The 56832-nt window shown below is 71.3% G+C and carries 52 protein-coding genes and 4 pseudogenes (1 of these 56 only partly in view); 36 read left to right on the top strand and 20 right to left on the bottom strand.

Features of this window, described 5'->3' with window-relative positions:
- The 9 genes from POF73_RS00280 to POF73_RS00240 form a co-directional block, all read left to right on the top strand.
- Window positions 1–245, top strand: the 3' end of a protein-coding gene (locus POF73_RS00280; protein WP_272112285.1) for a 4Fe-4S dicluster domain-containing protein. The gene continues 955 nt to the left of window position 1, outside the view; the window shows 245 of its 1200 coding nt (coding positions 956–1200); its start codon lies off the left edge, out of view; it ends in the stop codon at window positions 243–245.
- Entirely contained in the window at window positions 245–709 is a 465-nt protein-coding gene (locus POF73_RS00275) for a Crp/Fnr family transcriptional regulator (RefSeq protein WP_272112284.1), read from the top strand. The genes POF73_RS00280 and POF73_RS00275 overlap by 1 nt, the downstream gene beginning before the upstream one ends.
- A complete protein-coding gene (locus tag POF73_RS00270; RefSeq protein ID WP_272112283.1) occupies window positions 706–1512 on the top strand; it encodes an FAD/NAD(P)-binding protein in 807 nt (268 codons plus the stop codon). Before POF73_RS00275 ends, POF73_RS00270 begins: the two co-directional genes overlap by 4 nt.
- A 1-nt stretch (window position 1513) precedes the next feature.
- Window positions 1514–2293: an oxidoreductase gene (locus POF73_RS00265; protein WP_272112282.1), complete on the top strand. Its 780-nt coding sequence runs from the start codon at window positions 1514–1516 to the stop codon at window positions 2291–2293.
- A complete protein-coding gene (locus POF73_RS00260; protein ID WP_272112281.1) occupies window positions 2290–3621 on the top strand; it encodes a Ni/Fe hydrogenase subunit alpha in 1332 nt (443 codons plus the stop codon). Before POF73_RS00265 ends, POF73_RS00260 begins: the two co-directional genes overlap by 4 nt.
- Before the next feature lie 21 nt (window positions 3622–3642).
- Window positions 3643–4269, top strand: a complete 627-nt coding sequence (locus POF73_RS00255; protein ID WP_272112280.1) for a CBS domain-containing protein — start codon at window positions 3643–3645, stop codon at window positions 4267–4269.
- Window positions 4270–4285: 16 nt separating this feature from the next.
- Window positions 4286–5389: a hydrogenase formation protein HypD gene (gene hypD / locus POF73_RS00250; protein ID WP_272112279.1), complete on the top strand. Its 1104-nt coding sequence runs from the start codon at window positions 4286–4288 to the stop codon at window positions 5387–5389.
- On the top strand, window positions 5386–6423 hold the full coding sequence (hypE, locus tag POF73_RS00245; protein WP_272112278.1) for a hydrogenase expression/formation protein HypE: 1038 nt from the start codon (window positions 5386–5388) through the stop codon (window positions 6421–6423). Before hypD ends, hypE begins: the two co-directional genes overlap by 4 nt.
- Before the next feature lie 69 nt (window positions 6424–6492).
- A complete protein-coding gene (locus POF73_RS00240; protein ID WP_272112277.1) occupies window positions 6493–6999 on the top strand; it encodes a hypothetical protein in 507 nt (168 codons plus the stop codon).
- 15 nt (window positions 7000–7014) lie between these two features.
- Here the strand turns inward: POF73_RS00240 and POF73_RS00235 are convergent, their stop codons facing one another.
- The 4 genes from POF73_RS00235 to POF73_RS00220 form a co-directional block, all read right to left on the bottom strand.
- Window positions 7015–7515, bottom strand: coding sequence for a flavodoxin domain-containing protein (locus tag POF73_RS00235; RefSeq protein ID WP_272112276.1), 501 nt, complete (start codon window positions 7513–7515; stop codon window positions 7015–7017).
- 51 nt (window positions 7516–7566) lie between these two features.
- Window positions 7567–8298 carry a CBS domain-containing protein gene (locus POF73_RS00230; protein ID WP_272112275.1) on the bottom strand — a complete coding sequence of 244 codons (732 nt, stop codon included), beginning with the start codon at window positions 8296–8298 and terminating at the stop codon, window positions 7567–7569.
- A gap of 12 nt (window positions 8299–8310) precedes the next feature.
- Complete coding sequence (locus tag POF73_RS00225) at window positions 8311–11004, bottom strand: bifunctional acetate--CoA ligase family protein/GNAT family N-acetyltransferase (protein WP_272112273.1); 2694 nt, start codon at window positions 11002–11004, stop codon at window positions 8311–8313.
- A 220-nt stretch (window positions 11005–11224) separates the two neighbouring features.
- Complete coding sequence (locus POF73_RS00220) at window positions 11225–12130, bottom strand: universal stress protein (protein ID WP_272112272.1); 906 nt, start codon at window positions 12128–12130, stop codon at window positions 11225–11227.
- A 338-nt stretch (window positions 12131–12468) separates the two neighbouring features.
- On the opposite strand from POF73_RS00220, the gene POF73_RS00215 reads away from it, so the two are divergent.
- The 4 genes from POF73_RS00215 to POF73_RS00200 all read left to right on the top strand — a co-directional run bounded on the left by POF73_RS00215 (window position 12469) and on the right by POF73_RS00200 (window position 14947).
- Window positions 12469–12933 (top strand): cyclic nucleotide-binding domain-containing protein, encoded by a 465-nt coding sequence (locus POF73_RS00215; RefSeq protein ID WP_272112271.1) that lies wholly within the window; start codon window positions 12469–12471, stop codon window positions 12931–12933.
- A gap of 48 nt (window positions 12934–12981) precedes the next feature.
- On the top strand, window positions 12982–13641 hold the full coding sequence (locus POF73_RS00210; protein WP_272112270.1) for a CBS domain-containing protein: 660 nt from the start codon (window positions 12982–12984) through the stop codon (window positions 13639–13641).
- Window positions 13642–14053: 412 nt separating this feature from the next.
- Window positions 14054–14548, top strand: a complete 495-nt coding sequence (locus POF73_RS00205; protein WP_272112268.1) for a hypothetical protein — start codon at window positions 14054–14056, stop codon at window positions 14546–14548.
- Between the two features lie 147 nt (window positions 14549–14695).
- Window positions 14696–14947, top strand: a complete 252-nt coding sequence (locus tag POF73_RS00200; RefSeq protein ID WP_272112266.1) for a universal stress protein — start codon at window positions 14696–14698, stop codon at window positions 14945–14947.
- 456 nt (window positions 14948–15403) lie between these two features.
- On the opposite strand, the gene POF73_RS00195 is transcribed toward POF73_RS00200, so the two are convergent.
- Entirely contained in the window at window positions 15404–15628 is a 225-nt protein-coding gene (locus POF73_RS00195) for a hypothetical protein (RefSeq protein ID WP_272112265.1), read from the bottom strand.
- Between the two features lie 662 nt (window positions 15629–16290).
- On the opposite strand from POF73_RS00195, the gene POF73_RS00190 reads away from it, so the two are divergent.
- Entirely contained in the window at window positions 16291–17178 is an 888-nt protein-coding gene (locus POF73_RS00190; RefSeq protein WP_272112264.1) for a universal stress protein, read from the top strand.
- A gap of 12 nt (window positions 17179–17190) precedes the next feature.
- Here the strand turns inward: POF73_RS00190 and POF73_RS00185 are convergent, their stop codons facing one another.
- The 3 genes from POF73_RS00185 to POF73_RS00175 form a co-directional block, all read right to left on the bottom strand.
- Complete coding sequence (locus POF73_RS00185) at window positions 17191–18216, bottom strand: 6-phosphofructokinase (RefSeq protein WP_272112263.1); 1026 nt, start codon at window positions 18214–18216, stop codon at window positions 17191–17193.
- A gap of 112 nt (window positions 18217–18328) precedes the next feature.
- Window positions 18329–19207, bottom strand: coding sequence for a potassium channel family protein (locus tag POF73_RS00180; protein ID WP_272112262.1), 879 nt, complete (start codon window positions 19205–19207; stop codon window positions 18329–18331).
- A gap of 199 nt (window positions 19208–19406) precedes the next feature.
- Complete coding sequence (locus POF73_RS00175; RefSeq protein ID WP_272112261.1) at window positions 19407–20282, bottom strand: universal stress protein; 876 nt, start codon at window positions 20280–20282, stop codon at window positions 19407–19409.
- A gap of 196 nt (window positions 20283–20478) precedes the next feature.
- On the opposite strand from POF73_RS00175, the gene POF73_RS00170 reads away from it, so the two are divergent.
- Window positions 20479–21156: a CBS domain-containing protein gene (locus tag POF73_RS00170; RefSeq protein WP_272112260.1), complete on the top strand. Its 678-nt coding sequence runs from the start codon at window positions 20479–20481 to the stop codon at window positions 21154–21156.
- A gap of 62 nt (window positions 21157–21218) precedes the next feature.
- Here POF73_RS00170 and POF73_RS00165 read toward each other — a convergent pair whose 3' ends face one another.
- Window positions 21219–22061, bottom strand: a complete 843-nt coding sequence (locus POF73_RS00165) for a DUF1918 domain-containing protein (protein WP_272112259.1) — start codon at window positions 22059–22061, stop codon at window positions 21219–21221.
- A gap of 372 nt (window positions 22062–22433) precedes the next feature.
- Here POF73_RS00165 and POF73_RS00160 point away from each other — a divergent pair, with 372 nt between their 5' ends.
- From POF73_RS00160 to POF73_RS00125, 8 genes are all read left to right on the top strand, one after another.
- Entirely contained in the window at window positions 22434–23303 is an 870-nt protein-coding gene (locus POF73_RS00160; protein ID WP_272112258.1) for a universal stress protein, read from the top strand.
- Window positions 23304–23398: 95 nt separating this feature from the next.
- Entirely contained in the window at window positions 23399–24427 is a 1029-nt protein-coding gene (locus tag POF73_RS00155; protein WP_272112565.1) for an alcohol dehydrogenase catalytic domain-containing protein, read from the top strand.
- Window positions 24428–24693: 266 nt separating this feature from the next.
- Complete coding sequence (locus POF73_RS00150) at window positions 24694–25587, top strand: universal stress protein (RefSeq protein WP_272112256.1); 894 nt, start codon at window positions 24694–24696, stop codon at window positions 25585–25587.
- 294 nt (window positions 25588–25881) lie between these two features.
- A complete protein-coding gene (locus POF73_RS00145) occupies window positions 25882–26304 on the top strand; it encodes a CBS domain-containing protein (RefSeq protein ID WP_272112254.1) in 423 nt (140 codons plus the stop codon).
- 262 nt (window positions 26305–26566) lie between these two features.
- Window positions 26567–26758, top strand: a complete 192-nt coding sequence (locus tag POF73_RS00140; RefSeq protein ID WP_272112253.1) for a hypothetical protein — start codon at window positions 26567–26569, stop codon at window positions 26756–26758.
- Between the two features lie 155 nt (window positions 26759–26913).
- Entirely contained in the window at window positions 26914–27678 is a 765-nt protein-coding gene (locus POF73_RS00135) for a GAF and ANTAR domain-containing protein (protein ID WP_272112252.1), read from the top strand.
- 39 nt (window positions 27679–27717) lie between these two features.
- A complete protein-coding gene (locus POF73_RS00130) occupies window positions 27718–28455 on the top strand; it encodes a GAF and ANTAR domain-containing protein (RefSeq protein WP_272112251.1) in 738 nt (245 codons plus the stop codon).
- 360 nt (window positions 28456–28815) lie between these two features.
- Entirely contained in the window at window positions 28816–29280 is a 465-nt protein-coding gene (locus POF73_RS00125; RefSeq protein WP_272112250.1) for a pyridoxamine 5'-phosphate oxidase family protein, read from the top strand.
- Window positions 29281–29328: 48 nt separating this feature from the next.
- On the opposite strand, the gene POF73_RS00120 is transcribed toward POF73_RS00125, so the two are convergent.
- From POF73_RS00120 to POF73_RS00105, 4 genes are all read right to left on the bottom strand, one after another.
- On the bottom strand, window positions 29329–30402 hold the full coding sequence (locus POF73_RS00120) for a zinc-dependent alcohol dehydrogenase family protein (protein WP_272112249.1): 1074 nt from the start codon (window positions 30400–30402) through the stop codon (window positions 29329–29331).
- A 213-nt stretch (window positions 30403–30615) separates the two neighbouring features.
- Complete coding sequence (locus POF73_RS00115; protein ID WP_272112248.1) at window positions 30616–33000, bottom strand: phosphoketolase family protein; 2385 nt, start codon at window positions 32998–33000, stop codon at window positions 30616–30618.
- A gap of 69 nt (window positions 33001–33069) precedes the next feature.
- Window positions 33070–33990, bottom strand: coding sequence for a universal stress protein (locus POF73_RS00110; RefSeq protein WP_272112246.1), 921 nt, complete (start codon window positions 33988–33990; stop codon window positions 33070–33072).
- A 150-nt stretch (window positions 33991–34140) separates the two neighbouring features.
- Complete coding sequence (locus tag POF73_RS00105; RefSeq protein ID WP_272112244.1) at window positions 34141–35046, bottom strand: universal stress protein; 906 nt, start codon at window positions 35044–35046, stop codon at window positions 34141–34143.
- A gap of 405 nt (window positions 35047–35451) precedes the next feature.
- Between POF73_RS00105 and POF73_RS00100 the strand changes: the two genes are divergently transcribed.
- The 5 genes from POF73_RS00100 to POF73_RS00080 all read left to right on the top strand — a co-directional run bounded on the left by POF73_RS00100 (window position 35452) and on the right by POF73_RS00080 (window position 40435).
- Window positions 35452–37182, top strand: a complete 1731-nt coding sequence (locus tag POF73_RS00100; RefSeq protein WP_272112242.1) for a SulP family inorganic anion transporter — start codon at window positions 35452–35454, stop codon at window positions 37180–37182.
- Between the two features lie 148 nt (window positions 37183–37330).
- Window positions 37331–37795 carry a cyclic nucleotide-binding domain-containing protein gene (locus POF73_RS00095; RefSeq protein ID WP_272112241.1) on the top strand — a complete coding sequence of 155 codons (465 nt, stop codon included), beginning with the start codon at window positions 37331–37333 and terminating at the stop codon, window positions 37793–37795.
- A gap of 51 nt (window positions 37796–37846) precedes the next feature.
- Entirely contained in the window at window positions 37847–38500 is a 654-nt protein-coding gene (locus POF73_RS00090) for a CBS domain-containing protein (protein WP_272112240.1), read from the top strand.
- Window positions 38501–38651: 151 nt separating this feature from the next.
- Complete coding sequence (locus tag POF73_RS00085; RefSeq protein ID WP_272112239.1) at window positions 38652–39353, top strand: response regulator; 702 nt, start codon at window positions 38652–38654, stop codon at window positions 39351–39353.
- Window positions 39354–39760: 407 nt separating this feature from the next.
- Window positions 39761–40435 carry a carbonic anhydrase gene (locus POF73_RS00080; protein WP_272112238.1) on the top strand — a complete coding sequence of 225 codons (675 nt, stop codon included), beginning with the start codon at window positions 39761–39763 and terminating at the stop codon, window positions 40433–40435.
- Window positions 40436–40573: 138 nt separating this feature from the next.
- Here POF73_RS00080 and POF73_RS00075 read toward each other — a convergent pair.
- A pseudogene (locus POF73_RS00075) lies at window positions 40574–40929 on the bottom strand (MFS transporter); the annotation flags it as partial.
- Window positions 40930–40962: 33 nt separating this feature from the next.
- Between POF73_RS00075 and POF73_RS00070 the strand changes: the two are divergent.
- The 3 genes and pseudogenes from POF73_RS00070 (at window position 40963) to POF73_RS00060 (ending at window position 44115) form a co-directional block, all read left to right on the top strand.
- A complete protein-coding gene (locus POF73_RS00070; protein ID WP_272112237.1) occupies window positions 40963–41250 on the top strand; it encodes a hypothetical protein in 288 nt (95 codons plus the stop codon).
- Between the two features lie 797 nt (window positions 41251–42047).
- Window positions 42048–42284, top strand: a pseudogene (locus tag POF73_RS00065) (alpha/beta hydrolase family protein); the annotation flags it as partial.
- 187 nt (window positions 42285–42471) lie between these two features.
- Window positions 42472–44115, top strand: a complete 1644-nt coding sequence (locus tag POF73_RS00060; protein ID WP_443049374.1) for a serine hydrolase — start codon at window positions 42472–42474, stop codon at window positions 44113–44115.
- 15 nt (window positions 44116–44130) lie between these two features.
- On the opposite strand, the pseudogene POF73_RS00055 reads toward POF73_RS00060, so the two are convergent.
- Window positions 44131–44283: pseudogene (locus tag POF73_RS00055) on the bottom strand (IS5/IS1182 family transposase); the annotation flags it as partial.
- Window positions 44284–45021: 738 nt separating this feature from the next.
- Here POF73_RS00055 and POF73_RS00050 point away from each other — a divergent pair.
- Together POF73_RS00050 and POF73_RS00045 are read left to right on the top strand one after the other, a co-directional pair.
- Window positions 45022–46377: a cytochrome P450 gene (locus POF73_RS00050; protein ID WP_272112235.1), complete on the top strand. Its 1356-nt coding sequence runs from the start codon at window positions 45022–45024 to the stop codon at window positions 46375–46377.
- Window positions 46378–46452: 75 nt separating this feature from the next.
- Window positions 46453–46557: pseudogene (locus POF73_RS00045) on the top strand (IS5/IS1182 family transposase); the annotation flags it as partial.
- A 99-nt stretch (window positions 46558–46656) separates the two neighbouring features.
- On the opposite strand, the gene POF73_RS00040 reads toward POF73_RS00045, so the two are convergent.
- Entirely contained in the window at window positions 46657–46809 is a 153-nt protein-coding gene (locus tag POF73_RS00040) for a hypothetical protein (RefSeq protein ID WP_272112234.1), read from the bottom strand.
- Window positions 46806–48311, bottom strand: coding sequence for a GMC family oxidoreductase N-terminal domain-containing protein (locus POF73_RS00035; protein WP_272112232.1), 1506 nt, complete (start codon window positions 48309–48311; stop codon window positions 46806–46808). Before POF73_RS00035 ends, POF73_RS00040 begins: the two co-directional genes overlap by 4 nt.
- Before the next feature lie 103 nt (window positions 48312–48414).
- On the opposite strand from POF73_RS00035, the gene POF73_RS00030 reads away from it, so the two are divergent.
- Both POF73_RS00030 and uppS read left to right on the top strand, forming a co-directional pair.
- Window positions 48415–49818 carry a cytochrome P450 gene (locus POF73_RS00030; RefSeq protein WP_272112231.1) on the top strand — a complete coding sequence of 468 codons (1404 nt, stop codon included), beginning with the start codon at window positions 48415–48417 and terminating at the stop codon, window positions 49816–49818.
- A 321-nt stretch (window positions 49819–50139) separates the two neighbouring features.
- Window positions 50140–52035, top strand: coding sequence for a polyprenyl diphosphate synthase (gene uppS, locus POF73_RS00025; RefSeq protein ID WP_272112230.1), 1896 nt, complete (start codon window positions 50140–50142; stop codon window positions 52033–52035).
- Between the two features lie 163 nt (window positions 52036–52198).
- Here uppS and POF73_RS46135 read toward each other — a convergent pair whose 3' ends face one another.
- Complete coding sequence (locus POF73_RS46135; RefSeq protein WP_443049373.1) at window positions 52199–52498, bottom strand: hypothetical protein; 300 nt, start codon at window positions 52496–52498, stop codon at window positions 52199–52201.
- A gap of 303 nt (window positions 52499–52801) precedes the next feature.
- Entirely contained in the window at window positions 52802–53986 is a 1185-nt protein-coding gene (locus POF73_RS00015) for a PucR family transcriptional regulator (protein WP_272112228.1), read from the bottom strand.
- Between the two features lie 149 nt (window positions 53987–54135).
- Between POF73_RS00015 and POF73_RS00010 the strand changes: the two genes are divergently transcribed.
- Window positions 54136–55623: a long-chain-fatty-acid--CoA ligase gene (locus tag POF73_RS00010; RefSeq protein WP_272112227.1), complete on the top strand. Its 1488-nt coding sequence runs from the start codon at window positions 54136–54138 to the stop codon at window positions 55621–55623.
- Between the two features lie 420 nt (window positions 55624–56043).
- On the opposite strand, the gene POF73_RS00005 is transcribed toward POF73_RS00010, so the two are convergent.
- Complete coding sequence (locus tag POF73_RS00005) at window positions 56044–56655, bottom strand: TetR/AcrR family transcriptional regulator (protein WP_272112226.1); 612 nt, start codon at window positions 56653–56655, stop codon at window positions 56044–56046.
- Window positions 56656–56832 lie beyond the last annotated feature (177 nt).

Genomic DNA, 56832 nt, shown 5'->3' with positions numbered 1-56832 from the left:
GCGCCTCGGCCCGCAGCCGCTACCGGCAGTGGCTCACCCACAAGCTCTCCACCTGGTACGACCAGTTCGGCACGTCCGGATGTGTCGGCTGCGGGCGCTGCATCGTCTGGTGCCCGGTCGGCATCGACATCACCGAGGAGGTCGCCGCTCTGAACGCCGAACACGGTGAACACGGTGAACACGGTGAACACGGCGACCCGTCCGAACACGCACAAGCCACGGCTCCCGGAACGGAGACGGACTGATGCCGCCCTCGATCGACCTGCGCATGAACCACGCTCTGCCCGTCGAGCACCGCGAGCGGCTGCTGCGCGTCGGCCGGGAGGTCGACTTCCCGCCGGGCACCCGCCTGTTCGAGGAGGGCGGACACGCCAACCGTTTCTGGATCATCCGGGACGGCACGACCGCCCTCGACATGCATGTGCCCGGCCGCCGGCCGCCGGTCGTCGAGACGCTCGGCGTCGGCGACCTCGTCGGCTGGTCCTGGCTGTACGAGCCGTACGTCTGGCAGCTGGGCGCCCAGACCCTGACCCCGCTGCGCGCCCACGAGTTCGACGCCGTCGCCGTACGCCTGATGTGCCTGGACGACCCCGAGTTCGGGCGTGCCGTCGAGCACTGGGTCGGCCGGGTGCTGGCGCACCGGCTGAACGCTGCGCGTGCCCGGCTGGTCGACCTGTACGGGATCCCTGGGACGAAGGGCGTGCGATGACCGCCGTACCGGTCCCCCATCGCGTGGTGGCCCGTCGACCGGAGACCGCGGACACGGTCACGCTGTGCCTCGAACCGGTCGGCGCGGGGCTGCCCGACTTCGCACCGGGACAGTTCGCCATGGTGCACTCCTTCGGCCGCGGCGAGATCCCCGTCTCGGTGAGTTCGGTCCAGGCCACAGGTGGTCTCGCGCACACGGTCCGCTCGGTGGGCGCGGTCTCCGACGGGCTGTGCTCGGTGCGGGTCGGCGATGTCGTCGGGCTGCGTGGTCCGTACGGCAACAGCTGGGGACTGGAGCGGGCGCAAGGCAGTGACGTGCTGGTCGTGGCTGGCGGCATCGGTCTCGCCCCGCTGCGGCCGCTGATTCTGCGCGCGCTGGCCGAACCGGAGGCGTACCGGCGCGTCAATGTCCTGGTCGGCGCGCGCACCCCGGGTGACCTGATCGCCAGGCAAGAGGTGACGGGCTGGGCCACGGCGTACACCGGGGTGACGGTCGACCAGCCGGACCCGGACTGGCGCGGGGACGTCGGCATGGTCACCCAGCTGCTGGGGCGGGCGTGCTTCGAGCCGGACGGCACCTGGGCGTTCGTGTGCGGGCCCGAGCCGATGATCCGCGCCACCGCCCGGGAACTCGCCGAGCGCGGTGTCCCCCCCGACCGGATCCGCGTCTCGCTGGAGCGGAACATGCGCTGTGCGACGGGGCACTGCGGGCACTGCCAGCTCGGCCCCCTGCTGCTGTGCCGGGCGGGCCCCGTCGTGGACTGGGAGCAGGCCGAACCCCTCCTGTCGGTAAGGGAGTTGTGAGATGCCTCCCAAACTCGCCGTGTTCAAACTGGCCTCCTGCGACGGCTGCCAGCTCACCCTGCTCGACTGCGAGGACGAACTCCTGGCGCTGGCGGGCGAGGTGGAGATCGCCCACTTCCTTGAGGCGTCCAGCGCGGTGCAGCCGGGACCGTACGACCTGTCCCTCGTCGAGGGCTCCGTCACCACGGCCGAGGACGCCGAACGGGTCCGCGCGATCCGGGCCGCCTCACGCCACCTGGTGACCATCGGGGCGTGCGCGACCGCCGGGGGCATCCAGGCGCTGAGGAACTTCGCGGACGTCGACGAGTACCGGCGCGTGGTGTACGCGCACCCCGAGTACGTCGACACCCTGGCCACCTCCACGCCCGTGTCCGCGCATGTGGACGTCGACTTCGAGCTGCGCGGCTGCCCGATCGACAGGCGTCAGCTCATCGAGGTGATCACCGCGTTCCTCGCCGGCCGCAAGCCGGACATCCCTGACCACAGTGTGTGCTTCGAGTGCAAGCGGCGCGGCACCGTCTGCGTCACCGTCGCCCATGGCACCCCCTGCCTCGGCCCGGTCACACACGCCGGCTGCGGAGCGTTGTGCCCGGCGTATCACCGGGGCTGCTTCGGCTGCTTCGGGCCGTCCGGGTCGGTGAATCTGCCCGCGCTGATCCCGCTGCTGCGCCGCGACGGCCTCGACGAGGACGCCGTGGAGCGGTTCCTGCACACCTTCAACGCCGCCGCGTTCGAGCAGTTCAGGCCATTCGAGCCGTTCGAGAAGGAGCTGGACACGTGACGCACCGCGGTTCCCGTCTGCTGCACGTCGGCTCGCTGTCCCGGGTCGAGGGCGAGGGCGCGCTGCGCCTGCACGTCCACGACGGCACGGTCGTCGAGGCGCGGCTGGAGATCTACGAGCCGCCGCGCTTCTTCGAGGCGTTCCTGCGGGGCCGTTCGTACACCGAGCCGCCGGACATCACGGCCCGGGTGTGCGGGATCTGTCCGGTGGCGTACCAGATGAGCGCCTGCGCGGCGATCGAGGACGCGTGCGCCGTGACGGTCGACCCGGTGATCCGTGACCTGCGCCGGCTGCTGTACTGCGGCGAGTGGATCGAGAGCCAGGCCCTGCACATCTATCTGCTGCACGCCCCGGACTTCCTGGGCCGGGCGAGCGCGATCGAACTGGCCCGCACCCACCGGGCCGAGGTCGAGCGGGGGCTCAGGCTGAAGAAGGCCGGGAACTCGTTGATGGAGTTGCTCGGCGGGCGTGCCGTGCATCCCGTGAACGTCCGCCTCGGCGGCTTCCACCGTGTGCCGTCGCGCGACGAACTCCGGCCGGTCGCCGAGGATTTGAAGCAGGCGCTCGACGACGCGTGGGACACCGTGCGCTGGACCGCCGGCTTCGAGTTCCCGGATGCCCGGGTCGAGGCCGACCTGCTGGCCCTGACCGAGCCGGGCACCTACGCCATCGAGAGCGGGACGCCGACGGTCCTGCGTGCCGACGGGACCACCGGCTCCTTCCCCGTGCGGGACTTCACCGAGCACGTCGCCGAGACACACGTACCGCACTCCACGGCGCTGCACTCCCGGCTCGACGGGCGGCTCCATCTCACCGGCTCCCTCGCCCGGTTCGCGATCAGTGGCCGACGGCTGTCGCCGGTGGCACTTCAGGCGGCCGTGGAGGCCGGGCTCGGCGATCCGCGCGAAGGGGCTGTGTGCCGCAATCCGTTCCGGTCGATCCTGGTGCGCGCGGTGGAGACGGTGTACGCCGTCGACGAGGCGCTGCGGATCATCGGGGCGTACGAGCCGCCCGCGTGCTCGTACACGGAGGTGCCCGCGGTCGCGGGCGTCGGGCACGGCGCCACCGAGGCGCCGCGCGGGGTGCTCTACCACCGCTACGAACTCGACGCCCACGGAATCGTGACCGGCGCGCTGCTGGTGCCGCCCACCGCGCAGAACCAGGGCGCGATCGAGGACGACCTGCGGCGACTGGCCCAGCGGGCGATCGGCGCCGGCGACCCGGACGACGACGAACTGACCGCCCTGTGCGAGCGGGCGATCCGCAATCACGACCCGTGCATCTCCTGTTCCACCCATTTCCTCGACCTGACGGTCGTCCGTACCTGAGGAGAACTGCCGGAGGTTGCGATGTCCGAATCCCAGTACACCGTGAGCGATGTGATGACCCATACGGTCGTCGCCGTAGGCAGCGCGGCGCCCTTCAAGGAGATCGTCGAGCTGCTCGACCAGTGGAAGGTCAGTGCCCTGCCGGTGCTGGCCGGTGAAGGGCGGGTCGTCGGAGTGGTCTCCGAGGCCGATCTGCTGCCCAAGGAGGAGTTCCGCGACGGCGACGAGGCCACCGGCGAGGCCGGGGAGCGGCTCAAGGCGGGCGCCCTCACCGCGGGAGAGCTGATGAGCACCCCCGCGGTCACCGTGCACGCCGATGCCTCGCTGGCCGAGGCGGCGCGCATCATGGCCCGCCGGCACGTCAAGCGGCTCCCGGTGGTGGACGGCGTCGGCATGCTGCAGGGCGTCGTGAGCCGCAGTGATCTGCTGAAGGTGTTCCTGCGGCCCGACTCGGAGATCGCCGACGAGATCCGCGGCAGCGTGCTCACCCATCTCCCCATCACCACCGGGCTGGAGGTCTCGGTCACCGAGGGCGTGGTCACGCTGAGCGGTGCGCTGCCCGAGCGCGGGCTCGTGCCCGTGGTGGCCCGGGCCGTGCGGGCGGTCGAGGGCGTCGTCGACGTCCAGTTGGATCTGACCCACCGATGAAGGGCCCGCGCGACCGATGAAGTACCTCGACGAGTACCGCGATCCCGTCCTCGCCCGGCGGCTGCTGGACGAGCTGCGGCAGACCGCCACGCGTCCCTGGCGGATCATGGAGGTGTGCGGCGGTCAGACCCACACCCTGGTCCGCCAGGGCATCGACGAACTGCTGCCCGCCGGGATGCGGATGATCCACGGACCCGGCTGCCCGGTCTGCGTCACCCCACTGGAGAGCCTGGACCGTGCCATGGCCGTCGCCGCCCGGCCCGGCGTGATCCTCACCAGCTTCGGCGACATGCTGCGCGTGCCCGGCACGGACACCGACCTGCTGTCGCTGCGGGCGCGGGGAGCGGACGTTCGGGTGGTCTACGCCCCGATGGACGCCGTACGTCTGGCGGCCGAACACCCCGACAGTGAGGTCGTCTTCCTCGCGGTCGGCTTCGAGACCACCGCCCCCGCCAACGCGACGGCTGTGCTGCACGCGGCCCGCCTCGGGCTGGCGAACTTCTCGATGCTGGTCAGCCATGTCCTCGTCCCGCCCGCGATGACCGCGCTGCTGGACGACCCGGAGTGCGAGGTGCAGGCCTTCCTCGCGGCCGGGCATGTGTGCGCGGTGATGGGCTGGCGGGAGTACGAGCCGATCGCCGCCGAGTACCGGGTGCCGATCGTGGTCACCGGGTTCGAGCCGCTGGACCTGCTGGAGGGCATCCTCATGGCCGTACGGCAGTTGGAGGCGGGGCGGTTCGACGTGGAGAACCAGTACGTGCGGGCCGTGCGGCGCTCGGGCAACACCGAGGCGCAGGACGCGGTCCGTGAGGTGTTCCAGGTCGCCGACCGGGCCTGGCGGGGCATCGGGGAGCTGCCCGACAGCGGGCTGGAACTCGCCGAGAAGTACCGGCGGTTCGACGCCGTCCGCCGCTTCGACGTTGGCGGGCTGTGTCCCGTCGAGGATCCCGAGTGCATCGCCGGCGCCATTCTCACCGGGGCGAGACTGCCCACCGACTGCGCCGCCTACGGCACCCGCTGCACGCCCCGCCACCCCCTCGGCGCGCCGATGGTGTCCTCCGAGGGCACGTGTGCCGCCTTCCACGCGGCCGGACGCACTCCAGCAAGGAGGACGGCATGACCATCCAATGCCCCACCCCCCACCACGACGACGAGGTCGTGCTGCTCGGCCACGGAGCCGGCGGCCGCCTCACCGCGGAGCTCCTCGACCACCTGATCCTGCCCGCCCTCGACGGCGACGCGGGCCCCATGGAGGACGCGGCACTGCTGCCCGGCTACCGCGAGCTGGTCATCAGCACCGACAGTTTCGTCGTCAGCCCGCTGTTCTTCCCCGGCGGGGACATCGGGTCCCTCGCCGTCCACGGCACGGTCAACGACCTCGCGATGCGGGGTGCTTGGCCTGTCGCGCTGTCTGTCTCCCTCATCGTCGAGGAGGGGCTGCCGCTGGCCGAACTGCGGGCTGTCCTGGCGTCGTTGGGGAAGGCCGCTCAGGACGCGGGAGTGCCCGTGGTCACCGGGGACACCAAGGTCGTGGGGCGCGGTGCCGCCGACAGACTCTTCATCAACACCACCGGCATCGGGCAGCGGCACGGCTCCTTGCATCCGTCCGCCGCGCTGGCCCGCCCCGGGGACGCGGTCCTGCTGTCCGGGCCGATCGGGCTGCACGGGACGACCGTGCTCAGCACCCGGGAGGGCCTCGGCTTCGAGGGGGACATCGCCTCCGACTCCCGGCCGCTGCACCGCCTGGTCAGCACCCTGGTGCCGCTCGGCGCCGACGTCCATGTGCTGCGCGACCCGACGCGTGGCGGGCTTGCGGCGGCTCTCAACGAGATCGCCCGTGACTCGTCCGTCGCCGTCGAGATCGAGGAGAGCGCCGTGCCGGTGCCCGGGGCGGTCGCCTCGGCCTGCGATCTGCTCGGGCTGGACCCGCTCGTCGTCGCCAACGAGGGTTGCCTGGTGGCATTCGTCGCAGCCGACGCGGCCGAGAGCGCGCTGGCCGCGATGCGGTCGGTGAGCGAGGGAGCGGGGGCGGTGCGGATCGGCGAGGTGTCGCCGGACGGGCGGCCGGCGGGGCGGGTGACGCTGCGCACGCTGGTGGGCGCCCGGCGGATCGTGGAGATGCCGCTCGGGGAGCAGTTGCCGCGGATCTGCTGATGTCAGACCAAGTGCGCGGCACCGCCGGGCTCGTCGACCGTGAGTTCAGGCTGCTGGAGAGGATCGACCGTGACCTCGGACCACGACATGTTGTGGCGTCGCTGCGCGCTCCTGGGCCGTGTCCTGCTGCCGCTGGTGGACCAGGAGCCATGGCGGCAGGTTCGTCGCCACGAGGCCCTGAGGGGCCGGGGCATCGACACGGCGGCAGGCGAGCGAATGATCGAGATCTTCGCGGCCCTGGCCGCCCACGCCGTCGCGCTCGACGCTTCGTTGTCCGCCGCGGAAATCGACGCTCTGCCCCTCAAGGTCGTGGCCGAGGTGGTGACCAACAAGGTCGACTACGAGCTGCTCGCCGGGCTCCCGGCTCCTTTCGCCGACGACCGTGACGGACAGGCCGTCAACGTCTTCCGCCTGTATGTCTACAAGGGCGGGCAGTACAGCCATCGGCTACTGCTGCTGGGCACGGAAGTGCGCCACGCGCTGAACGTCCTCGCCGAACGCCGGCCGACACCATCCCTCACATGCGGAGACGTCTTCCACCGGGCGGACGGGGCCGGCCTGTCGCAGCGTTCCTGACCCGCGCAGCCTTGCTCAGCCCCGGGTGACCAGGTCGTCGGCGATGGTCCGCGCCCAGTCCTCGATCTGGGCGAAGTCCCGGAAGTCACCGCCCTTTCCGTTCTTGATGATCATCCGGGCGACCCATCCCTTGGCGCCCTCCTCCAGGCAGCCGCCGAAGGTGACGTGCCCGTTGGCATCCAGTCGCGTCATGGCCCGCTTCAGGCCGGGCACGGGCGGGATGTCCCGCTCGGAGGCCGAGGCGTCCAACGGACCGCTGCTGAACAGCCACAGCGGGCGTCCCGCCAGTTCGCGGCGGTGCCGGCGCAGGAACCGGCGTGAGTCCTTGTGCCAGCGTCCGGCGTACAGTCCGCCGCCGACGACGACGGCGTCGTACGGCGTCACTCGTGCGACCGATCCGGCCGGCAGTGCCTCGGCGGTGAGGCCCTCCTTGCGCAGAACCTCGGCCACGGCCTCGGCGATCTGCGCGGTCGATCCGTTCGTCGTCCCGTAGGCGACCAGTACCTTGGTGGTCATGGTGCTCCGCCTCCTTTCACATGGTCACGGCTTGCGCAGCCAGTCGGCTGATCACAGCTTGCGCAGCCAGTCGTCGGCGATGCCGTGCAGGGCCTGCTCGTCGGGCCGGACATGCGAGTCGTCCAGCCGGTAGGTGAGCTTGTCGACGACCGCGACCACGCCGTCGATCTGCCGGGTCATGGAGACGGCGATCTCCGTCTCGCTCTTGCGCTCCATCTGCCCCAGCAGCGTGACCACGCCCTCGGTCACGGAGACGGCGATGCTGCGCGGCGGCAGCCACAGCGCCCGGACCAACACCTCGTCGACGACCTCGGTACGGATGTCCGCGTCGGGCCGCAGGAAGACCTGGAGCAGGTCGCGGCGGGTGACGATGCCGACCAGCCGGTTCTCCTCGTCCAGGACGGGCAGTCGTTCGATGTGGTGCTGCGCCATCGTCCGGGCGGCCTCGACGATGGTGTCGTCGGCGTGGACCGTGACCGGTGGCTCCGTCATCAGCTGACCGGCGGTGCGGGCGCGCGCCTTGGCGGCCCGCTCCCGGCCGGCGCGGGTCATCCGGTCGAAGCGGAAGCGCTTCTTCGGCTCGTACGGGTCGGGTGTCTCGGCCTGCCTGACCATCAGGTCCGTCTCGGAGATGACGCCGATGACCTTCTCGTCCTCATCGACGACCGGCAGTCCGCTGATGCGGTGCTCGCCGAGCAGCCGGACCACTTCCTTGAAGGGGGTGCCGTACTCGGCGCGGACGACCTCCGTGGCCATCACGGAGCCGACCTTGTCGTGCTTCATGGTTGTTCCTCCTCAGCGGAGTCGGCGCAGATACGGGTCCTGGGGCCTGCGCGGCAGCAGGCGTACGCGCGCATCGAGCACGGTGACCCCGCCCGGTGTGGCGAGAACGGGGTTGAAGTCGGCCTCGGCCAGCTGCGGCAGGTCGCTCGCCATGCGGGACAGCCGCAGCAGCAGTTGTTCGAGGCCCTGGAGGTCGACCGGGCGTGCGCCGTTCGTGCCGAGCAGGAGCGGGGCGCAGCGCGGGGCCGTGATCAGGTCGTGGACGTCGTGGTCCGTGAGCGGGGCGAGCCGTGCGGCGTGGTCGGCGAGGACCTCCGTCGCGGTGCCGCCGAGCCCGAACAGGACGAGGGGCCCGAAGACCTGGTCCTGGACGACGCCGGCGAACAGCTCGGTGCCGCGGTTGGCGAGCGGCTGGATCAACACGCCCTCCAGCAGGCCGGCGAACCGGGTCTCAAGGTCCCGGAACGCCGCGCGGACCTGGGAGTCACCGCGCAGGTCGAGGTGGACGGCGTGCTCGGCGGTCTTGTGGACCAGCCCCGGCCAGTGGCCCTTCATCACGACGCGGCCGTCCGCGCCGCGCAGCCGCTCGGCGGCGAGGACGGCATCGTCCTCGGTGTCGGCCCAGGCCCAGCGCAGCTGGGGAATGCCGTAGCAGCCGAGGAGTTCGGCGCATTCGCGCGGGTCGAGCCAGCCGCCGTCCGGATGCCTGTCGAGGTACGCCTCGACGACGGTGTGGCCGCGGTTCGTCTCGACGTTGTCGAGGTCGGGGACCGTACCGGCGGGGCGGGCGAGCCAGGCGGTGCGGCGGGCCGCGTGGGCCAGCGCTTTGGCCGCCGCCTGGGGTTCGGCGTACGACGGGACGGTGGTGCCCTGGGCGGCGGGCAACAACTCCACGGGCAGGCCCTGTTCGAGCCGTACCGCGACGATCGGCTTGTGGCGTCGACCGGGTGCGTGGGTGACGGCCCGGACGAGGTCGTCGCCGGTCGCCGCGGCGACCGCCGTGGGAACGAGGGCCACGAGGACGGCATCGACGGTGCCGTTGCGCATGATCCGGTCCACACAGCTCGCGAGCTGATCCTCCGTGACGGCGGCGGTGGCGTCGACGGGGTTGCCGACGGCGGCGCCGACGGGCAGCGCGTCGAGCAGATCGTCGATCAGCTCGGGGCCGGGCGCCGGGAGTTCCAGACCGGCCTCGGCGCAGGCGTCGGCCGCGAGGACGCCGGCTCCGCCCGCGTTGGTGACGATCGCGACGCGGGGTCCGGCGGGCAACGGCTGGGAGTGCATCAGGGCGGCCGCTTCGAGGAGTTCGCCGCAGGAGCGGGTGGCGGTGATGCCGGCCTGGGTGAACAGGGCGCCGCGCGTCATGGTGCGGGTCGCGGCGGCCGCGGTGTGCGAGGCGGCGGCCCGGCGGCCGGCCTCGGTGCGGCCGGCGTCGACGGTCAGGACCGGCATCCGGCGGGTGACACGGCGGGCGGTGCGGGAGAAGGCGCGGGGGCTGCCGAAGGACTCCAGGTGCAGCAGGGCGAGGTCGGTGCGGCCGTCGCTCTCCCACCACTGGAGCATGTCGTTGCCGCTGACGTCGTACTTGTCGCCGAGGGAGGCGAAGGAGGAGACGCCGATGCCCAGCCGGGACAGCCCGTCGAGCAGCGCGATGCCGACGCCGCCGGACTGCACGGCGACGCCCGCGGTGCCGGGGCGCGGGTGGCCGGCGGCGAAGGTGGCGTCCAGGCGCAGCTCCGGGTCGGTGTTGGAGATGCCGAGGCAGTTGGGGCCGACCAGGCGCATGCCGTACGCGCGGCAGGCCGCCAGCAGGGCCCCCGCCTGGTCGGCGTCCAGGCCCGCGGTGACGACGAGCAGCGCGCGTACGCCCGCCTTCCCGCACTCCTCGGCGGTGTCGGCAAGCACGGCGGCCGGGACGGCGAGAACCGCGAGGTCGGGCGTCTTGGGCAGGGCGCCGACCGACGGGTGGCACGGCACGCCGAGGATCGAGCTCGCGGCGGGGTTCACCGCGAACAGGCGCCCGGCGTAGCCGCCCGAGTGCAGCTGGTGCAGGATCGTCCGGCCGACCGAGCCCGGTTTGCGTCCGGCGCCGACGACGGCGACCGTGCGTGGCCGCAGCAGCGGTTCGAGGCTGACGACGTCGGCGGCGCGGCCGCGTTCCTCCACGGCCGTCAGATAGGTGTCGCTCTGGTCCAGGGCGATGGTGCAGCGCACCTCGGGGCCCTCGAAGCGGCGGGTGGTGTGCAGGCCGAGGTCGGCGAAGAGGCGGAGCACCTCGTGGTTCTCGCTGAGCGCGTCGGCGGTGAAGGTGGTGATGCCCTCGGCGCGGGCGGCGGAGACGAGGTGCTCGACCAGGAGGGTGCCGACGCCCCGGTGGTGCAGCCCGTCGGCGACCGCGATGGAGATCTCCGCCGTGCCATCGGTCCCGTCGCCGTCGTACTCGGCAAGTCCGATCAGCCGACCCGCCGTCTCGGCCAGCAAGGCCCGATACCCCGGGTGTGGCCGGGCACAGGCGCGTTCGGCGGCCGCCGCGGCGGAACGCCGGCTCGCGGCGAAGAACCTGCGGCGCAGGTTCTCCGTGGACATCTCCTCGTACAGCCCCTGCACCTGGTCGTGATCGTCTGCTCGCACGGGACGGATGCACACGGTGGTGCCGTCCGCGAGCAGAGCGTGCACCGTGGGCCTGCTGAACGCGTCGTCCGTCATCGCGGATCTCCTCCAGATTCCTGTCGGCACTTAGAGCGTGCAGCGCGACGGGCGGCGGTCCCAGGGGCTGTCCGGGCTGACCGGGTGGGCCGGTCGGCCCTCATCAGAAGGCCGGTCGCGGGCCGTGAGGACGGGCTTCAGGGCTGCGGGGCCCATCCGGGCCCCGCCGAAGGCCCTCGGGACCCCCGCCTTGATGGGGTCGACTTCCCGGGGCCTGAGGTCAGTTGTGGGCGACGACCGCGACGGGGGCCGCGGCGTGGTGCAGGACGGCGTGGGCGACGGGGCCGATGTGGGCGCCGAACGGGCTGCGGCGGACGCGGCGCCCGACGACGACCAGCGAGGCCTCGTGGGAGGCCTCCACCAGCCGCATGCCGGGGCTGCCGGACGGGGTCTCCTCGGCCACCTCGACATTCGGGTACTTCTGCCGCCAGGGCCGCAGGACTCCCGCCAGGACCGAGGCCTGCTGCCGGGCGATCTCGTCGTGCAGCTCGGCGTCGGCGGAAAGGCCGTAGACGTAGTACGGCGGCAGGTTCCAGGCGTGCAGCACCCGCAGCCCGGTCTCGCGGCAGGCGGCCTCGCCGAAGGCGAACTCGATCACGGAGTCGTCGGGACTCGTCGCGTCGAGGCCTAGGACTACGGGCCGGTAGGGCGTGGCGGCCGACGGAATACCCGCCGGGTCGGGCCGGTGCTCGTCGGCGGCCTGCTCCCCGGCGCGGACGAGGACGACCGGGCGATCGGCGTGCGCCACGACCGAGAGTCCGACGGAGCCGACCATGAAGCCGCCCAGCCCGCTCAGCCCGCGCGAGCCGAGGACCAGCAGTTCCGCGTCCGCGGCCGCCTTGACCAGGGTGTCGGCCGGGCGTCCGCTGAGCTGCTCGGTGGTCACCTCGACGCCGGGGTGGCGCAGCCGGATCCCGTCGGCGGCCTCGCGAGGCACCCGCTCGCTCCAGTGCTGCTGTGTCTCGGCGCCGAGCAGCGGAGCCTGGGCCATGGGTTCCGGGACGGGCTCCCAGACATGGACGATCTTCAACGGCAAGCCGCGCAGCCTCGCCTCGCGGGCCGCCCACTCGGCAGCGGCCCGGCTCTCGGGCGAGCCGTCGAGACCTGCGACAACAGTGCGGACCATGGTTCTGCCTCCTGATCGGGGAACTGTGTCCAGCCTCGTGGCCGGGGCTTCGCTTCCGCAGGGGCCACAGGTCCCCCGGTTCGGGCCCGAGCGGCCCAACGGCCCCTGGACTCACCGCACCCATCGGTCGCGGGCGACAAGCGGCAGCCGGGCCCACTCCGAGTCCTTGGGGACGCATGGTCTCCGCTCTCCCCTCGCCTCGCTCCGTCGAATCCGTACCGATGGGCGCCCGCGGGCCGCCGGTCGGCCCGGTCCTGGGGCCGGGTGGCCCATGGCTCCGGCCGCCGTGCGTGCTCACGCTGGAGGTGGTAGCTCCTACGCCCGACCTGGAGGCACCCATGAACGCACCCGCAACGACGAGCATGCCCAGGGCGCTGCCTGCCGAGCACCGGCAACGGCTGATGCGGATCGCCCGCGAGGTGTCGTTCCCGATGGGCGCCCGGCTCTTCGAGGAAGGCGGACACGCCGACCGGTTCTGGATCATCCGGACCGGCACGGTCGACCTCGACATGCGCGTACCCGGCCGACAACCGGCGGTCATCGAATCACTCAGGCACAACGACCTCGTCGGCTGGTCGTGGCTCTACCCGCCACACAGCTGGCATCTGGGCGCCCAGGCGGCCTCGCCGCTGCGTGCCTACGAGTTCGACTCGACGGCCGTGCGCGCACTGTGCCAGCAGGACCCGGAGTTCGGCCGGAACATCGCCCAGTGGGTGGGCGAGGTGGTGGCCCACCGGCTGCAGGCGGCCCGTGTCCGGTTGCTGGACCTGTACGCCCCCTACGGCAGCGGGCCCCGGCGCTGATCGCGCCCCGAACCGCGCCGCCACGAACCGGACGTTCGAGGAGTCACCGTGCCCGGAGCCCCGCACAACGTGCGTGACGTGATGACCCGCGACGTCGCCGCCGTCGGCCGCGACGCCGTCTTCAAGGACATCGTGCGGACCATGCAGGACCGCAAGGTCAGCGCCCTGCCCGTGGTGGACGGCGGGGGGCGGGTTCTCGGGGTCGTCTCCGAGGCCGATCTGCTGCCCAAGGAGGAGTTCCGCGACAGCGACCCGGACCGGTACACCCAGCTGCGCCGGCTGTCCGACCTGGCGAAGGCCGGTTCGGTGACCGCGGACGAACTGATGACCTCCCCCGCGCTCACGGTCACCGCCGACGCGACGCTCGCGCAGGCCGCCCGGACCCTGGCGCGGGCCAGGGTGAAGCGGCTGCCCGTCGTGAACGAGGCAGGGCGGCTTGAGGGCATCGTCAGCCGGACCGACCTGCTCAAGGTGTTCCTGCGGGACGACGAGGAGATCGCTGAAGAAGTACGCCGGGAGGTCGTGGCCCACCTCTTCCAGGCACCGCGATCTGTGGTGTGGGTGGAGGTCCGCGACGGCGTCGTACGGCTGCGCGGCCGGCTCCGTGACCCGTCGCTGGTGCCGGTCGCCGCGCGGCTGGTGCGTGCGGTGGAGGGGGTCGTGGACGTGGGGTTCGAGCTGGACGAGCCGGGGAGTCCGGCGGGGTGACACACGGCCGTGCCGCGCGGAGTGTGCGCGCGGGCGCCGCCGGCCACGATGCCCGAGGCGAGACCGTCATGAACCGCTCACTTCTGCACCAGGCGCTGCACCAGAGGCTGTCGGCCCTCTCTACGGGATCCCGGCCCCGGAACAGCTCGACGACCTGCGCGCCTGTCTGTACGGACTGCACAGCGTGCTCCGTCTGCACTTCACTCAGGAGGAGGAGAACTACTTCTCGCTCGCGCCCTGAACGCGCCCCCTTGAGTGCCGCGCCCGTCAGGGTGGTGCCATGAGGGTTCCACGGTCGCATCGCCGATCGGCCCCGACATCGGGCCGGTCGGCCCACGCTTCCGGCAACTTCGGTGCGGTGTAGTGGAGTTGAGGGACACCTCGGTTCCTCCGACATGAGAGGAGGCAGGGCATGGCAGCATCACGCGGGTTCCGCGGAACAGCGGTCGTCGGCGCGGTGGTCGCTCTGGGCTCATCGGTGCCGGCGGTCGCGAGCGACGTCCGGGCGGACCGCCCGGCCACCGTCACGACGGTCACCGCTCCGGCCCGTGGTGGGAGCCCGGCGAGCACGGTCGACCGGGTCGCCGACTTCTACGGCGCGTACATCGACGTCCTGTACGACTCCGGCCGCAACCGGCTGGCCGACTCGCTGCGTGGCCACTATCTGACCCCGAAGCTGCGCAGCGCCCTGGCCCGCTGGGAGACCGCCCACCACAAGGACGGCGTGCTGCGAGCCAAGGGCGTGCCGGTCTCCTGGCAGGTGGTCTACAACGACAGCGGGATGGGGCACTGCTGGACTCGTGTCACGCTCACCTGGCAGGACTCCGGGAGCCGCGTCCACCGGACACATCTGATGGTCCAGTCCGACCTCGCGACACAGCTGATCTCGGGTATCCGGCCCGGCTGACGGTCCCTCGGCGGAGTCCGGGCGGGCAAGGGACCGTTCGGCACGGCACCGGAGTCTCTCGGCCCGCGAGCCGTGTGCCGGTACGGGGCACGGTGGAAACAGAAGCCGTCCGGGGAGGCGACCAAGACCGAGCACACGGATGGAATCGTGGTGGGCGTCGACGACTCCGAGGCCTCCGTGGCCGCGCTGCGGTGGGCCGTGGAACAGGCCCGGGCCCTCGGCACGTCGGTCCTCGCCGTGCATGCCTGGGAACCGGCCACGGCGGCCGGATTCGCGCCCTATGCGCCGTCAGCCACCCGCCCGACGGCCGCGGATCAGCGCGGCGGGCTGCCGGGGTGCTGGCCTCGGCGGTTCGAGCGGCCCTCGGTCCACGCGTCGGCACCGACCTGCGAGCCGTAGTCGACGAGGGGGGCACCCGCACAGGTACTCCTGCTGTATGCCCGTGGAGCACTGCTGCTGGCCCTGGGACGCAAGGCCCACGGTCGGTGGGAGCTGCCGGCCATCGGCACCGTGGGTCGCGAGTGTCTGCGCCACGCCACTGTGCCCGTGGTGACGGTGCCCGCTCCCGACCGGCAGCCGGCACCGCTGCGTGCCGTCGGAGGTTCCGCGGCCGCACACAGCGGAGCCGCCTAGCCGGGTGGCGCGCGGTCAGGACGGACCGTCCGCCGGGCCCCGAGCAGTCGACGCAGGGCTGAAGGCCGACCCGGGGCCGTCGACGGCCGTCGGCGCCCCCGTCGCGTACGGCGCGTTCGTCCTGGGCAGCGCCGTTGGGCGGCCGGTGCGGCGGCTTTCGCAACTGGGAGACCATCGGCGGCCGGGCGGTGCGAGGTGTCCCGGCCGAACCATGTGATGCCCTCAGGTGTGGACGGACGTGCGGTGGTCTGCGGTGTCGGGCCGGTGCGGGACCCCGGTCGGCAGGGCAGGCTGGGTCGGCTCGGTCGGCAGCCGGTGCGCACGGCGGCTCTGCCTGCGCAGGGCGAGCCAGTCGAAGAGCGCGGCGAGCCCGAAGGTCACCCCCATGGCCGCGAACAGCAGAAGCGTGAACCGCTCCCAGAACTCCGGTGTGAGACTCGTGCCCACGGTCCTCTCCCCCTCGGGTCGGTACCGTTTTCCTTGCTTCCAGCCAACTCCGACACGGTCGGCTGCGCATGAGCCGTGCGGCCCGAACGGAGGGCTGCAGCGGCCCTTGCACCTGCTGTGCGCGGCCTCGTGGTGAAACGGGTCCAACGGTCCAGGCGTGTCGGCCTCATCGGCCCATGACGTGCCGGTGAGCCGGGGCGACGGTGCAGGTGAGGCGGTGGGAAGCCGCTGGTACCGGGCCACGGGTCCCGCAGCCCGCGAGGGAGTGAGCGATGTTCTGGCACGCCCACGGTCTCAGTGGATGGGGCTGGTTCGCCATGTCGGTCAGCATGGTCCTGTTCTGGGCACTGCTCATCACGCTCGGTGTCCTGCTCTTCGGGTCTCTGGCCCGGCCGGACACGACTCAGGCGCCGCAGACCGGAGCCCCGGCACCCGGACCCACCCCCGAGCGCTGCTGGCCGATCGCTTCGCCGGGAACTGACCACGCTCCGCCGGGTCAGGGTTCCTCTCTTTTTCGTTCTTCACCTCTTTTCGTTCTTCACCATGTCCGCCCCCCGGTTCTTCGCCGGGACCTTCGGGGCCCGCCATGGAAGAGTGGAAGAGGGGTCGAAGGAGTCGCGGGACGCGCCTGCGGACGGGCACGGCGGGCGAAGGAGGACTCGATGGGGCACCCCGTGCTGGCCGGTGTCGACGGATCCGCGCGCAGCCTGGCCGCGGCCGACTGGGCCGCGCGGGAAGCCGTGCTGCGTGGTGTTCCGCTTCGCCTGGTGCATGCCTTTCCACCGCTTCCGGGCGATGCCGTCCCGGTCCAGGCCGCCGAAACGCTGCACCTGCTGGGTGAGCGCATACTCCAGCGGGCGATCGCCGGCCTCGGCGCGCGCTGTCCGGACCTCCGGGCGCGGGGCGAGCAGGCCGCCGACGCCCCGGCCGTGGCACTCCTCGCGGCGAGCGACGCCGGGCTCCTCGTGGTCGGTGCCCGGGGCTCGGGCGGTTTCGACGGACTCGCGGTCGGTTCGGTGGCCCTTCGTGTCGCGGCGGCAGCGGCCTGCCCCGTGGTACTCGTGCCCGAACGGCCGGTCGGGGGCCTCGCGGACGGGACGCGGGTGGCAGGCGGTGCGACGGGGGTGGTGGTGGGTTTCGACGCGTACCGTCCGGTCGGTGAGGTGGCCGACTTCGCGTTCACGGCGGCCCGGGCACGCGGGGCGCAGCTGCGGGTGATCGAGGCATGGGCTCTTCCCGCCGAGGCCGTGTCCCCCCAGAAGCTGTTCGTGACCGAGGAGGACCGCGCCACCTGGGAGGACCAGGAGGTCCTGCAGCTGTCCGACGCCCTGCGCCCGTGGCAGGACAGGTATCCGGAGGTGACGACCCGTACCGATGTCGTCCTGCTCCACCCCGCGGAGGCGCTGCTGAATGCGTCCCGGGGGGCGGACCTGCTGGTCGTGGGCCGCCGCACCGACCCGCAGGCGCCCGAGGGTCGACTGGGGCCGGTGGCTCACGCCGTACTTCACCACGCCCGCTGCCCGGTGGCGGTCGTGCCGCACGCCGGCTGACGGGCGAGCGGATCAGCCGAAGAACACCTCGAACTCGTCGTACAGCGACGGATCCACCCGCTTGGTCTTCGCCCTGGTGTCATCGAGAGGGATGCGGGTGATCTGGGTGCCGCGCAGGGCCACCATCTTGCCGTAGTCGCCGTCCTTGACCGCGTCGACGGCGTGCAGCCCGAAGCGTGTGGCCAGCCAACGGTCGAAGGCGCTGGGCGTTCCGCCGCGCTGGACGTGGCCGAGGACGGTGGTTCGGGCATCCATACCCGTGCGTTCCTCGATCTCCTGGGCGAGCCACTCGCCGATGCCCGACAGTCGCACGTGCCCGAACTCGTCCAGTGTCCGGTCCTTGAGGACCATCTGCCCCTCGATGGGTACGGCGCCCTCGGCGGCGACGACGATCGGCGCATAGTGGATCTTGAACCGATTCTTCACCCACCCACAGACCTGGTCGATGTCGAACGGCCGCTCCGGGATGAGGATCACGTTGGCGCCACCCGCGATACCGGCATGCAGGGCGATCCACCCGGAGTGCCGCCCCATCACCTCCACCACCAGGGTGCGCATGTGCGACTCGGCAGTGGTGTGGAGGCGGTCGATGGCCTCCGTCGCGATGCCTACGGCCGTGTCGAAGCCGAAGGTGTAGTCGGTGCCGGCCACGTCGTTGTCGATGGTTTTCGGCACGCCCACCAGATTGATTCCCTGCCGGCTCAGCTCGGTGGCCACACCGAGCGTGTCCTCGCCGCCGATCACGACGAGCGCGTCCACCTGGTGCGTGGCGAGGGTGTCCTGGATGCGCCGCACCGCGTCCTCGTGCTTGAACGGGTTGGTGCGGGAGGAACCGAGGATGGTTCCGCCGCGCGGGAGGATTCCCCGCACGCTGGAGATGTCCAGTGGCACCACGTTGCCCTGCAGCGCGCCGCGCCAACCGTCCCGCAGGCCGACGAACTCGAAGGCGTACTCCTGGATGCCCTTTCGGACGACGCTGCGGATCACGGCGTTCAGGCCGGGGCAGTCGCCGCCGCCGGTCAGTACTCCGACCTTCATGGCTCCACCCTTCTCTCACCTCCACGGACGTGGACGCGAAGAGCCTGTGACTCTCCTTCCAGCATGGGCGACAGCTACCCCGTCGGCGACCCGCCTTGCGGTCTGCCGTTGCTCACGGCTGGGCGCGGTCGCGGCCATGGTCGGCGGCGTACGCGGCGAACACCTCCGCCGGTGGTCCTCCGGTGTGCAGGAAACGCTGGTCAAGGATGGTGGCGAGGTCCTCCAGCGCACCGGCGAGCAGGTCACCGGCCAGTCGTACCTCCGGCAGCCGTGCCGCTTGTCCGCGCTCGGCGAGGGCGGAGGCGTAGCTGACCATGGCCGCCAGGGATGCGTGATCGTCCCCGTCATGGAAGTAGTAGGCCTCGGCGTACTGGGTGAAGTCGATGCGGACGCGTGCGACTTCGGTGGCCAGGCTGTCCAGCAGCACGGCTCCCGCGGTGGAGTCGAGCTGTCCCGTCGTCGGGTCCGAGTCGCGCAGCAGCGCCAGTCGGATGGCCAGGACTCGCCTGCGGCTCAGCGCCGGGTAGACCTCCAGCACCCAGGAGACGGTGGCCGTCAGGAGCGCGAAGCCGATGAGGGCTTCCAGCGGTGCGATCAGGCGAAGCCAGCCCTCACCGGGTGCGATGTCCCCCAGACCCAGGGTGGTCACCGTGACGAGCGACAGGTACACGGAGTCGAGCAGTGCCGGCTCCCGTGCCGCTTCGGACCCGGCCGAGACGGTGAACGCCCCGGGCATGTGGGGCCAGTAGACGATGGCCCAGCCGATGACGACGGTTGCGGCCCACATGCCGACGACCGTCACCATGGCGAGCGGGCCGACGAGCCCGACCACGCGCCTGCGCGCTCGAAGGCGCCGGGCCAGTCGCCACAGCGCCGTCATCACGAGGCGGCTCAGGCCGCCGTGGCGGGTGGGGTGCCAGAGCGTGTGGAAGAGGTCCCGCAGAGTGATCATGACGAGTCCGGCACCGACCAGCGAGACCAACCACTTCATGCACGTCTCCCACAACCCTGTCGCCCGGCCCGAAGCCCCGCTTCCCACCCAAGCCCAAACTGACGGATCATGCGGCGGACACGGGCTCGGCACGCCCGTCCACACGGATCAACTTCGAAGCTGTCTCCGTCTTCGGGGTCTTCGGCGCCCGCTCACCCGGCCGTGCGAAGCCCCGGGCAGTGCACTGTGCGGCGAGGCCTCAGACCCGCTGGGGAACAACGGCGACCGGGCAGTGGGAGTGGTGCAACAGGGCGTGGGCGGTCCTGCCCAGCTGCAGGCCGAAATGACCGTGCCGGCGCGCAGCGCCGACGACGATCAGGTCGGCATCGGCGGATGCCTCCAGCAGGACGCGGTGCGCCGGTCCTTCGGCCGGCCGGCGGTCCGCCTTGATCCCGGGGTGCTCTCGTACAACCGTACGGAGCGCGTCGGTGAGGCGGTTGGATGCCTGCTCCTCATACACCTCCGAGGCGTCATCCGCGGTCAGCGGGGGTTCTGCGTGCCGGTGGGCCGGGTTGCGCCAGGCTCGTACGGCCGTGAGGGCGCAGCCGCGCGCCTGGGCCTCGCGCGCCGCGAACCGTACGGCGCCCTCGCCTCCGGTCGAGTTCCCCACTCCCACCACGACCCGGTCGAGGGCCCCCTGGAGGTTCCGCTCCGAACCACGGATGACGATGACCGGGCACACGGCCCGAGCCGCCACCGCGAGGCTGACCGACCCCAGCAGCAGACCGGCGATCTCACTGCGTCCGCGGGAGCCCGTGACCAGGGCGAACGCTTCGTGCCCCGCCCCCAGCAGCGCGGACACTGCATCGTCGGGCAGTACTTCGCCGGACGACTTCACCTCGGGACTGCGAAGCCGGGCGCGTTCCGTGCAGGAGGCGATGATGTGCTGCGCCATCACCTCCTCGGCCGGACGATCCGTGCTCAAGGACGGCCGGCCTGCCTCGTAGCGCTCCCACAGAGAGGCGTGGACGAGGCGCAGCGGCAGCCCATGACGTGCCGCCTCGTCCACTGCCCAGTCGACCGCCAGCAGGCTGGAGTCCGAACCGTCGACGCCCACGACCAGCGGGAGTTCCATCGCCGTCACCGCCTTGTCCGACCGGCTGCTCAGATCCCCCTGTGACCACCGTCGCACCACCCGCGAACCGCCGCGACATTCGACCGGCTCCGGGCCCGGACGACCCTCTCCCTCGATTGCGGTACGCCTGGTTGGGGTGATGCTGGAGGCATACGGCCCAGCCGACTCCTCCTGCGCGCCCTCAAGGACTCAGGACATGCCCGACACCCCGCACCTCGTGAGCGATGTGATGACCCTGCCCGTCGTGGCCGTGGGGCGCGGTGCGCGGTTCAAGGAGATCGTGCGGACCATGCGGCAGTGGGACGTCAGCGCTGTGCCGGTGCTGGAGGGTGACGGCCGGGTCGTCGGTGTCGTCTCCGAAGCCGACCTGCTGCCCAAGGAGGAGTTCCGGGACCGCGTCCTCGGCCGAAGCGAGCAGATCCGGCGTCTGCCCGACCTCGGCAAGGCGGAAGGGGTGACCGCCGACGAGCTCATGAGCACTCCCGCGGTCACGGTCCATGCTGACGTCACCCTGGCCCGGGCCGCCCGGATCATGGCCGTGAAGCACCTCAAACGGCTGCCCGTGGTCGATGACGAGGACCGGCTGCAGGGCATCGTCAGCCGCGCCGACCTGTTGAAGGTCTTCCTGCGGTCGGACGAGGACATCGCGGAGGAGGTCCGCCGCACGGTGGTCTCCTACCTGTTCCCCGCGCTGACTCACACCATCCACGTGTCCGTGCACGACGGGATCGTCGCGCTCCGCGGACAGGTCCACGACACCTCGCTTGCCTGGGTCGCGGAGCGACTCGTCCGCTCCGTGGAGGGTGTGGTGGGCGTCGAGACCCGGCTCGGTGGCGAGGACATCGACCCGGACCCGGCCGAGACCACCGGGTGACCCGCCCGCGCGGTTCGGTCGGGTAGGGGCTGGATGGCAGGTCCCCCGTGGCTCGTGACCGCCTACTGTTCGGCCGGAGTGATGCGGCGGCCCGTGAGGCGTTCGGGCCGGATGGACACCCACAGATCGCGTTCACCGCCCGCCCACGGCATCGTGTGGGCGCGTTGCGCGAGCCTGCTCACGACGTCGGGCTCCGTGACGACACCGGCGGGGCCGACGGCGAGCACGCTCCAGCCCTGGCCCAACGCCTCGTCCACGTGGTCGACTTCGAAGGCGATCTCCGTTCCCACCGCCGCCGCCGGCAGGGAGTCCGGCGCGGTCCGGAAGACGATCGCGTCGTCGACGACCTCGTAGTTGACCGGGACGACCGCCGGGCTGCCGTCGGACGTCGACACCGCGATGCGCCCCACACCGTGCGTGGAGAGCCGGGCGCGGCATTCGTGAGGGCTGAGGTCTCGCAGCTGCGGGTGCAGCAGCGCGTGGCCTTGACCGGGCGGGAGATCGATGCCTCCGCCGCGCAGGGCGGTGATGGTGGTGCCCAGCGCGTCGGCCAGCCTGATGAGAGTCGCCGCATTGGGGTCGGCGGGGCGTTCCTCCAGGTACGCGAGATATTCGGGCGACATTCGGGCGCGACGGGCGGTTTCCCCCCGGCTGAGCCTCTGCCTCCGACGTTCGTCGGCCACCCGCCGGCCGATGTCGCCGGGGTTGGGTTGTCCGTGCTCGACATGGTGGATGTGTGCGTCGGGCCCGGGGAACACGAGCGTCACTTCGTCCGTGTCCGCCCAGCGCACGTCGTAGGGAGGTGTGCCGTCCTCGTGGTGCAGTCCGACGATCTCACCGTCGCGCCTCGCGGCGCCGGTCGTCGGGCTTTCGATGACGAGTTGGTCGCCCAGATGAGCTCGCATGATCGCCGTCCTCTCTGCGGAACGGGTGCTGCATCCAACGTGCCACGCTCGCCGCGCCGCCGCGAGAGCCGTGTCCGCGAGGCGGGCGGCCGGTTTCCGGGGCCATGGGGCTCGGTGCCTCGCGGGTGACGGTCGAGGTGCACCACGGACGGGACGACCGGAGCGAAGGCGTGACGCCCTTCTCATCAGGGGATTGGTCCCCACTCCCCTCCCCGCACAGGTCCACATGCGCCGCGACGGAGATTGGGGTCTCCTCGAAGGAGGGAACCTGCAACGCTCGGCGCGCCGGCGACGTCCCGACCCTCCACGCCATCGGTCGCGCACCGGCATTCACCAGCGTCGCCAGCTTCGTACGAGACGGAGGCCGCCGCCATGCAACCAGTCGTCACCGTTGGCCTCGACGGTTCGCCCGAGAGCCTTGCCGCAGCCCACTGGGCCGCCGACGAGGCTCAGAAGCGCAAGCTCAGCCTGCGCCTGCTGCACGCATGGCCGCTCCTGGCGCCGGAGCCGACCCGAGTCCCCTCGGAAGTCGATCAGAACTACTGGGCCAAGCGTCTCGTCCACACGGCGCAGGGCGAGCTCCAGGCACGTCACCCGGGCCTGGTCGTCGTCGGAAGCCTGGTGGCCGAAGACGCCCAGAACGCCCTGCTTCAGGCGGCGTCGGAGTCCGAGATGCTCGTCCTCGGTTCTCGCGGGCTGGAACCCGTCGAAAGCTATTTCCTGGGCGACGTCAGCATGCCCGTCGTGGCCCGGTCCGACCGGCCGGTCGTCCTGGTCCGCGCGGAACCCCGGGAGGACGCACCGGCGTCGGCAGCCGCGAACCGCGTGGTCGTGGCTCTGAAGCTGCACGGATCCTCCGACGATCTGCTCGACTTCGCCTTCCACACCGCCGCGGCCAGGGGCGCTTCTCTCCTGGCCGTCCACGGCCGAAGCGTGCCGCTGCACGCACGAGTTCCCTGGGGTGTGGACCACGATGTCACCGAAGAGATCAAGAGGGACGCGCAGAAGGAACTGAACAAGGCGCTCCGCCCCTGGCGCGAGAAGTACCCGCAGGTGGAGGTGGCCGACAGTATCCGGCTCGCGAACCCGGCCAAAGCCGTCGTGCAGGCCGCCGAAGACGCTGCCGTTCTGGTCGTCGGCCGACGCGCACACCGGCACGGCCTGCCATCGCACCTGGGCCCCGTGACCCAGGCCGCCATTCATCACGGGCGCTGCCCCGTCGCCGTCGTTCCGCACGACTGAGCCGGACCAGCTCGTGGCCGGGCCGGACCTCCGTCGTGTTGCCCGGACGCCCTGTGGGGGTGACCGTGGAGACGGGGGGCGAGGGAGTGAGTACCGTGCGAGCGCTCGTCTACCACGGCCCGGCACAGAGCTCCTGGGACTCCGTGCCGGATCCTGCGATCGAGGAGGCGACCGACGCGATCGTGCGCGTCGACGCCACCACCATCTGCGGCAGTGATCTGCACATCCTGCACGGAGACCTGCCCGAGGTGAAACCGGGGACGGTCCTCGGCCACGAGGCCGTCGGCGAGGTCGTGGAGGTCGGCGGTGACGTCCACGACCTGCACCCCGGGAACCAGGTGATCGTGTCGTCCGTTTCGGCCTGCGGCCACTGCCGGGCGTGCCGCGACAACATGGGCGGACAGTGCCGCGGGGGCGGTGGATGGATCCTGGGGAGTCTGATCAACGGGACCCAGGCCGAGTTCGTGCGGGTGCCCTTCGCCGACCACTCCACCCATCGACGGCCCTCCGCCCTGGCGCTGGGTGACGCTGTCCTGCTCGCCGAGGTGCTCCCCACCGCCTACGAGGTCGGAGTGCGGAACGGACATGTGAGCCCGGGGGACATCGTCGTGGTGGTGGGAGCGGGTCCCGTCGGTCTCGCCGCGGTCGTCATCGCGCGTCTGTACTCGCCCCGCCGGATCATCGTCGTGGACCTGTCCGCCGCCCGGCTTCGAGCCGCAGCCGGCCTGGGGGCCGATGCCGCCGAACTGCCCGGGCAGATGATCGCCGATCTGTCCGAAGAACCGGGAGCCGACGTGGTCATCGAGGCATCAGGCGAGCCGGAAGGCTTCGTCCTGTGCACCCGCGCCGTCCGCACGGGAGGCCACATCGCCAACATCGGCACGCACGGCAAACCGGTCACGCTCCATCTCGAATCCCTGTGGCGCAAGAACGTGACGATCAGCACCGGCCAGGTGGACACGTCCTCCACACCCTGGCTGCTGGAGCTCGTGAGGTTCGGACGCCTGCCCGTCTCCCAGCTGGTCACCCACACCTTCGGCCTCGATAGGATCGAGGACGCCTACGAGTTGTTCGCACACAGCGCCACCACGGGTGCTCTCAAAGTCGTACTGCACCGCGAGTGAAACGCCCGACCGTATACCCATAGGGGTATGCCCATGGGTCGGTACCTGGGCATGGAGCGTCCCCCGGCCGCTTGCGCGTGGGCTGGTCGACCACTTCAGCCCGTGACGACGGGCTCATCCGCACCGGGAACGGTGCTCGCCCAAGGGCCGTTCGGCCCCGGACGAGGCCGTACCGGCCCCTGCCCAGGCCGTCCGCCGTCCGGCGATCCTGGTGGTGGAGGGGCCCGCACACCGCGTGCGGGCACCGACCCGGGGAGGTGTTGGCCGTGCTTCGCCCCGTTGTGGTGGGACTGGACGGTTCCCGTGAGAGCCTCGCAGCCGCCGACTGGGCGGCCGGGGAGGCCCTCAGGCGTGGCCTGCCGCTTCGTCTGGTGCACGCCTGGGAGGGCGGGGCATCGCCCGACGAGCCGGACCTGCCTGAGCTGGAGGCTCCGCGCCACTGGGCGCGGCGGATCCTGCGCGGCGCCATGGACCGTCTCGATGAACGTTGGCCGCAGCTCGCTCTGAGCGCCGAGGAGATCTCCCGGCCCGCGGCCGAGGCCCTGGTCGGGGCGGGCGACGAGGCCGAGCTGCTGGTCCTGGGCAGCCGGGCGTTCAGCGGCTTCGGCGGGTTCATGGCCGGTTCGGTGGCGCTGGCGACGGTGGCCCGTGTCGCACGGCCCGTCGTACTCGTGCGGGCCGACCAGACCCTCGAAGCCGAGCACGAGCCGGACGCGGAGGGCCGGCCGTCGGCGCACAGCCCGTACCGCCCTGTCGTCGTCGGCGTGGACCCGGCGCACTCGTGCGAGGAACTGCTCGCGTTCGCCTTCGAGAGCGCGACGCTGCGTGCCGCGCCGCTACGGCTGGTACACACGTGGCAGCTGCCGTACGGCTCCCATGCGCTGGACGCGAAGACCCGCACGGACTTGAGGACGGGCGCCGAGCGGGCACTGGATGCCGTCCTCGGACCGTGGCTGGAGAAGTACCCCGGCGTGGAGGTCACCAAGCTGGTCGAGGAAGGCCGGCCGGCACCACACCTGCTGCAAGCCGCGCGGGACGCCGGTCTGCTGGTCGTGGGCCGCAGGATCCGCCCGGCCAGGATCGGCACGCACACCGGTCCTGTCGCGCACGCGGTGATGCACCACGTCCGCTGCCCCGTCGCGATCGTGCCGCACGACTGAGTCGTCCCTCCCGGTTCGGTCGGCAGGGGCCGAATCGAGACGGGCCGGACCGGGAAGGGCCAGACCCGGGACGGGCCAGACCCGGGAAGGGCCGGATTTCCGGCGCGGAGGCAGCGCGGGCCGCTGCGGAGGCGCCGACCTCGGCACGGCCGGAGGCCGGTCCCCTCAGTCGGTCGGCACGGTCGGATCATGGCGAGAGTCCCGGCCGGGATGTGGGAGTCGGCCGCCCTCGGGTACCCGGGGGCTGACCGGCGGTGACTGCACCGCCCCTGCCTCACGGAGGGATGTTCTTCCATGACTCAGCAAGTCCGCGACGTCATGACGGCCGACCCGGTGACCGTCGAGCCGCTGACGTCGGTGCGGGCCGTGGCCCGGCTGATGCGCGACAAGGACATCGGTGCCGTACTGGTCGTCGAGGCCGAGCGGCTGCGCGGGCTGGTCAGCGACCGTGACCTGGTGGTTCGCGCGATTGCCGAGGACGCTGACCCAGCCCGCACGACCGTGGCCGCAGCGTGCAGCGCGCTTTTGGTCACGGTCGGGCCCGACGACGACCTGGACCACGCGGTGAAGTTGATGCGCGAACATTCCGTCCGGCGCCTGCCGGTCGTCGACCGGGAACATCACCCGGTGGGGATCGTCTCCATCGGCGACCTGTCCATCGAACGCGACCCCCGCTCGGCCCTCGCCGACGTCAGCGCCGCACGCCCCAACCGGTGAACGGCAAGGTCGCCGCGCGGCAGAGCAACCGAGCGCGCGCCGTGACCAGTACGGCATCCGGCTGGTGGCGATCGGGCTGATCGCCATGGTCGTAGCTCTGATCGCCTGACGACAGCCGGATCCGCCGCATTGGCGCGGTCATCCCCTTCCCAGGCACCGTGCGTTTCCCCGGCCGCCCCGCGGAAACCCGGTGACCAGGCATCCCGGACCGATCCTCACCGATCCTCAGGGGCCGTGGTGGTCGAGAAGAGGGTGAATCGCCGTGACTGCCGAGACCGGAAAGACGACCAGCGTCCATCGGCCCGATACGGGGTCCGAGACGGGCCGGGCGCCAGCACTCCGTATGCATGGGCAGCGCATACGCACCTGTATGCGCGCGACCGCGACGTTCGGTGACGGCATGGGGCAGAAGAGCCTGCGCGACGAATGGAACGTCGTGCGGGGCGAGGACTGACCCCATGTCGCGGCAGCACCGTTTCCTTCACCCCGAGCGAGCCACGGGCCCGCCCGGCCACAGGCGTGGCCGCGATGGCGGAGCGTCCGCGCGCCACCGGTGTGCCAAGATCGGGCAGAGCCTTGGCCCAGGGTGACCGCGGGGAGGTGATGGCCATGCCGGGTGACGAGTTGCTGGGCGGCGGAGACGCCGAGCAGGAGGCGGAGATCGAGCGTGCCCACATCGCGCATGAGCTCATCGCCGCGGTACGCGACACACCCCCGGCCCGGGTGCCCCACGCACTGGGCCAGGCCTGTGCCTCGCTGCTCCCGGTGGTCTCGGGGCTGTCCGTGTCCGTCGTGGGCGACGGCACGGGCCTGGGAGTCGTGCTGTGTGCGAGCAACGACATCGCCGCGCGGCTCGCGGAGATCCAGTACACCCTCGGCGAGGGTCCCTGTGTGGAAGCGGTCCGCCTGCGCGCGCCCGTGTTCGCCACGGACCTGACAGGTCCCCCCGCCACCCGGCGCTGGCCGCTGTTCTCCGTGCAGGCCACCAGGGCCGGGGCAGAGGCGGCTTTCTCCGTGCCGTTGTCCGGCGCCGGAACGGCGCTGGGCACCCTCGATCTGTATCGCGACAGGGCAGGATCGCTGAGCGGCGACCAGATCCGCACGGCCATGCTGGTCGCCGATGCGGTAACTCTGGCGGTCATCGCCCTTGATCACGCTTCTCCGAACCCCGAAGGAGTCGTAACGTGGCTGGCAGGAGCGGAAACGGACCGCGAGGAGGTGCACCAGGCCACTGGGATGATCATGGTGCGGCTGGGAGTGACCGCCGAGGAGGCACTGTTGCGTCTGCGCGCACGGGCCTTCGCGCAGGGCAGTACCTCCACCGAAGTCGCCCGGGCGATCATCGACCGCACGCTGGACCTCGGCGATGACTGAACGGCCAGCACACGTGCCCACACTGCCGGGGAGGCGAGCATGAACCGCGAGCGACAGCTGGCGCAGGCGTTCGTCGCCCTGTCCGACACCTACGCCGCGGAGTTCGACCCGCTGCAACTCTTTCACCGACTGGTCCACACCTGCCGGGACCTGCTGGACGCCGACGCGGCGGCGGTGATGATCGCCGACGCCCGGGGCAGTCTGAAGTCGATGGCGACGACCGACGAGGAGGCCGCCTTCGCCGCCCTCCTCCAGGTACAGAACGGCTACGGCCCCTGCATGGACTGCTACCGCACCGGCCAGGCGGTGAGCGTCCCCGACATCGCCGTCGAGTTCGGGCGCTGGCCGAAACTGGTCAACGCCATGGGTGTGGCCGGATACGACTCACTGCTGGCGGTCCCGATGCGGCTGCACGAGCGCACGCTGGGCGCCCTCGCCCTGCTGCGCAGGCGCGCCGGCCACCTGACCGGTGACGACGTGCACCTCGCGCAGGCCCTCGCCGACTCCGCGACGCTGGCCCTCATGCACTGGTCGACCGAGCCGGCCCGCGGCGACGACGTCATCACCCGTGTGCAGAGCGCCATCGCCTCGAAGGCCACCCTGGACATCGCCAAGGGCATGCTCGCCGAGTACTCGGGGGCCACCGTGAGCGAGGCCGGCCGGTTGCTCAACGCCTACGCGAGGCACCAGCACGCCCGCATCACCGAGACCGCCTACGCCCTGGTTTCCCGCGCCCTGGAGCCGGCCGCCATCCTGTCGGGACAGCCCCAACTCTGAACCGAACAGACGGAACGCCGACGTCCGCCTGCGCCGCGCCCCGATGATCACACGGTCGGCGGCATCCGGGCGGTTCACGAGGAACGGGCGGGCCGGGCTCTCGACAGTGGTACCGCGCCCCCAGACGGAACGACCCGGCTGGATTTGCCGGTCCCCCCGGTTTCACGTCACTTCCCCGGTTTCACGTCACTGCCCCGACGGCAGGTAAGGACGGCCGGGCCAAGACGGGGGCCCATTGGCCCTTGGTTCCGGCCGTGGCAAGGGGGACAGTGGAGTCAGGAGCGGCACCGATCCCCCGCGGTGTCGCTCCGTCCGTAGGCAGACCGAGCAGTGAGTAGCACACCCCAACGGAAGCCCGTCATGGTCCACGACGACAGCCGGCCGGTCCTCCCCGGACCGCGCCACCGCATCGAGCTCGACAGCGCCGAGGCGCTTCGGCTGCTGGCCAGCGTGTCCCTGGGAAGGATCGTCTTCACCCGGCACGCGTTGCCGACCGTCCGCCCGGTCAACCACGCCGTGGACGGCGGAGAGATCGTCATCCGCACCCACGAGGGCGCCGCCCTGACCTCGCACGCCCAGCGGGCCGACATACCCGGTGTCGTCGTCGCCTACGAGGCCGACGCCATCGACCCGCAGACGCATCTCGGCTGGAGCGTGGTGGTGACCGGGTACGCCCGGCTGGTGACCGACCCCGAGGACCTGGCCCGCTGCCAGACACTGGTGCGGCCCTGGGTGGACCAGACCATGGACCAGGCGGTCCGTATCCGGCCCGACCTGGTCACGGGCATCCTGCTCACCGCGGACGCCCTCGCGAGCGAGGCCTGAACGAGGCCCGAGCGGTGAAGGGGAGTTCCGCCGTGGGCGGTGCCTGGGTCAGGCCGCGTCCACGGCCACGACCTCGTCGTGTCGCTCCTCGCCGAGCACCACCTTGAGGGCGCCGGTGTCGGCGGCCCCCGCGAAGACGTCGTACGCCTCCTCCATGTGACCGAGCGGGAAGGTGTGCGTGACCAGCTGCGAGGTGGGCAGGCGGCCGGCGGCCGTCATCCTCAGCAGGGTGGGGGTGGAGGAGGTGTCGACCAGGCCGGTGGTGATGGTGATGTTCTTGATCCACAGGTCTTCGAGGTGCAGGGTCGCGGGGGCGCCGTGTACGCCGACGTTGGCGACGCGCCCGCCCGGCCGGACCATACGGGTGCACAGCTCGAAGCTCTCCGGCACCCCGACCGCCTCGATCACGACGTCCGCGCCGAGTCCGTCGGTGAGGTCGGCGACCAGCTGCTCGGGGAGCTCCCGGGCGTCGGCCACGGCATCGGCGCCCAGTTGTCGGGCGGCTTCCAGCCGGGTGGGGGCCAGATCGACGGCGACGATCCGTTCGGGGGAGAACAGCCGGGCGGTGGCGACGGCCGCCAGTCCGATGGGCCCGGCACCGACCACGACGACGGTGTCTCCAGGACGAACGTGCCCGTTGAGCACGCCGACCTCGTAGGAGGTCGGGAAGATGTCGGCCAGCAGGACGGCGTCGTTGCTGTCCATGGCTCCCGGCAACGGGTGCACGGACAGGTCGGCGTAGGGCACCCGGACGTACTCGGCCTGCGTGCCGTCGATCAGATGGCCGAGGATCCAGCCGCCGCCGCCCCGGCACTGGCCGTACGCCGCCCGACGGCAGTAGGAGCAGCGCCCGCACGCGCTGATGCAGGAGACCAGGACCCGGTCCCCCGGCCGCACCGTCCGGACGTCACTGCCCACCTCGACGACCTCGCCGACCGCCTCGTGGCCCAGCACGGTTCCGGGCCGCACCTCGGGTACGTCGCCCTTGAGGATGTGCAGGTCCGTGCCGCAGATGGTGACGGCTCCGACGCGGACGACCGCGTCGGTGGGCTCCTTGATGGCCGGGTCCGGGACCTCTTCCCAGGCGGACTGTCCGGCGCCGTGGAAAACGTAGCCCTTCATGACACTCCTCACCCCACTCGATGCGGTGCGGAGCGCGGAATTGCCCCGCCAGTCCAGGTTGGCCCGGATGCGTGAAGACCGCTCGGGCGGCTCAGGGCCCTTCACTTCCCGGGTACCCCCTCCGCCGGCCGCCCCCGGTGTGGGGAGGGGGTCGGTGATCGGCGGCACCGACCCCCTCCGGCTGTGTGGGCCGACGGCGACGGGGCGGCGCGCTCAGGCGTTCCAGGCCCAGTCGGCGACCTCGGGCAGGTCGGTTCCGTACTCGCGGATCCAGGCGGCGTGGCGGGTGCGGGCGTCGGCCATCTGCTGCCGTACGGCTGCGGCGCGGACGGCGAGGCCGGGGACGCGGTCGATGACGTCCATGACCAGGCGGTAGCGGTCGAGATCATTGCGGACGACCATGTCGAACGGCGTGGTCGTGGTCCCGGACTCCTTGTAGCCGCGTACGTGCAGGTTCTTGTGGCCGGTGCGGCGGTAGGCGAGGCGGTGGATCAGCCACGGGTAGCCGTGGTAGGCGAAGATCACCGGCTTGTCGGCGGTGAACAGGCCGTCGTACTCGAAGTCGCTCATCCCGTGCGGGTGCTCCTCGCGCGGCAGCAGCCGGGTCATGTCGACGACGTTGACGACACGGACCGCAAGCTCGGGCAGGTGGCGGCGGAGCAGCTGGGCGGCGGCCAGGATCTCCAGGGTGGGCACGTCGCCGGCGCAGGCGAGCACCACGTCCGGTTCGCCGCCGTTCTCCGTGCCGGCCCACTCCCAGATGCCGGCGCCACGGGCGCAGTGGGCGCGGGCGGCGTCCATCGACAGCCAGTCGAAGCAGGGCTGTTTCCCGGCGACGATCACGTTGACGTAGTCGCGGCTGCGCAGGGCATGGTCGGCGACGGAGAGGAGGGTGTTGGCGTCCGGCGGCAGATAGACCCGTACGACCTCGGGGCTCTTGTTGAGGACGTGGTCGACGAAACCGGGATCCTGGTGCGAGAAGCCGTTGTGGTCCTGCCGCCAGACATGCGAGGTCAACAGGTAGTTGAGGGACGCGATCGGAGCACGCCAGGGCAACTGCCGCGCTGTCCTCAGCCACTTGATGTGCTGGTTGACCATGGAGTCGACGATGTGCACGAACGCCTCGTAACAGGAGAACAGCCCGTGCCGGCCGGTGAGGAGATAGCCCTCCAGCCAACCCTGACAGGTGTGCTCGGAAAGGATCTCCAGCACCCGCCCGTGCCGGTCCAGATGCTCATCCACCGGCAGCATCGCGGCCTGCCATGCCTTGCCGCTCGCGTCGAAGATGGCCTGGAGCCGGTTGGAGGCGGTCTCGTCCGGGCCGACGACCCGGAAGTCCCGGCGGGCCCGGGTGTCCTTCATGACCTGCTGCAGGAGCTCGCCGAGAATGCGGGTCGGCTCGTGCAGGGTCGTGCCCGGCTTGTCCACCGGTACGGCGAAGGAGTCCAGGGACCGGATCGGCAGGTCGCGGACGAGGAGCCCTCCGTTGGCGTGCGGGGTGGCGCCCAGGCGCCTGGAGCCGTCGGGGACGCAGGCGAGGACGTCGGCGACGGGCCGGCCGTCCGGGTGGAACAGTTCCTCGGGCCGGTACGAGCGCAGCCAGGTCTCCAACTGCCGCAAGTGCTCCGGGTTTTCACGCACTCCGGCGAGCGGGACCTGGTGGGCGCGCCAGGTCCCCTCCACCGGCAGGCCGTCGACCTCCGCCGGACCGGTCCAGCCCTTCGGGGTGCGCAGCACGATCAGCGGCCAGTGCACGCGCTCGGCGACGTCGTCCTCGCGGGCCGACCGCTGCATCAGGGCGATACGGTCCAGCGCCTCGTCGAGGGCGAGCGCCAGGGCGCGGTGTACGGCGGCGGGGTCGTCGCCGGTGACATGGAGCGGCTCGTGGCCGTATCCCCTGAGCAGCTGGTCGAGTTCGGCCTCGGGCAGCCGGGACAGCACGGCCGGGTTGGCGATCTTGTAGCCGTTGAGGTGCAGGATCGGCAGGACGGCTCCGTCGTGCACCGGGTCCAGGAACTTGTTCGAGTGCCAGGCGGCGGCCAGCGGCCCCGTCTCGGCCTCGCCGTCGCCGATCACGCAGGCGACGAGCAGGTCCGGGTTGTCGAAGGCGGCGCCGTAGGCGTGGGCGAGGGAGTAGCCGAGTTCGCCGCCCTCGTGGATGGACCCCGGGGTCTCCGGTGCCACATGGCTCGGCACACCGCCCGGGAAGGAGAACTGCCGGAACAGCCGCTCCATCCCCTGCGCGTCGCGCGGGACGTCGGGGTAGGTCTCGCTGTAGCTGCCGTCCAGCCAGGACCCCGCGAGCACGGACGGCCCACCGTGTCCCGGCCCCCACACGCACAGCGCGTCGAGTCCGCGTGCCTTGATGACGCGGTTGAGGTGGGTGTACACGAGGTTCAGGCCCGGCGAGGTGCCCCAGTGGCCGAGGAGCCGCGGCTTGATGTGCTCGGGCTTGAGGGGCTCGGTGAGGAGTGGGTTCGCCATCAGGTAGATCTGTCCGGCGGCCAGGTAGTTGGCGGCGCGCCAGTGGGCGTCGAGGGTGCGCAGTTCGTCGTCGGAGAGTGCTGTGGCGTTCTGGTGGTGTTCCACCTTGGACATGGGAATGCTCCGGATGTCGTCGATACTCGAACTAACTTGGTTTCAGATGGAGTTGGTGCGCCGGGCGGTTCAGCCGTGCCACTCGGGCACGATGGCGACCGGGCAGGTGGAGTGGTGCAGCACCCCGTGGGCCACACGGCCCAGTTGAAGCCCGAAGTGCCGTGAGCGGCGCCTGGCTCCGACGATCAGGAGGCCGGCGTCGCGGGAGGCGTCCACCAGGACGGTCCGGGCGTGGCCCTCCACAACGCGCCGGTGCACCTCGACATCGGCGGGCGCCCCTTGGAGTGCCTCCTCCAGGGTCTCCACCGCTTGCCGCTCGTGCAGCCGGGCGGGCTCCCCGACCTGCCGGGGATCGTCGGTCGTCTCGCGCGCGGGGCACCGCCAGGCCCGTACGGCCTCCACCGGCACCCCGCGTCGGCGCGCCTCCTCGAAGGCGAACCGGACCGCCGCCTTCTCGCCGACACCGACGACGACACGGCCGCTGGACGGAGCCCGGCGCTCTGGCGATCGGGCCGGGCTGTCGCCCGCCGGGGCGCGGTCGCGAGGCGCGCCGCCCCGGTTGTCATGGCTGCCGCGCACGACGACCATCGGGCACTGGGCGTGCCCCGCCACGGTCAGGCTCACGGAGCCCAGCAGCGCCTCGGCGATACCGCTGCGGCCGCGAGTCCCTGTCACCAGCAGGGAGGCGTTGCGGCTCTCCCGCAGCAGCACGTACTCGGGTTCTTCGGGCACCGTGTCGGTGGAGACCTTCACGTCGGCCCGACGGCGTCGGGCGCGCCGGGCGGCGCTCTCCACCACGTCCTGGGCCCGCACCCCCTCGATGGGCGTGCCCAGATCCTCGGCGAGCCGGTCTCCTTCGTACCGCTCCCACAGCGAGGCGTAGACCAGCCGCAGCGCCACCCCTCGCAGCACGGCCTCGTCGGCCGCCCAGTCGACGGCGCGCAGACTGGGCTCGGAGCCGTCGACGCCGACGACGACCGGCAGGTCCATCGCCCTCACCGGTCCGCACCGAGGTCGGGGACGATCCGCGGCCCGACCTGCCGGCCGGGGCCAGGGTCGGGCCGGTCCTTGATGGCCAGGGGCTCACCGAAACCTCGTACGGCCGTTGCCTTCATGTTTCTGCTCCTCGGTCTTCCCGTGTCAGTGGTGCGGTACGACGGCGACGGGGGCGGTGGAGTGGTGCAGGACCGCGTGTGTGACGGGGCCGATGTGGGCGCCGATCGGGCTGCGGCGGCTGCGCTTGCCGACGACGACCAGGGAGGCTTGGTGGGACGCGTCGACGAGGTGGCCGCCAGGGGAGCCGTAGAGGGACTCCTCGACGGCCTCGACGTCCGGGAACTTCGTTCGCCACGGGCGCATGACCTCGGTCAGGGCGGTGGTCTCGCGCCGGGCCAGGGTTCCGTGGAGTTCGATGTCGGCGGGCAGTCCGTAGGCGTAGTACGGGAGCGGGTTCCAGCCGTGGACGACCCGCAGCGTCGTGCCGCGGCGGGAGGCCGCGGCGTACGCGAACTCGATCAGTTCCTCGTCGGGGCTCTCGATGTCGAGGCCGAGGACGACCGGCCGGAACCGGGTCGCGGCGGACGGGATGCCGGCGGGGTCCGTCTCGTGCTCGTCGGCGGCCTGCTGGTCGGCACGGACCAGGACGACGGGCCGGTCGGCGTGCGCCACGACCGACAGTCCCACCGAGCCCAGCATGAAGCCGCCGATGCCGCTCAGTCCGCGCGAGCCGAGGACCAGCAGTTCGGCGTCCTTCGCCACGCCCGCCAGCAGGTCGGCAGGCCGGCCGGACAGGTGCTCGATGATCACGTCGAGACCGGGGTGGCGCACGTGGATGCCCTCCGCCGCGTCGCGCGGGATCCGCTCGGTCCAGTGCTGCTGGGTCTCGGCACCGAGGAGCGGTGCCTGCGCCATCGGCGCCGGTACGGGCTCCCAGACGTGAACCAGCTTCAGCGGCACGCCGAGCAGCCGTGCCTCGCGGGCCGCCCACTCGGCCGCCGCGCGGCTCTCACGCGAGCCGTCCAGGCCGGCAGTGACGGTGCCGGTCATGATCTCTACCTCCAGAATCGGTGGTCCCGATTCGAGCTTCGTCCTCGGACACGGCGTGCGGCAGGGGCCGCAGGTCCCTGCAAGGCGCCGACCGGCCCTGGCCGGGTGCCCACCGGCCAGGGCCGGGTGCCGGTCGGCCAGGGCCGGGTGCCGGTGGTCCTCTCCGCCCCGGCCGGGTGCCCGTGCGGTGGGCCCACGCCGGAGCCCACCGCACCTCCTCCCCCACCACAGTTCACTCTGGCTGCCCCGGGCGCCGGCCACCCAGGGCCGAAGGTCCGGTTCCGTGGGGCTGAACGGCCCTGTCCACAGGGCCCGTTGGGGTACATACCGGGTCGGATCCGGTTCGCCTCGCGCAGTGCTGGACTTGGGGGTGGATCCTGTAGGTCGGACGGCGAAGGGCGGCTGATGGAGCAGGGCGAGGGCGGGCACGTGGCGGGGTGGCGCCGCCTGGTGCCCGGGGTGGCCGCCCTGCTCGGCTACCGGCGGACATGGCTGAGGGGCGACCTGCTGGCCGGCCTCACCGTGGCGGCGTACCTGGTCCCCCAGGTCATGGCGTACGCGGGCGTGGCCGGACTCCCGCCGGTCGCCGGGCTGTGGGCGATCCTGCCCGCCATCGGCCTGTACGCGCTGCTCGGCTCCTCGCGTCTGCTGTCGGTCGGACCCGAGTCCACGACCGCGCTGATGACGGCCACCGTGGTCACCCCGCTCGCCGCCGGCGACCCCGACCGGTACGCCACCCTGGCGGTCACCCTCGCCGTCACGGTCGGCCTGCTCTGCCTGGTCGCCCGGGCGGTACGGCTGGGCTTCGTCGCGGACCTGCTCTCCCGCCCGGTGCTGATCGGCTACATGGCCGGCGTGGCACTGATCATGATGGCGGACCAGTTGCCCAAGCTCACCGGGGTCGGGACGACGGAGACCAGGTTCTTCCCCCAACTGTGGTCGTTCGCGGGCGACATGACCGACGCCGACACGGCCACGGTCCTCCTCTCCGCCGCCGCCCTCGCCCTGCTCTTCCTCATGGCGAAGTACGTCCGTGCCGTACCGGGCCCGCTGCTCGCGGTGGTCCTCGGCACGGTCGCCGTGGTGGCCTTCGACCTGGACGACCGGTACGGCGTCAAAGTGATCGGCGAGATCCCCTCCGGCCTGCCCGGCCTCGCGTGGCCGGACTGGACGGAGATACCGCGTCTCGTCCTGCCCGCCCTGGGCGTACTCCTGGTCGGCTACACCGACTTCATCCTCACCGCACGAGCCTTCACCGGCCCCGCGAACGGCGGAGACGACGCAGGCGACGGCCCCGGACTCGATGCCAACCAGGAATTCCTGGCCCTGGGCGCGGCCAACCTCGGCGCCGGCGCCCTGCACGGCTTCCCCGTCAGCAGCAGCGCCAGCCGCACCGCGCTCGCCTCCTCGTCGGGCGCCCGCAGCCAGGCGTACTCGCTGTTCGCGGGCGCGGTGGTCCTCGCGGTCCTGCTCTTCCTCAGCCCCCTGCTCAGCCGCACCCCGTCCGCCGTCCTCGGCGCGCTCGTCGTCTACGCCGCCGTCCGCATGATCGACCTCGCGGGCTTCCGCCGTCTGGCCTCCTTCCGCCGCCGCGAACTCCTGCTCGCCCTCGGCTGCCTGGCCGGGGTACTCGCCCTGGACATCCTGTACGGCGTCCTCGTCGCCGTCGGCCTGTCGGTGGCCGAGCTTCTGACGCGGGTGGCCCGCCCGCACGACGCGGTCCAGGGAGTCGTGCCCGGGGTGGCCGGCATGCACGACATCGACGACTACCCGCAGGCCCACACCATCCCCGGCCTGCTGGTCTACCGCTACGACTCCCCACTGTTCTTCGCCAACGCCGAGGACTTCCGCCGCCGCGCCCTGGCCGCCGCCGACGAACAGAGCGACCCCGTCCGCTGGTTCGTCCTCAACACGGAGGCCAATGTCGAGGTCGACATCACCGCGTTGGACGCCGTGGACAAGCTGCGCCGCGAACTCGCCGACCGCGGCGTCGTGTTCGCCCTCGCCCGCGTCAAGCAGGACCTGCTGGACGACCTCAGGGCGTACGGGCTCGTGGACACCGTGGGCGCGGACCTGATCTTTCCGACGCTGCCGACCGCCGTGGCCGCGTACCGGAAGTGGTCCCGCGACCAGTAGGTGAGCAGGCCGCGCGCCGTTCGGGGGCGCGTCCGGTCGGGATCGGAGCCCAGTGGCCCGGCCGATGGACCGAGTGGCCCATGGGCTGCCGCGGGCAGCCGGGACACGCTGCCCCTGGAAGTCCCTGCACCCCGTCGGGAGGCACCCCATGATCGCCACACCCGCGCCCACCATGATGCGGGCCCTGCCGGCCGAGCACTGCCTGCGGCTCATGCGCATGGCCCGCGAGGTGTCCTTCCCGGAGGGCACCCGCCTGTTCGAGGAGGGCGGCAGGGCCGACCGGTTCTGGATCATCCGCACGGGCACCATCGAGCTCGACATGCGTGTGCCCGGCCGTCGCTCGGCCGTCATCGAGACCCTCCGGCACAACGAACTCGTCGGCTGGTCCTGGCTGTTCACCCCGCACGTCTGGCATCTGGGCGCCGCGGCGACGACCCCGGTGCGGGCGTACGAGTTCGACGCGACGGCCGTCCGCACGATGTGCGGGGAGGACCCGGACCTGGGCCGCACCGTCACCCAATGGGTCGGTGACGTGCTCGCCCACCGTCTCCGCGCCGCCCGGACCCGGCTGCTGGACCTCTACGCCCCCTACGGAGCCGGCAGCCCTGTCTGAGCGCGTGAACCGGCGAACCCGCAGGCGAGCCGAAGCGAGAAGGGAGCCATCATGCACGCCACCCCGCACATCGTCAGCGACGTCATGACCCACACGGTCGCCGCCGTCGGTCGCAGGGCCACGTTCAAGGAGATCGTGCGGCTGATGCAGGACTGGAAGGTCAGCGCCCTGCCCGTCCTGGAGGGCGAGGGGCTGGTCGTCGGCGTCGTCTCCGAGGCCGACCTGCTGCCCAAGGAGGAGTTCCGCGACAGCGACCCCGACCGGTACACCCAGCTCCACCGGCTGTCCGACCTGGCGAAGGCCGGCGCGATCACCGCGGAGGAGCTGATGACCGCTCCGGCGCTCACCACCCGCCCCGACGCGACGCTGGCCCAGGCCGCCCGGATCATGGCGCACTCCAAGGTCAAGCGGCTGCCGGTGGTCAACCGGCTGGGCGTGCTGGAGGGCATCGTCAGCAGGGCCGACCTGCTCAAGGTCTTCCTGCGCGGCGACGAGGAGATCGCCGAGGAGGTGCGCCGGGAGATCATGGCCCACCTCTTCCCGGCGCCGGGCTCGGCGATCCGGGTCCAGGTGCACGACGGCGTGGTGAGGCTCACCGGGCGGGTCCGGGACACGTCCCTGATCCCGGTGGCCGCCCGTCTGGTGCGGGCCGTCGAAGGCGTGGTGGACGTGGACTTCGAACTGGAGGGCCGGCCCGACACCTGAGCGACGCAGTGAGGCGCGGCCTCGCCGGGTCGGGCGGGGCCCCCGCTTGGGCCGGTCGGCCCTGGTGCATCCGCGCCCGGCGAGTAATGATCGTCTCGGCGGGCCAGCCGCGGCCCGTCCGCCACCGGGGAACGGGGAACGAGGGGTCGTCATGACCGACACAGGCACCTTCACCGAGCAGAACCCGATCCGGGTGTTCCTGCTGGACGACCACGAGGTCGTACGACGGGGCCTGACCGACCTGCTCGACGCCGAGCCGGACATCTCGGTGGTCGGCGACGCGGACACCGTGGAGCACGCCCTCGTCCGCGGCCCGGCCCTGCGCCCCCACGTCGCCGTCCTCGACGTACGCCTCCCCGACGGCGACGGCATCACCGTCTGCCGGGAGCTGCGCGACCGGATGCCGCACCTGGCGTGTCTGATGCTGACGTCGTTCGACGACGAGGACGCCTTGCTCGACGCCATCATGGCCGGCGCGTCCGGCTACGTCCTCAAGCAGATCAAGGGCTCCGACCTGATCTCCGCCGTCCGCACCGTCGCCTCGGGCCAGTCCATGCTGGACCCCGCCACCACGGCCCGGCTGATGCACTCACTGCGCGCCGACCCCGCCGAGACGCCCGACGTCGCGCCGGAGCTGGCCGGTCTCTCCCCCCGCGAGCGGGACATCCTCGCCCTGATCGGCGACGGCCTGACCAACCGCGAGATAGGCGAGAAGCTCTATCTCTCCGAGAAGACCGTCAAGAACCACATCTCCCGCCTCCTGGCCAAACTCGGCGTCCAACGCCGCGTCCAGGCGGCGGTGTTGGCCACCCACCTCGAAACACCGACCACCGGCGACCGCCCCGGGAGGTAGGCGCCGGTGGTGCACTCGTAGGGCGAACCCGCCGTCGGGGGCCCCGCCAGGAGCACAGTACGAACGGCTCGCCCTGAGGTCCGTCACGGGTGTTGATCCACACGCTACGGCTTCGAGCAGAGGCTGTTCGGCGAACCGGACTGCCTGATCCGTGTGGTCAGCGCCGACCTGCCGTCGTAGCAGCGCCTCTACTAGTCCGTGCTCATCCATCTGCCGGGGGTCCGCGGTCTCGACTCGACCATCGTGATGAAGCAGGTCGTCCACCCACGGCCCCTCCCGGGGTGACCGCCGCGCGAGGTGGACGGCGCCACGTCCCACCGCCTGACCGCGACCACTCGATACCCGACGCGCCCGCAGCAAGCACCCGCCCGCATCTGCGAGCGGCTCCGGTCGTACCCTTCGGCACCATGAGTGACGCCGCCCCTTCCACCCCGCGTAGAGCCTTCGACCTGCTCCTGGCCGGCAACCGCCGCTTCGCCGCCGGCACGCCCCTGCACCCCAACCAGGACGCCGCCCGCCGTGCCGACCTGGCCTCCGCACAGCGGCCGTTCGCCGTGCTGCTCGGCTGCTCCGACTCCCGGCTGGCCGCCGAGATCATCTTCGACCAGGGGCTCGGGGACCTGTTCGTCGTCCGCACCGCCGGGCACGCGGCGGGGCCGGAGGTCCTGGGCAGCATCGAGTACGGGGTGAGCGTGCTGGGCTGCCCGCTGGTCGTGGTCCTCGGCCACGACGCCTGCGGTGCGGTCGCGGCGACCCGTGCCGCGGTGGCGGACGGCAGGACCGCCCCTGGGTACCTGCGGGACGTGATGGAGCGCGTGACGCCCAGTGTGCTGGCCGCTCATGCCGCCGGCGTGAGCGAGGACGACGACTTCATCGCCACCCACGTCCGGCACACGGTCGACTTCCTCATGGACCGCTCCCGGGAACTGGCCGACCAGGTCGCCTCCGGACGCACCGCCGTGGTGGGCCTGTCCTACCGCCTGGCCGACGGCAGCGCCCGACCGCTGACCTCCCGCGGCCTGGATCTGCCCGCGGCCCCTGCCCGGCGCCCCGACACCGCCCCGGCTGCGAACAGCCGGTGATCGTCATCGGCCCGAAGGCGCGGGTGACCGCGTTGGGCGGCGAACCGTACGCCGGGCCGCGGGGTGGATTGGCACGGGAGGTGCGATCGCCGTCGTCCTGAACCGGACGGCAAACCCGGATCTCCCCTGACACCGGGCTCACGGGCTGCTCGCGGTGGCGGCGATGGCGGGTACGACGGCCAGGGCGGGATGCCGCCGGTGAGGGCGAGGACGGGGTACCCGGCGGTGGAGACGACGAGGCCGGAGGCGAGGCCGCCGGTGGCGCCGGCCATGGCGATGGAGACGTCGACCATGCCCTGGGTCTTGGCGCGGGTGGCCAGCTGCACGGCGTCGGTGATCATCGCGGTACCGGAGACGAGGCCGAAGTTCCAGCCCAGGCCCAACAGGGCCAGCGCGGCCGCGAGGAGGGCGACGGAGTCACCCGGCGCGGTCGCGGCGAGGATGCCGGCGGCCAGGAGGGTCAGTCCGGAGGCGACGGCGATCCGCATACGGCCGAGGAGGGTCCCCGCGCGCGAGCGAAGCCGAGCGTGGGGGAGGTCGACGCCAGCCACGACCTGGCACTGCGCACCTACCCCGGCGAAGCCTCCAACTACCGCGTGCTGGACGAGTGGGCGCGGATGGGCGTGGGTGCCGCGCTGCTGCCGCAGTCCAAGATCACACACGACCACGGCACCTCCCGGCCCCTCGTCCGGTCCGGGACCCCCGTCGAGATCACCTACGAGGCCGTCTGGGACAACGGCACGCCTCTCGCGGCCGACTTGGAGGACTTCGTCGCCGCTCTCACCGAACAGGGTGCTGAAAGCACGGGTGATTGACAGTGGTTATGGCTCCATAACTCCTGCACCCTTACCGGGATCAGGCACGGGAATCCAACAGCCGGGCCATGGCATATTTCGAAATCACCGTCGCCATGGACAAGTCCCGGCGATCTGAACCGCAGGAATCCCGCCGAATTCGACCCCTACGAACTTGACATCGCCACGGCCGGGTTGACGATGCTGGCGGAGAACCTCGGTCAGGTCGCCGGCCGGCTGTACACGCGCGACGGAGACCTGTACGCCCACACCCTGCTCACCCCCGACGGTCCCGGCGTATGGCCGGGCTCCAGCCGGGACACCGACCGGACCCGGCTGGTCCGGCTCGATCTTGCCACCGGCGAGGAGGCCGAGGTCGACAGCCACCCGGTCCTCGACATCGACCCGCGTTCCACCGTCTTCCCCACGCTGCCGTCGCCGCTGATCTGCCACCGGCGTTCAGGCGGACTGCTCGGCGTGCGCTACCTCGGCGAGCGGCAGGTGATCCACCCGCTGGACCCGTACTTCGCCGCGGTGCTGGACAACCTGGAGAAGCTGTCCGACGGCGACCTGGCCGCCGTGTCGTCGGACGATAGCGGGCAGCGCTGGGTAGCCGGTTGCGCCCACGACCGCGACCTCGGCGTCACCTACTACTACGACCACTCCACGGGCGACAGCCGTCTGTTGTTCCGGTCGTTTCCGCTCCTGGACCCCAAATCCCTCGCACCGATGACCCCGGTCACGATCCCCGCACGCGACGGCCTGGCCCTCCCCTCCTACCTGACGCTGCCCGTCGGGGTGGAGCCTGCCGGGCTGCCATGGTGCTGCTGGTGCACGGCGGCCCCTGGCACCGCGACAGCTGGGGTTGCCACCCCGTGGTGCAGCTGCTGGCCAACCATGGCTACGCGGTGCTCCAGGTCAACTTCCGCGGCTCGACCGGTCACGGCAAGGTGTTCCTCAAGGCCGGCATCGGGGAGCCGGCCGGGAAGATGCACGACGATCTCGTCGACGCCGTCGACTGGGCCGTCGACTGGGCCGTCGAGGAGGGATACGCGGACCGCGTCGCGGTCTTCGGCGGCTCCTACGGCGATTACGCCGCCCTGGTCGGCGTCGCCTCCACCCACAGGACCCCGTCAGGCCGAAGCCTCGGGCCTGACCGGGCGAGCATGACGGCGCACACCGGATCCCCCGAACGGCCTGCCACGGCGGGACAGGTGCCGGGGTGGGATTTCCATGGAAGGCATGTCCCGACTCGACAGCGCATGCCCCCGCCCCCTCCGTTCCGCCGCGGTACTGGGCCTGATAGCAGCGCTGGCCGTCGGCTGTACCGGGTCCGATGCCGACACCACGGCCGCCACCGCCGCCGGCCGTGCGGCCGTCGGGACATCGCCGCTGCCCACCGTCCCACCCGCCCAGCCACCGGCACAGCTCAGCCGGGCCGAGGTCGAGACCGCGGTGGGCAAGCTGGACGACGTCGTAGGGGACGCCATGCGCCGCACCGGTGTGCCCGGAGTCGCCGTGGGTGTGGTGCACGACGACAAGGTGCTGTATCTGAAGGGGTTCGGCGTGCGGACGGTCGGCACCAAGGACCGGATCGAACCGGACACCGTCTTCCAGCTCGCCTCGGTCTCCAAGCCCGTTGCGTCCACCGTGGTCGCCGCGGCCGTGGGCGAGGAGACCGTCGGCTGGGACGACCCGGTCGTCGACCACACCCCCGGCTTCAGGCTGAAGGATCCATGGGTCTCCCGCCATGTCACGCTGGCCGACCTGTTCTCGCATCGCAGCGGACTGCCCGACCACGCCGGAGACCTCCTGGAGGACCTCGGCTACGACCGCTCGTACATCCTGGACCACCTCCGCTACGAACCGTTGGATCCCTTCCGCGCCCACTACGCGTACACCAACTTCGGGCTGACCGAAGCTGCCGTCGCCGCCGCGCGAGCAGCGGGGACCAGCTGGGAGAAACTGTCCGCCGAGAAGCTGTACCGGCCGCTCGGCATGGACTCCACCAGCTCTTCCTTCGCCGACTACGAGAAGGCGAACAACAAGGCTGACTTGCACGTGAAGACCGGGAACACCTGGCGTGCCGAGCACGTGCGCAACCCGGACGCCCAGAGCCCGGCGGGTGGGGCCAGCTCCACGGCCCAGGACATGACGAAGTGGCTGCGCCTGCAACTGGGCAACGGCAAATTCGAGGGGCGGCAAGTCGTCGACGCCGAAGCGTTGGAGCAGACCCACCTGCCGCGCATGGTCTCCGAGCCGCCGCACGGGCCTGCGGGCAGGGCCGGGTTCTACGGGCTCGGCTGGAACGTGAGCTACGACGATCAGGGCAGGCTGAAGCTCGGCCACTCCGGCGGCTTCGCGCTGGGGGCGGCCACCAACGTCGCACTGCTGCCCTCGGAGAATCTCGGCATCGTCGTCCTGACCAACGGCGAGCCTCTTGGTATCCCCGAGGCGATCGCCTCCACGTTCCTCGACACCGTGCAGACGGGCGGGCCGACCGTCGACTGGCTGGCGTTCCTCGGGCCGATCTTCAAGGCAACCCTGCAGGGGGAACACTCTGAGGTCGACTACAGCAAGCCTCCGGCCTCGCCCGCACCCGCCAAGGCGAACAGCGCCTACACCGGAACGTACGCCAACGAGTACTACGGCCCGATGACCGTCAGCGCCCCGGGGGGCGAACTCACCATGCAACTCGGGCCCAAGAAGCAACGGTTCGCCTTGCACCACTACGACGGTGACACCTTCAGCTACCGCACCACCGGCGAACTGGCCACCGATCTGTCCGGCGTGACCTTCACCGTCGGGTCCGACGGACGCGCCGACAAGGTCCGGGTCGAGAACCTCGACACGAGCGGTCTCGGCACCTTCACGAGGAACGACTAGGTTCTGTCCGGCGGATCATGGTCGGAGCCAGAGTCTGATCGCTGCGGTGGTGACGGTGCCGTGAAAGACGTAGGCCCTCTTGTCGAAACGGGTGGCGACAGCCCGGGAGTTCTTGAGCCGGTTGATGGTCCGTTCGACCTCATTGCGGCGTTTGTAGATCTCGTTGTCGAAGCCGGCGGGTCGGCCGCCCTTGCTGCCGCCCGGTTACGGTGCGCCCGCTGGTCCTTCGGTTCCGGGATGGTGTGCTTGATCCGGCGTCTTCGCAGGTAGTGGCGGTTTCTGCGGGAGCTGCCTTGTCGCCGCTGGGGTGGTTGGGTCGCGTGCGCGGGTGTCCGCCCTGGAGGCGGAGAACGCGAATGCGGTGCGAACCCGGAACAGGATCCCGTTGATCACCGGCCGATGGTCGTTCCACCGGCCGCCGCACTCCCCCGGCGCGGACAGATGCGGCCTCCAGCCAAGCCGCAGCCACTCTGCGTTCGTCAGAGCACCCCGCCCCGCACCGAGGGCAAGGAGCCTGCGACCTGACAGTCACATGATCCGGCGGACAGAACCAGGCGACGTACGGGCCGCGGAACTTCGAGGCATTGGTCTGGCGGGCCGAGGCTATCGCGTCGTCCGCTGCTGCTGCAGGCTTGCGGGGCTGGTGCGCGTCCAAGACGGCCTGGGCGCTGGTGAGCAGGGAGCGCGCGTTCTTGAAGGACGCGGCCGCGACGCCGACGGCTACGGCTGGCCGGTGAGGAATGAGGAGCCGGAGCAGTTCGCTGGGGTGACCGCACTGGTGCCCGGCGCCGCAGGTGGCCAATCAGCTTGTCCCACGTGGCGCAGGACACGTTCATGACAGGATTGCACTGGCGAAGGATCAGGGAAGTCATAGGGGCGCCCATGACTGCCGTGAAGGGATGACCCGTGACGTCCACTGCGCCTCCCCCCATACCCCGAGCCGCAGGTTCGTTTCCGCTCATCGGCCACGCGCTGAAGATGCGCGACAACCTCGGCTTCATCGACTCGCTGCGCGAGACACGGGAACCACTCGTCGAGATCGTCCTGCAACCCGGGACGCGCACGATCGTGGTCCAGGACCCGGCCCTGATCCACCAGATGCTCAAGACCCTGGGACCCAGCCTCGACAAGGGCCGGCTCTACGACAAGCTGGGCCAGCTGCTGGGCGACAGCGTCGTCACCGCCACCGGCCGCAACCACGTACGCAGACGCCGCCAGCTTCAACCCGCGTTCGCCCACACCGAGATCAGCCGGTACGTCGACCTCATGCGCGCCGAGGTGACGGCCACCGTCGCCGCCTGGGAGCGCGGCCGGCCCCTCGACGTACACGAGGCGATGATCGGGCTCAGTCTCGACATGCTGGCCAAGACGGTGCTCGCCGGTAGCCTTGATGACGCCGTCTTCCGCCAACTGCGCAACGACGTGTCGGTGGTGATGAGCGGCGTCGGTCTGCGCATGATGCTGCCCGACTGGGCCGAGCGCCTGCCGCTGCCCTTCAACCGCCGCTTCGACCAGGCCCGGGCCAGGGTGCGCGCCACCATCAACACCGCCGTCGACGAACTGCATGCCTCCGGGCACGACACCGGGGACATGCTCTCCATGCTGCTGCGCGCCATCGACGAGGAGACCGGCGAGCCGCTGACCGGGCATCAGATCTGCTCCGAGATCTTCCTCCTGGCCGTGGCGGGCACCGAGACGACCGCGTCCTTGCTGTCCTGGACCCTGTACGAGCTCGCCCGCAACCCCGGCATCGAGGCCCGGGTCCTGGCCGAGCTGGACGAGGTCCTCGGCGAACGGCCGGTCGCCTTCGACGACGTGATCCGGCTGCCGTACCTCAACCGGGTGATCACCGAGACCCTGCGGCTGCACCACCCCGGCTGGCTCGTCACCCGCCGCACCACCGAGGAGACCCGGCTCGGCGAGTGGACGCTGCCCGCCGGCACCGAGCTGGCCTACTGCCAGCACGCCCTGCACCGCGACCCCGAGCGTTTCCCCGACCCGCTCACCTTCGACCCGGACCGGTGGACCGACGCCGCTCAGGAGCCCCCGCCGGGCGCGTTCGTGCCCTTCGGGGACGGCAAGCACAAGTGCATGGGGGACCGTTTTGCCCTCACCGAGATGGTCACGGCGCTCGCGACGATGCTGCGTTCGGTACGGCTGGAACTCGCCGAGGGCCAGGTCATCCGTCAGGTCGCCCGGCTCACCGTACGGCCGCGCACCCTGCGGATGACCGTCCGCCCCCGAGCCGGGGTCGGCCTCTAGCGCGTGTCTCTTGCGGCACCACTGTCAGGGACGGTGCCGGCGTTGCCATCCCGGAACCGAAGGACCAGCGGGCCCCGGCTCAAGAACTCCCGGGCTGTCGCCACCCGCTACGACAAGAGGGCCTACGTCTTTCACGGCACCGTCACCACCGCAGCGATCAGACTCTGGCTCCGACCATGATCCGCCGGACAGAACCTATTGATCCACCAGACAGTCCTTAGAACGTGCGCCCCTCCCAAGCTGCCGGGAAGGGCGCACGCTGAAGGCAGGCCGTCTACATCACGTCTCTCCTACGCCTTCCTCCCACGGACCGCAGGTCTCGTTCCAGACCCTGTAGTGTCCGCCGTTCCATTCGCCTTTACACGAACGGATCAGGATCGTGCGGCCCTCGGGCAGGTTGACGGCCAGGCCGGTGAAGAGGGTGCGGTTCACGGGGCGGCCTCGGTTGTCGGGTCCGGTACGCGCCGGTACGGCTCGCCCTGGGCGGGGCGTTGGTCCGGCCGGCCTGCGGCGGGCCAGGTGGCGCAGGCGCGCTCGGCCAGCGCGGTCACGGTGAGTGCGGGGTTAACGCCGAGGTTGCCGGGGACGGCGGAGGCGTCGACGACATGCAGGCCGGGGTAGCCGTGGACACGGTGATAGAGGTCGGCGACGCTCGTCTCCGGCCCGCTGCCGATCGGGCAGCCGCCCAGCAGGTGGGCGGTGATCGGCAGCCGTAGGACGGTGTTCCACAGCAGAGCGGCCCGGCCGCCGATGCGCAGGGCGTAGTGGTGGGCGACGGCCTCGGCGGCGGCCAGCCGCACGGGTTCGGGGTGTGGGCCTGCCGGACGGAACGTCAGCCTCCCGCGGCGGTAGCGGCTGGTCAGGTGGGAGTCGCCCTGCTCCATGGCGAAGAGCACGGCGGTACGCCGGCCGAAGTCCCGCCACGAAGCCCCGCCCGGCCGGGCGAGCAGTGCGGCCGGATGGCTTCCGGGCCCGAGTCGGCACAGCTGGACCAGGAGGTCGGGGCGCGGTCGCAACAGGGAGCTGATCGCGACACCGGGTCCGACGTCGAAGCCGTCGGCGGACACGGCGGCGAACACCTCCCGGTTGGTACGGGTGCGGGTGCCCAGCGCGGGAGACAGGTGTGGCAGGTACGGCCGGGAGCGGTGCAGGAGCTCTGCGGTGCCCCAGGCCCCGGCGGCGAGAACGACTTGATGCGCCGACAGTACGGTGCGGGTCCGGGTGATACCGGTGCCGTGGCGTGTGTGCACGTGCCAGGTGCCGTCCGGCTGCGGGAGCAGTTTCCGGGCTTCGGTCAGGGGCCGGATCTCGGCTCCGGCTCGCTGGGCGAGGTACAGGTAGTTGTGGTCCAGGGAGTTCTTCGCGCCGACCCTGCAGCCCAGTGTGCACCGGCCGCACTCCGTGCAGCCGGCCCGTGCCGGGCCCCGGCCGTCGAAGAAGGGGTCCGGCACGGTACGCCCGGCTGGGCCGAAGTGGATGCCGACACGGGTGGCCTGGACGCCGCCGGGCATTCCGAGTGCGGCGGCCGTTCGGCGCAGGACGTCGTCCCCTGCCGCCTGGCGGGGCACGAGGGTGGTGCCCAGTATCCGTTCCGCCAGTGCGTAGAACGGGTCGAGTTCCCTCTCCCAGTCGAGGGTCTGATCCCAGCAGGCCTCGCGGAAAACGGCCCCGTCGGGCCGGTAGTGGACGCCCGCGTAGACGAGGGATCCGCCGCCCACCCCGACACCCGTCAGCGCGACCAGCCGGCGTCGTACCCGCAGGCGTGCGATGCCGCGCCAGCCGAGCCGGGGCGCCCACAGCAGGTGCTGTGCCTGCCACGCGGATGTGGCGAAGTCCTCCGGCCGCCATCTGCGCCCGGCCTCGACGACCGTGACGCGGTAGCCCTTCTCCGCCAGACGCAGTGCCGCGACGCTCCCGCCGAACCCCGAGCCCACGACAAGCACCTCACGCGAGCATGATCCAACCGCACCCCTCATCACGGTCAGTACGTTATCGGTCGCAGTGCGCTCATCATCCGATCAGTCAGAGAGAGGGCCCGTGGCCGTTTCCGTGCCTCCCCCCGCCATCCCGACCGCTCCGGGTTCACTGCCCCTGCTCGGGCACAGCCTGAAACTCCTGCTCGACCCGCTCGGCTTCATGGCGTCGCTCAACGGGCTGGGCCCCCTGGTGCGGATGCGGGGCCCGGCCTTCACACCCGCCGTCTATCTCGTCAACTCACCTGAACTACTGCACCAGTTGCTGGTGACCGATGCCCGTGACTACGCCCAGGCGAGGATCACGGCCGGGATGGGCTCCCAGTTCGGCATCAGCCTGGTGATGGACATGGAGTTCGACGGGTTGACACTGTTCGGCTCACACCTCAGGCACCGACGTGCCGTGCAGCCGGCCTTCCACCCCCACCGCGTCGCCGCCGGAACACCGGCACTCCGGCAGGCCGTTCAGGAGGCCATGGCGCCATGGCGTCCAGGCACGACGATCCGGGTGGACCAGGAGATGGCCGGCCTCGCCCACCGGGTCAACGCGCGCGCGGTGTGCGGGGACACTCCGGCCCTCGACCAGGTGACGGCAGCTCTGGCGGCCTTGAGCTCCCAGACCACCCGAGGCCTGTACTGGCGCCTCGCCGTCCCACAGCTCGCCCACCTCGAACACGTGCCGGGCACAGGCAGGTTCCTCCGGGCACTGTCCGATCTGCGCACCGGCATCACGGCGGCGCTCACCCACCAGCGCGACCAGGGCGCGGCCGACGGCAGTGTCCTCTCCCAGCTTCTTCAAGCTCGTTACACCGACTCGGACGAACCGCTCGGCGACCAGCAGATCATCGCCGACATGCTGTTCCTCATCTGGGCCGCGACGCACGGCCTGAAGGAGGTGCTGCCCCACGTCCTCTACGAGCTGGCGCGCCATCCGGACGTCGAACGGCGAGTGCGCCAGGAGATCGACTCCGTCCTTGACGGTCGCCCCGTGCAGGCCGAGGACCTCACCTCGCTCGAATACACCCGGCGCGTCGTCAAGGAGACACTTCGGCTGCACCCCGCCCCCTGGATGCTGGGCCGGCGCACGCTCGTCCCCGTACGCCTGGGTACGGCCGAACTCCCCGCCGGCACCGAACTCGCCTACTGCACCTACGCGTTGCACCGCAATCCCGCGGTCCACCCCGACCCGCTGCGCTTCGACCCCGACCGCTGGCTGCCCGGCCGCGCGAAGAACCTGGCACGCTGCGCCGACGTCCCCTTCGGCGCGGGCGTACGCAAGTGCATCGGCGACGCCCTGACGATGAACCAGCTCCTGACCGCCGTGGCCACCATCGCGGCCCACTGGCAGCTGCGCACCGCGCCAGGACACCGTTACCGACCCCAGGGCCGCATCGTCATCTCCCCCGGCCCGATGCCCATGACCTGCCACCCCCGCCGGGGTCGAGCGAGCGAGAGCCCCGGTCCGTGACGGATCCAGCGCCCGAAAGAGGGCATATGCGGCAGTGCACCAGCCGCACACACCACCCGGCAGACAACCTCACGGCGATAGATCATCCTTCACGGTTGTATTCACATCCCGGCCGTGACAGAGATACGGCGGGCGACGTTTGCGCGAGCGTGAACATTGGCACGCAGGTCACCGGCCGGGACGGTACGGACGCGGCAGATGACCGGGTGGGACACGAAGGACGCCGCCGGGGCAACGGGCTGGTGGCGGAGCAGGGCGCGGCGGCTGAGGCCCCGGCCCGGGTCCCCCAGCAGGCGCCTTCGAACCGAGAGGACGTGTGAGGTGGGTTCCCTCGTAGTGCCACCCGCCGGTGTCTACCGGCGCAGCGGTATTCACGACCCGGCCCTGCGCCGCGGCTACGAGGCGTGCCGCCGCGCCACCCGCGCGACGGGCGAGATCGAGTACGCCGTCTCGCTGCTGCTGCCGCCACCGCTGCGGACCGCCATCTGGGCGTTGTACGGCGCCGTACGGGCCGTGGACGACCTGGCCGACGCGCCCGGAGCCGCCGAAGAAACGGGTCCCGGGCGAGCCGGACGGCTGGAGGCATGGATCTCGGCCTTCGACGCGGACCTGCGTGACGGCCGAGGCAGCGACCCGGTACGGCAGGCACTGATTCACACCATGCTGACCTGGAACCTGCCGCCGGGATTCCTGCACACGCTGTTCGAGGAGCTCCGCCAGGACGTCCATGGGCGGCAGTTCGCCACCTGGCAGGAGTGGCGGCGCTACAACAGCCTGATCAACACCCCGCTGGTGCTCCGTGCGGGCTCACTGCTGCTGCGGGTCGCGGGCCTGTCCGCCGAACCGGAGGCGATCGCCGCGAGCGTGCCGGACTTGGCCATCGCGTGGCAGACCACCGTCGATGCGGTCTACCTCACCGATGCCCTCGTCGACCTCTCCGACGACCTGGACCGCGGCCACGTCCCCCTGCCGCAGGAAGCGCTGGACGAGGCCGGCGTACATCGGGCGGACCTGCTGACCCGGCGCGCCACCCCGGCCTTCGATGAACTGGTACGCCGTCTGACCGACCGTGCCCGCACCTGGCTGGACCACGCCCCGCTCCCACCCGTGCTGCACCCCGCGGTCGCCGTCGCCCTCGGCGCATACGCCGACCTGTACCGCCTCCGCCTCCAGGCCGCCGCCAACGCCCCCGCCGCACTGCTGCACCGCCGCCCGGCCCTGCCGCGAAACGCCCGGCTGCGCCTGCTGCTTCCCGTCCGGACGAAGGCCGCACTGGCCTGGGCCCTGTTCCCCTTCCCCATCCAGCCCGGCCCGCCACCACACCCCTCCCCGACCGACGCACTCGACGCACCCGACTCGCCCGACTCACCTCGCCGGGCCGAGCAGGCATGCGTACCCGCTGTTGAGCAGCATGCGGCCACACTTCCGCCTCCCCACCCGTCCGGCGCCCGTCCGCCCCAACTCCCGCCCGAAGCCATGCCGCGTCACGTCGCGATCGTCATGGACGGCAACGGCCGCTGGGCGACCGCCCGCGGCCTGCCCCGCACCGACGGCCACCGCGCGGGCATCGACGCCTTGATCGACGTCGTCCACGGCGCCCTGGAGATCGGGCTGAAACACCTGACGGTGTACGCGTTCTCCACCGAGAACTGGAAACGCCCCGCCGACGAACTACAGGCACTGCTGTACGAGATCCCCCAGGCCATGAGCCGCATGGTGGACCAGTCGCTGGACGTCCGCCTGCGCTGGGCCGGGGTCCGCTCCCGCCTGCCGGCCGACGTCGTCGAGCAGCTCCTCCAGGACGAGCGGGCCACCCGCGACCGCACCGGACTGACGCTGACTTTGTGCGTGAACTACGGAGGCCGCGCCGAGATCACGGCGGCCGCGGCGAAACTCGCCCAGGAAGCAGTCGCCGGAAGGATCGCCCCCTCCTCGGTCTCCGAGCACACCTTCGCCCGCTACCTCCACGTACCCGAACTGCCCGACGTAGACCTGCTGCTGCGCACCGGCGGCGACCAGCGCACCTCCAACTTCCTTCCCTGGCAGGCCACTTATGCCGAACTGCTCTTCCTGGACACACCGTGGCCCGAGGTGGACCGCCGAACCCTGTGGGACGCGATCGCAGAGTACGCCCGCCGCACCCGCCGCTACGGCTCCGTACCCCGCATCCCCACCCAGCCCGCCTTGCCGAGCGGACACGGAGCCCCGACACCATGAGCACGCAGCGCAGCACCGCCGTACCGGGCCTCCCCGAACCGCGTGACCTTCACCTCTGCCGTCCGGTCACGCGTCACAAGGACGCATCGGGTGCTGCGCAGGTTGATCGGTTTGAGGAAAGCGGCGGCGGCCGGCCCGCCGGACACCGCGAGAAGGACGTGCCCTACGCGGTCGAGACGGACTGGAAAGCCCTGAACGCCTTGATCTTCGGCTTCTTCGTGATGCGCGAACCCGTCACCAGCGCGACGGCGACGCCGACCAGCGAGTGGAGCAGGGGTGCCGGGTGTCCGGGGCGGTCAGCTTCAGGATCCAGCCGTGGCGCTTCTTGGTGCCGCCCATGTCGTAGCTGCCCGACGCCTGCTTCCGGTAGGCGGACGCGAACCAGGGCGAGGTCCCGCACTCCCCTCGTACCGACTGTGGAGCGCAGCACCATGCCGCCGCCGTTGAGGTCGTTCCAGTGCACGCCATCCGGGCTGTGCGCGAGGTACATCTGCTGGTTGCCACTGCTGCCAGGGCCTGTCGTTCCAGGCGTACTGACCGACCTTCACGAAATCATCGGTGTTGGGCGCCTGGACGTCATGACCTTGCCGCTGTTGCGGTTGGCGAGCCGGCAGTACGTTTCATATTCGACATTTCGGTCAGTGTTTGTGAATGCGCCCAGCCGCTGGAAGGGCTCCTGAGGGGGTGTCAAAAGGGAGGTCGAACAAGTGGGACGCCGGGCGAAACCAGGTACCTCCGGTCGATCCTGTTGAAGTGGTCAGTCGTCCTACTGACTGATGTCGCTGGATGATGCGCCCGTCCGGCGGACCGCCAGGAGCGCCGCCCCGATGTCCGCCACGGCTCGCGGATCGGACAGGGAGCGGCCCGCCAACTCCTCGACGCGGCGCAGCCGGTAGCGGACGGTGTTGGGGTGGACGAAGAGGCTCTGCGCCGCGTCCGTGGCGGAGCCGGCGGCGGCGTACCAGTGCTCCAGGGTCTCAAGGAGGCGGGAACGCTCCGGGGCGGGGAGATCGAGCAGCGGCTGGAGGACCATCTCCACGAGCTGTGCCGCCTCGGCCGGGGCGGCGGCGACGACCATGGCCAACGGGTTGTCGTCGAACCGCGCGACGCCGGGGCCGGTGCCCGGGAGGCCGGCCAGAGCCAGCCGGGCGAAGCGCAGCGCCCTGGGGGTGTCGCGCAGCGAGTGAAAGCGCGGGCTGACACCTACGCGGGCGCCCGCGCTGCGCAGAATGCTCAGACAGGTGCTCTCCACCGGCACCGTGGGCACGGCGGCCAGACCGATCTGCTGGTCGGGCAGCAGCCTCCAGGCGAAGTGGATCTGGGCCTGACGCAGCACCGCATCCGTGCTCGCCAGCGGCTCCTCACCGGGAGCGTCGGCCGCCGCCGCGACGACGACGTAGGGCCCTCGGTCGGGCAGACCCAGCTCCCGCGCGGCCTCCCACAGCGTGCGGTCGGCGATGACGCCGGTGAACAACGCCTCCACGAGTGCCGAGCGGCGCGCCTGACGCCGCGAGGTCAGCTCCGCGGTCGTCTCCCGGTACGCCGCCGCCACGGCCTCTGCGTAGCGGCCGAACAGGGCCCAGATCTCCGCGGACTGGGACACCAGTTGGGCGTCGGTGACCTCGGGACGGTTGCGTGCCTCGGCGAGGATGTCCGTCCACAGGAGCTCGAAGCCGATCCGGTACGCGTGCAGGGTGTCGGCCAGGGGTACGCCCTGCTCGGCGCGCAGACGCCCGGTCTCCCGGGCCGGGCTCGGGTCCTGCCCGCCCGCGCGGCCGAGCTGGTTCAGCAGCAGCTCCGCGTTGGCCGCGCACGAGCGGCGCAGCGAGTCGAAGGGGATCAGCGCCTCGTCCTGGTAGGCATCGACGTCCGAGCGGATGCGCTCCGCCATCCGCTCGCCCAGTTCCGGCAACCTCGCCTGTAGCGCCGAGACCACCCCCGAGAGCTTCATTCCCGCAGCTTAACGCCCCTGTTTTGTTCTCGGGAACAATCCGGAAGGGCAGACGATGTCATGGCGCACATAGGCCCTCGCCACAGATCTCTGCACGATGGCGTCAATGTGAACAGCGGATTTCGACGGCGACTTTCGTGGAGGCAGTCATGGCCAATCTGGCTCAGTTCCTGGTGGAGACAGCACGGCGGCAGCCGGAACGGCCCGCGCTGCGGTTTGGGGGCCAGGTCACCAGCTACGCGGAGCTGGACCAGCGCAGCGCCCGCGCCGCCGCGCTGCTGCGGGCCGAGGGCGTACGACCGGGAGACCGCGTCGCTCTGATGCTGCCCAACGTTCCCGAGTTCGTCGCCCTGTACTACGGCGTGCTGCGCGCCGGAGCGGTCGTCGTACCGATGAACCCGCTGCTGAAGACGCGGGAGACCGAGTACCACCTGCGCGACTCCGGCGCGGTGCTGCTCTTCGAGTGGCACCAGGCGCCGGGCGAGGGTGCGCAGGGCGCGGCCGCCGCCCAGGTGCGGCACATGGCCGTCGAGCCCTCCGCCTTCGCGGACGTGCTGGCCGGTCACGAGCCGCTGCCGGAGGTGAGCGAGCCGGACGGCGAGGACGTGGCCGTACTGCTGTACACCTCGGGCACCACCGGCCGCCCCAAGGGCGCCACCCTCACCCACACCGGACTGCGGCACAACACCGAGGTCAACGCGGTCCATGTGCAGCAAATGACGGCGGACGACGTGGTCGTGGGCTGTCTGCCGCTGTTCCACATCTTCGGCCAGATCTGCACGATGAGCGTGACCATCCGCGCCGGTGCCTCGCTCACCCTGATCCCCCGCTTCGACCCGCAGACCGTGCTGGACGCCATCGCCCGCGACCGGGCGACGATCTTCGAGGGCGTACCGACCATGTACGCCGCGCTGCTGCAACACCCGTCGGAAGCGGACGTGTCCACACTGCGGATGTGCGTCTCCGGTGGCGCCTCGCTGCCGGTGGAGATCCTGCAGGGCTTCGAGCGCCGCTTCGGTTGCATGGTGCTGGAGGGCTTCGGCATGTCCGAGACCAGTCCGGTGGTCACGTTCAACCACCCCGACCGGCCGCGCAGGGCGGGCTCTGTCGGCACCCCGATCAAGGACGTGGAGGTGCGGCTCCTCGACGACAAGGGTCAGGACGTGGCCCCCGGCGAGATCGGCGAACTGGCCGTTCGCGGGCCGAATGTGATGAAGGGGTACTGGAACCGCCCGGAGGAGACGGCGGCCACCATCCCGGACGGCTGGCTGCGCAGCGGCGACCTCGCGCGGCAGGACGAGGACGGCTACCTGTACATCGTCGACCGCAAGAAGGACATGATCATCCGCGGCGGCTACAACGTCTACCCGCGCGAGATCGAGGAAGTACTCCACGAGCACCCGGCCGTCGCACTGGCCGCGGTGGTGGGCGTGGCCGACGCGCATCTGGGTGAGGAGATCGCAGCCGCGGTGGTGCTGCGCCCGAAGGCCCAGACCACGCCTGCCGAGCTCCAGCAGTTCGTCAAGGAGCGGGTGGCGGCGTACAAGTACCCACGCCAGGTGTGGCTCGTGGACAAGCTGCCGACCGGCCCCAGCGGCAAGATCCTCAAAAGGGAGATCAGCGCGCCGGCGGGGTGAGACCGATGGCGTTGATCCAGCCTGCAAAGGGGAGCAACGCTTCTGGCGCCCGGCCGGGCCGTAGGCCGTCGTCGAGGACGACGGCCTACTTCGCGGCGCCGTCACCCACGTCCGTGACCCCGCCGGCACAAGGCATTGACCTTCGCGGCAGCAGCAGTTCGTGAGGGATCCCACAAGGCGCTCGTTCGGTGGCGCAGGAGCGACAAGCGGGGTTATTGTCGAGAGGTAGAACGACCGGTCTTCCTACCTCTGGAGAATGGTCGATCGGCCTTCCTGCTGAGCTGCCATCAGGCGGAGGCAGGCCAGGAGGTCGCCGGTGCACGTCGAAGAGAGATCAAAGGTTCCGTGAAGCCGATCCGCGCCCCCACCCGGCCGGGGCCCTGCACAGAGTCGTCGCTGTTTGATGCCACCCCGACGGGGTCAGCCTCCCGACCTGATCAGCCGGACCGCGTCCACGAGGGTCTTGTGGGCGGCCGTCGAGTCGTCCAGGTACCCGGCTGCCATCGCGCCGTCGTACAGCATCAGCAGCGCACCGGCGGCCGACTCCGGGTCGGCGTGGCCGAGCCGGGTGAGCAGGTCCTGGAAGAGGGCGCGGATCCAGTCCCGGTGGGACGCCACCAGGCCCCGGATCGGATGGTCGGCGTCCGGGTACTCCGCGGCGGCGTTCAGGAACGGCGATCCGCGGAAGCCGCGCTCGCGGGCGTGCTCGGCGATCGCCTCGAAGATCAGGTCGATCGCCTCCGCGGGCGGATGCGCGGCGGCCAGCGGTTCGGCCACCTGCTTGTAGTAGGCGTCCTTGGTCAGCAGATAGGCCACGACCAGGTCGTCCTTGGAGGCGAAGTGCCGGTAGAAGGTCGCCTTCGTCACCCCGGCCTCGGCGATCAGCCGCTCCACGCCGATCGCGCGAACACCCTCGTAATAGAACAGCCGCGACGCCGCCCGGACCAGACGTTCACGAGGAGGCAGCTCTCCCTCGATCGTGCTGTCCTGACGCTTGGCGTTGATTGCCTTCTGCCGCCCGGTAGTACTCATTTCCCCATTCTGCCCGTGGCCCGACCCTGAGTGGCCTCCACCCCCACAGGGCCCCACCAGGGCTGTCACCCCCATCCACCACGGCCCACAGCAACGTGGCCGTTGTACCGAAAGCTCTGATCCATGACTCGTCGTCTCGAAGGAACCGCCGCCCTGGTCACCGGAGCCTCCAGCGGC

This window comes from Streptomyces sp. HD (assembly GCF_028369295.1).
Lineage (GTDB): Bacteria > Actinomycetota > Actinomycetes > Streptomycetales > Streptomycetaceae > Streptomyces.
This window is presented reverse-complemented; position numbering and strand designations above follow the sequence as displayed.

Excerpts from the sequence above, each read along its gene's own strand:
- POF73_RS00160 (WP_272112258.1), top strand. The coding sequence starts at position 22,434 with ATGCAACCAGTCGTCACCGTTGGCCTCGACGGTTCGCCCGAGAGCCTT.
- POF73_RS00215 (WP_272112271.1), top strand. The coding sequence starts at position 12,469 with ATGAACGCACCCGCAACGACGAGCATGCCCAGGGCGCTGCCTGCCGAG.
- POF73_RS00230 (WP_272112275.1), bottom strand. The coding sequence starts at position 8,298 with ATGAAGCACGACAAGGTCGGCTCCGTGATGGCCACGGAGGTCGTCCGC.
- POF73_RS00180 (WP_272112262.1), bottom strand. The coding sequence starts at position 19,207 with ATGAAGTGGTTGGTCTCGCTGGTCGGTGCCGGACTCGTCATGATCACT.
- POF73_RS00135 (WP_272112252.1), top strand. The coding sequence starts at position 26,914 with ATGCCGGGTGACGAGTTGCTGGGCGGCGGAGACGCCGAGCAGGAGGCG.
- POF73_RS00235 (WP_272112276.1), bottom strand. The coding sequence starts at position 7,515 with ATGACCACCAAGGTACTGGTCGCCTACGGGACGACGAACGGATCGACC.
- POF73_RS00265 (WP_272112282.1), top strand. The coding sequence starts at position 1,514 with ATGCCTCCCAAACTCGCCGTGTTCAAACTGGCCTCCTGCGACGGCTGC.
- hypE (WP_272112278.1), top strand. The coding sequence starts at position 5,386 with ATGACCATCCAATGCCCCACCCCCCACCACGACGACGAGGTCGTGCTG.
- POF73_RS00165 (WP_272112259.1), bottom strand. The coding sequence starts at position 22,061 with ATGCGAGCTCATCTGGGCGACCAACTCGTCATCGAAAGCCCGACGACC.
- POF73_RS00130 (WP_272112251.1), top strand. The coding sequence starts at position 27,718 with ATGAACCGCGAGCGACAGCTGGCGCAGGCGTTCGTCGCCCTGTCCGAC.
- POF73_RS00080 (WP_272112238.1), top strand. The coding sequence starts at position 39,761 with ATGAGTGACGCCGCCCCTTCCACCCCGCGTAGAGCCTTCGACCTGCTC.
- POF73_RS00175 (WP_272112261.1), bottom strand. The coding sequence starts at position 20,282 with ATGGAACTCCCGCTGGTCGTGGGCGTCGACGGTTCGGACTCCAGCCTG.
- POF73_RS00255 (WP_272112280.1), top strand. The coding sequence starts at position 3,643 with ATGTCCGAATCCCAGTACACCGTGAGCGATGTGATGACCCATACGGTC.
- POF73_RS00185 (WP_272112263.1), bottom strand. The coding sequence starts at position 18,216 with ATGAAGGTCGGAGTACTGACCGGCGGCGGCGACTGCCCCGGCCTGAAC.
- POF73_RS00145 (WP_272112254.1), top strand. The coding sequence starts at position 25,882 with ATGACTCAGCAAGTCCGCGACGTCATGACGGCCGACCCGGTGACCGTC.
- POF73_RS00120 (WP_272112249.1), bottom strand. The coding sequence starts at position 30,402 with ATGAAGGGCTACGTTTTCCACGGCGCCGGACAGTCCGCCTGGGAAGAG.
- POF73_RS00225 (WP_272112273.1), bottom strand. The coding sequence starts at position 11,004 with ATGACGGACGACGCGTTCAGCAGGCCCACGGTGCACGCTCTGCTCGCG.
- POF73_RS00095 (WP_272112241.1), top strand. The coding sequence starts at position 37,331 with ATGATCGCCACACCCGCGCCCACCATGATGCGGGCCCTGCCGGCCGAG.
- POF73_RS00170 (WP_272112260.1), top strand. The coding sequence starts at position 20,479 with ATGCCCGACACCCCGCACCTCGTGAGCGATGTGATGACCCTGCCCGTC.
- POF73_RS00220 (WP_272112272.1), bottom strand. The coding sequence starts at position 12,130 with ATGGTCCGCACTGTTGTCGCAGGTCTCGACGGCTCGCCCGAGAGCCGG.
- POF73_RS00125 (WP_272112250.1), top strand. The coding sequence starts at position 28,816 with ATGGTCCACGACGACAGCCGGCCGGTCCTCCCCGGACCGCGCCACCGC.
- POF73_RS00205 (WP_272112268.1), top strand. The coding sequence starts at position 14,054 with ATGGCAGCATCACGCGGGTTCCGCGGAACAGCGGTCGTCGGCGCGGTG.
- POF73_RS00015 (WP_272112228.1), bottom strand. The coding sequence starts at position 53,986 with ATGAAGCTCTCGGGGGTGGTCTCGGCGCTACAGGCGAGGTTGCCGGAA.
- POF73_RS00105 (WP_272112244.1), bottom strand. The coding sequence starts at position 35,046 with ATGACCGGCACCGTCACTGCCGGCCTGGACGGCTCGCGTGAGAGCCGC.
- POF73_RS00115 (WP_272112248.1), bottom strand. The coding sequence starts at position 33,000 with ATGTCCAAGGTGGAACACCACCAGAACGCCACAGCACTCTCCGACGAC.
- POF73_RS00275 (WP_272112284.1), top strand. The coding sequence starts at position 245 with ATGCCGCCCTCGATCGACCTGCGCATGAACCACGCTCTGCCCGTCGAG.
- POF73_RS00010 (WP_272112227.1), top strand. The coding sequence starts at position 54,136 with ATGGCCAATCTGGCTCAGTTCCTGGTGGAGACAGCACGGCGGCAGCCG.
- POF73_RS00090 (WP_272112240.1), top strand. The coding sequence starts at position 37,847 with ATGCACGCCACCCCGCACATCGTCAGCGACGTCATGACCCACACGGTC.
- POF73_RS00005 (WP_272112226.1), bottom strand. The coding sequence starts at position 56,655 with ATGAGTACTACCGGGCGGCAGAAGGCAATCAACGCCAAGCGTCAGGAC.
- POF73_RS00085 (WP_272112239.1), top strand. The coding sequence starts at position 38,652 with ATGACCGACACAGGCACCTTCACCGAGCAGAACCCGATCCGGGTGTTC.
- POF73_RS00060 (WP_443049374.1), top strand. The coding sequence starts at position 42,472 with ATGTCCCGACTCGACAGCGCATGCCCCCGCCCCCTCCGTTCCGCCGCG.
- hypD (WP_272112279.1), top strand. The coding sequence starts at position 4,286 with ATGAAGTACCTCGACGAGTACCGCGATCCCGTCCTCGCCCGGCGGCTG.
- POF73_RS00270 (WP_272112283.1), top strand. The coding sequence starts at position 706 with ATGACCGCCGTACCGGTCCCCCATCGCGTGGTGGCCCGTCGACCGGAG.
- POF73_RS00100 (WP_272112242.1), top strand. The coding sequence starts at position 35,452 with ATGGAGCAGGGCGAGGGCGGGCACGTGGCGGGGTGGCGCCGCCTGGTG.
- POF73_RS00190 (WP_272112264.1), top strand. The coding sequence starts at position 16,291 with ATGGGGCACCCCGTGCTGGCCGGTGTCGACGGATCCGCGCGCAGCCTG.
- POF73_RS00110 (WP_272112246.1), bottom strand. The coding sequence starts at position 33,990 with ATGGACCTGCCGGTCGTCGTCGGCGTCGACGGCTCCGAGCCCAGTCTG.